The following is a 44,012-nucleotide window of genomic DNA, read 5'->3' as shown; positions in this document are numbered from 1 at the left end:
TCATTGACGCCGACCAGCCGTGAGGCTTCCTTGTTGCCATAGCCCTGAGCCATGAGCCGAAAGTATTCCTGCCGCTCAGCCCGGAGCTTCTTCGCACCCTGCGCCTTGCGCACCTTGCGGATCTCGAAGTCCATCGCATCCCCTGGACTGGGGTGTTGCAACGAACCCTAGAACCCAAGCATGCCGTCTCAGGGGCTCTTCGGTCTCGCACATCGGCTATCGATGCTGACAACGGACGGGTGCGTCCGCTACTCGTCCATTGCCTTGGTGAAGACTTCGGCGGCCGAGGCCTCCGCCGCACGGATCACGTGGGCGTAGACCCGGAGGGTATCGATGGGTCAGCGTGGCCAAGGCGGGCCGCGACGACATGGACGGGGACGCCGGCCAAGGGCAGCGTCGTGGCATGGATGTGGCGTAGGTCGTGAAGCCGCGCGTGTGGCAACGGCGTGCCGGGGTTCGCTTGGTTGTATCGCTTGATCAGGATCGGGACGAGCGAGCTGAGCGTGTCGGGATGAACGGGCTCACCCGTCCCGCGGTGAACACGTAGTCGCCGCCGCCTCGCCACTCCGGGCCGAGTTGGAGCTTGTCCGCGGCTTGCTGTTGTCGATCTGTGTGTTCCACCTCCCATTCCCGTCCATGATCTGGTTCCAGAGCGCCTCTGCGTGACGGCGGATCATCCATTCGCTTTCGGCCGCCTCTGCCCCAGGCCCGATCTTGTCGAGGCGTCGGATGAAGCAGAGGCCGCCGGCCGCGCAAAGCTCGTAGACGATCGAGGCGCACTCGCAGGTGTACCGCCGCACCCGGAGGTGGTCGGTACGACGCTGCGACGTCTCCCAGGTGACCTGGACAGCCCTTGACGCACTCGGCGCAGGATGGATGCCGTGGCAGGGGGCGAGGTCGGCCGAGCCGACGTCTTTCGGAACGGTCAACGCCGAGTTCAAGAGGCGAGCTGTGTCCGCCGCAGCTGGTGATGGTCAGATCATGCCTCCGGCGGGATCTCCGGCCTCGAGGTGATCATTTCGCGAAGCTGAGCGTTCGAGTTCGTTGAGGTGGAAGCCTGATCACCTCGCACACCATCGACCCAGGCAAAGCCCGGCGGACCGGCTCCTCCGCATCAAGCCCGTGACCGCAGGGCCCGGGCGCCATGTGAGCAAGTCTCCGCCGAACCCGGGATGATCGACATGCCTGGCCGCCGAGCAGTTGGACGTCGCCGATCTGGATGTTGCCGTACGCGGTGTCGGCCTGGATCCCGACGAGGGCATGGTCAATGACGGAATGTGTGGCCGGTATGGCTTAGGGGACGTGGCTGGGCGGTTGCCAATGCATCGTCCGGTCTGCGGGACGATGAAAGCGACAGTTGCCGCCATCAAGCCCCGAGAGTCATCCCTTGGGTCCTCAGTTGGGGCCCAAGGCGTGACCTTCGCCGCCAGAAGAGACGTTCGCGGAGGCCTGCCATGCCCTGGCCAGGAGGGATGTCAGGAGGGTCCGGCGGCGCAGAATTCGGCTTCGAGGACGTCGGTGAAGGCGGCGATGGGGTTGTTCCAGTCGCCGTTGACGTTCTGGACGAGCATGCGTGTGGCGTCGCGGGTGCCGTACGCGTACGACCACGAACCCTGGAGTGCGCCGCCCATGCCCCAGACCGTTGTGCCGCAGGACAGTTTCACCGACGACATGCCGAGGCCGTAGGTGGTGTTGGGTATCCACTTGCCGTCGGGGACCGGATTGGCGGCGAACATCTGGCGCTGCTGGGCCTGCGGCAGGAGCCGGCCCTTGAGCAGCGCGGTGAAGAACCGGTCGAGGTCGGCGGCGGTGGAGATGATGTTGCCGGCCGCCCAGCCGGCGGAGGGGTTCAGCTCGGTCACGTCGTAGATCGTGGGCTTCGGCTCCTGGGAGTACAGCGTGGAGTAGTGCCGGGCGTGGGGGCCGCGGATCCGCACTTCCTCGCCTCCGGGTACGTGGGTGCCGGTCAGGCCGAGTGGGCGGATGATCCGCTGTGAGACCTGTTCGGCGTAGGTCTTGCCGGTCGCCTTCTCGACGATCATGGCGGCGAGGACGTAGCCGGTGTTGGTGTAGGTCCAGCCCTGGCCCGGCTTGAAATCGGGTGCGTTGGCCGTGCCGATCTTCACCAGTTGCTGGGGCTGGTAACGGTCATAGCGGTGTTTGAGGAAGCCAGGGCCGGCGAGGCGGGTCAGCATCTGCTTGTCGTTGAGGTGGTTGAACAGGCCGCTGGTCATGTTGAGCAGCTGCTTGATGGTGATGCGGCGGCCGTCGTTGCCGTTGCCGCGCACCAGGCCGGGCAGCCATTCTTCCACCGTGTCGTCCAGGCTGAGCTTGCCTTCGGCCGCCAGTTGCAGCACGACGGTGGCGGTGAAGGTCTTGGTGATGCTGCCGATGCGGAACCGCTCCTGCGGCAGGCGCTTGCGACCGGTTCGGGTATCGGCCACGCCCGCCGTACCGAACCACTGGTCATCGCCCTCGCGGACCGTCGCGAGGATGCCGGGAAGGCCGGTTTCGGTCACAGCCCGATCGAGCGCCTGCTGCACTCCGGGGTGGTCGGAGGTGGGGCCTGAGCCGGCCGCGGCTGCGGGTGCGGCCATGGCAGCGCCCGCAACCGCGGCGGCGGCGAGCAGACCGACGCTCGCCCGGATCGTGCGCGAGCGGGACGGCTTGGGGCCAATGGTGGTCATCTCAACTCCTTGTAGGGGGCGAGTACGCGAGTTCTCGCCTTGCGGATGACGGACACGCTATATCGCGTTTGCTATTCATTCAATGTGAAAGCTCTTCACCTTGAATGAAACTCCAGGTAGAAGCCAATACTTTCTTGCAATGGGGTCGCAGTTAATGCACAATATCGGCGTCTTTGCAATGAGGTTCGAGTTAATGCATACTGTGCGGCGACACCGCGGCAGCGAAGGGAGCCACAGGTATGCCGGGAGACAGGCTGACCTACCAGGATCGCCGGGACATCGCCGCCGGCTTGGCCGCAGGACTCACCTACTCCGTGATCGCCAGGGGCCTGCAACGCCCGGCCTCGACCGTCACCCGCGAGATCATGCGCAACGGAGGGCCCGTCGGCTACCGGGCAGACCAGGCCCATCAGGCCACCAAGCGGCGTGCCCGGCGGCGTACATCGGCCCCGCCGACACTGTCCCCGGCGCCACCAGCCGCCGCCATGCATGGACGGGCCGCCGAAGCTGTGCAAGATTTCCGGGAGCGCCTCGCCGCCGTGCTGGGCAGGGCCGGGCTCCCGTCGATGGTGAGCAGAGTGCTGGCCTGTCTGTACGCCACCGACACCGGCAGCCTCACCTCAGCCGAGCTGGTCCAGCAACTGCGGGTCAGTCCAGCCTCGATCTCCAAGGCCATCGGCTACCTCGAAAAGCAGGAACTGATACGGCGCGAACGCGACCCTCGACGACGGCGCGACCGCTACGTCATCGACGAGGAGGTCTGGTATCAGGCAGTGCTGGACAGCGCCCGCGTGAACGCCGAACTGGCCGACATAACCGAGCAGGGAGCCAAGGTCCTCGGCGCCACCACGCCCGGCGGCGCCCGCCTGCAGGACGTGAGCCAGTTCCTCGGACACGTCAACCACGACATCGTCCGCTCAGCCAACCACTGGCGGCGGCAGATCCACTCTCGCCGTACGACAGATGGTTAGAGCGGCAGAACGACCAACACAGCCACTGGCCGACACGTCTCATGAGCGGCGTCCACCGCGCTGTGGTACTCGAACAAGTCCCGCCTACGCGCTATGCGGACATGCCTCCAGTAGCTTGGCGCCCGTGGAGGAAGAACATCCGGGCAAACAGCCGGTGCAGTGGCCAGAGCGACGCAAGGACGTGCTCGAATCACTGCGAGCCCTGGGTGACCGCGACTACCAGGGCCAACACTGGCGATCCGGGGAAGGATGGCCGGACCTCACCGCTGCCGTGCACTGGCTCATCGACGACACCTTCATCGACCAACACGGCCGGCGCGGTTGCCGGTTGGCCCACGCAGGTGAGTGGCGCTCATGCGCTCGTCGTCGCCGCGACCGGGTGGCGCTTGTCGGCGGGTACGAGGGGCATCGGCGTCGGGTGGTCACCGGGAGCGTCAAAGGAGAAACCTTGCCGGTGGATCGTCCCACCCGGCTGGTGATGACTGACGGTCGGCCGGTTCCCAGGGGGCGGCCATGTTGGGCCGAGGCAGTGAGCTGCACGTCGTCGTAGGCACTGCTCGGTTGAAGGTGGGGTTCGAGGAGCTGGCGTCAGGGTGAGTGATCGAACGGCACATGCGGATTTTGTGTCAGTCGAGTGGCCATAGCTTGCGGCCCTTGGCGAGAATGCTGCCGAGGACCGAGCGGGCCTGGACGAGCTTGCCGTCGACGTCGCCGACCACGCTGTTGGGGTCGCCGATCTGGACCACGTTCTCGGCCGTGCCGACGAGGGTCGCGCCTTCCACCATCACCACTGTGCCGGACACGTGACCCACGAGGGTGCCGCCCCGGACGACGACGTCGCCGTCCACGTCGCCGACCCTGACCTCGCCGGGACCGACGACTTCGACCTCTCCGTGTCCGGCGGGTGCGACTCCGCCGGCGCCGGCCCTGTGCAGCTGCCAGGTGTAGAGGCCGGTGGCGGCCATGCCCAGCGCGCCCACGACGGCGGCGGCGACCGCGGGGACGGATTGGTCGCAGCGCACTACGATCCACTCGTTCGTGGGCTTGGGCGGAGCGGGGTCCTGACGCTGTTCGTACGTGATGGTGCCGCAGTCGGCCGCCGCGGGGGGTGTGCCGAGCAGCAGGATCCACACCGCTCCCCCGGCTGTGAGCAGGCATCGTGCCAGCAGCCGCTGCGTGCGGTCGTTCATCGGCAGTCCTTCGGGGCTTGGCGGTGGAGGAGAGACAGGATGGGGTCGGCGCTATGTGCTGTTTCCGGCAAGAACGGCCTTGATCGCCTGCACGCGGGCCCGCGACGACGCCTCGTCCGGTGCGAGCGGGTCGGCCTCGCCGCGCAGGCTGTGCCAGCGTTCCGTGGCGAGTTCGAGCTGGGCCGCGTGCAGGCGTGCCAGACGGCGGTAGGCGGCGATGCCGTGGCGCGGGGTCTTCGCGGCGCGTAGTGCGTCGACCTTGAGCCGGAAGCGCCGGGCGGGTGAGAGCAGCACTGCCGCTTCGGGCTCGGTGATCGCGTCGCGGGAGGCGGGCGGCAGGGTGGTCAGGGCAACGCGCAGGCCGCCTGCCTCGCTGCGCAGTCCGTGGCGCAGAAGGAGCACGTACAGAATGACCAGAGGACTCTGGAACAGCAGCAACTGGGCGGGCGTCAGCACCAGGACGTTGAGTGTGTCACTGGCGGTGAACCACTTGTGGGACTCCTTGCCGATGTAGTCGAGCATGGCGTTGTTGCAGAAGTGCGCGCCGGCCGCCGTACCGAAGCCGAGGGCGATCGTGGTGATCTGCTGGGGACGGCTGTGCAGTTGTCGGGCGATGCCGAAGGCGGCGCCGGTGATGGCGGTGAACGCGGTGTGTGCGGCCATGAGCCCGGCCACCTGCCGAGCCCAGAAGTGAAATCCGCCGCTCGCCCCGTCGAAGGCGGCCATGTACGTGATGCTCTCGCCGAAGTTGAAGCCGAGCCCCGTCGCGGCGCCGACGACGACGCCGGACACGACGGAGTCGAAATGCCGCCGGTAGAGCAGGAAGAGGATGGCCACGCCCGCCCCCTTGCCGAGTTCCTCGAAGAACCCCGAGATCATGGGCAGGCCGGTGTCCTTCAGGAGCATCACGTCAAGGGGATTCTCCGGGAGCGGGAAATGCAGGGTGGAGAAGGACTTCCACCACTCGTTCATGGTCAGGCCGAAGCCGCCGGCGACGACCGCTCCCCATCCCAGGGCGGTCGCCAGCAGGAGTACGGGCACCCGCCGGAAGCGCTGCATGTGGTGCACGAGCCACAAGGCGTACAGGGTCGTCGGCAGGCATGCGAGAAAGGCCAGCACGTGGGCGCGCGGCCAGACGGCCACGTCGATGAGGGACGGGATTCGCAAGGCCGGCAGCGCCAGCAGCGCCATCGCCAGCATCCGGCGGTATCGCCGTGCGACCCGCTCGCGGCGGTCCGGCGGCACGTGCCGGGCCTTGGCGTACCGCAGATGTCCCCAGGCGACGGCCGACAGCACCGCCAGCAGCGCCCAGCCCGGCAGGTACTGCCAGTAGACGAGCGAGTTGAGGATGTCCGAGAGCTTTTTCAGCTCCGGAATGCCTGCCTGGGCCACGTCGACCTGCGGCGGACGGACCTGGTTGATCAGCATGGTCAGCGCGACCAGCACATGCAGCGACACCAGGACGAGCAGCGCCAGGCGCTGCCGCCGGCAGGCCGGCAGGAGGTGGGCATGCGTTTCCTCGGTCATGGTCACCTGTCGGGCAGTGCGGGAGGGATGGGACGGGCAGGTGGCGGCGTGGAGGGCGATGCGGGCGGCTCCTGCCTGGTACCGGCGTGCGAGGGAACGGCCCTCGGCCAGGCGCGATCCGGCACGGGCGGGGACGGCCGGCCGGGGAGGCCGGGCAGATCGTCCAGAGTGGTGCGCCGGTCGATCGCACAGCTCACGATGAGCCCGAGGGTGAGCAGGCAGCCCCCGGCGATCGATGCATATGTCCGGAAGAAGCGCAGATGCGGCCGGGACTCGAAACCGGCGGGCTCCGGCAGCTTGCGCGGCGCGCGGGCCTGCTCGGGTTGCGGCAGGCGGGTCTGGCCGGGGTGCGGGGCGCGGGGGCCGGGCGTGTGTGGTTTTCGGGCGCGTCTGAATCTCCTGGGTCTGTTCGTGTACAGGAAGACGCCGAGCGCTGCGACAGCAAGCGCGATCATGATGCTGCGTATCGCCGCCACCAGGCGCGTCAGCGTCGGCACTTCGTTCTCGTCTGTGGCCGGCGGTTGTACGAAGAACTCGCCGACCGGTTCGATGTCGCTCACGTGGCAGGGCCCCGCGCCGGGGATGGTGAGTGCGAGGTTCGTCGCGTGCAGCTGGTATGTGCCGGGTACCGGCTTCCATGTGGCGTCGTCCAGGTTGCCGGAACCGGTCAGGACGGCGCGGCCGCCCACTGCTGTCCCGCTGAGGGGGATCGGCATTTCAACCGTCGCCGCAGCCGTGCGATTGTCATAGTCTTCGAGCTGTTTGCCAGGTTGCAGGGAGAATGTCACTCTGCCAGAGATCTGCGCGGGCAGGCCCTGGACATTCCCGCCGGGAAACCCTCTCGGCGCGGCAGCGACGTCACTTATATCAAGCCGCGCCTGAAACGGCGGGGTACTCGTTGTGCCGGCCGGAATCATCGGGGGTGAGGTCACTGTCAGTTGCCCGGTTCCTCCCGTCTCGCAGGTGACGGGGGCTGGTCCGGAGTGAGCGGAGTTCGTGAGCGCGGCACCCGAGGTCTGGAGGGTGGCCACGAATCCCAGAGCGCCAATCACAAAAGGGACGTATCCCATAAGCACACTTTCCGGACCGGACGTCGAAACTCAGGGCTGATAATTCATGCAACATATACCGGCCCGCCCAAGCACCTGCCGACAAAGGCGCAATTGCCGACGAGAACAGGCCCGTAGAGAACGCCTGCCTGCACCGCTCGCAGGTCGCGCACCATAGGCGGCCGGCTCGGCCGTCGCATTCCGCGCGGGGGGCCGGCGAAGCGTGCCAGGTTGCTCGCGACGACGGCCGTACTCGTCCCGCCGGCCGGAGGCGCCGTCGCCGCCGCGACCAGGGACGCTCCCCGCGTTGCCGAGCTCCTATTGCTGCACGTACGCCTCGATGCCGTCGAGGATTCTGGCGAGGCCGAATTCGAAGCCGTCGAGCGGAGGTTCGTCGGCGAGGAACATCGGGTCCTGGATCGCGTCCGCGACGGCGTTCAGGTTGCGGGAGCGGAGCTGGCCGTCCAGGAACACGCGGACCGCGCGCACCGCCCGTTGCTGGTCGGGGTTCGCGCGGCGCAACGCGGCCGGTGTCGGGGTGTTGCGGCGCAGGTTGGCGCCGTACCGGGCGTGGCTGTCGAGCAGGTACGCGCAGTTCAGCATCAGCTGCGCCTCCATGCCGGTCGACCCGAGCGCGGTGATCAGGGCGTCCAGCCAGGCCGCGTTGTGCGGGGTCAGGGAGACGGTCGTCGGCACGTCCAGCAGCCATGGGCGGGAGAGGAAACGCTCGAACAGCCGGCGTGACCACAGCGCGGCCGCCTCTCGCCAGTCGCCGTCCGGCAGCTCGGGCGGGTCGCCCCAGGCACGATCGGCCAGGAGCACGATGAGCTCTTCCTTGGAGCTGACGTAGCGGTACAGCGCGTTGGCGGTCACGCCGATCCGGGCGGCCACCTTCGGCAGGGAGGCGGCCGCGATGCCCTCCTCGTCGGCCAGTTCCGTCGCGACCGCGATGATCTTCTCGACGCTGTGCGCCGGCTTGGGACCGCGCCGCCCGCCGGTGTCGACGACGCCCCAGGCGGCGGCCAGGCCCGGCGGCAGCGCATCGAGGTCGGCCTCGTCGGCGTGCCCGGGATCCGGCGTGGGCTCGCGGTCTGGCGTGAGGTCGCGCCCGGAGCTCTTGCGTGGGGTCATGGCCGGCATCCTCTCGAAGATCTGAAGGAAATAGTAGACGGCTTACACAGTTGTTGCTACTGTGCATGCCATGAACACTTCATTACTTACACAGATTCAGCTCCCGCCCACGGCTCGCCGCTGGATCGGCGTGGCCGCGATCCTCGGCGCCGTCTTCGCGATGGCCGAGCTCCCCCTCTACTTCGTCGTTCCTGCATGTGACCCGCCGGCCTGCGGTGTCGAGACCGGCGCGCTGATGCCGGACTGGCTGATCCTCACCCGTACGCTGTTCAACTTCTGCGCGCTGACGCTGTTCCTGGTGTTCATGAGCGGCGTCCGGTCTCTGATCACGCGGGCCGACGCCCGCTACGAATGGTTCGGGGCGGTCGCCGGCACCGCCGGCGTGGCGTGGACGATCATCGACATGGTCGCCAAGGGGATCGAGGGCAGCAACGCCATCAAGGCCGTCGAGGAGATCGACCCGACCCGCACCGTGCCCACCTACCTGCTCTACGGCTCCATGAGCCACCTGATGCTGGTCGTCTTCGGTGTCGCCTTCGGGTACGCGGTGCTGCGCACCGGCGCCCTTTCCCGGTGGGTCGGCTGGTCGTCGTTCGGCATCGCCGCGCTGCACCTGGCCGGGGTGCCGTCGATGTTCTTCGGCTTCAACTCGTCGGAGTTCTACGCCTCGAACGGCTGGGGCGCGGTCGCGATGTTCAACGGCATCGCCGCCATCTGGGTGGCGGCCGTCGGCGTCGCGGCGCTGAGGAAGAGGGTCATGCCGGCGCCGAGGTTCGCCTGACGGCGGCGACGCACGGGCACGTACGCGTGGCGAGTTCGGCGGCTCGGATTCCGCTGAACTCCCACGCGCCGAACTCGCACGGGGATCGATGGAACCGAAGGGCCGGTGCGGGTGAGTCAGTGATGAAGGGTGCGAACGCGCCCTGCGGAAGGATTTCCCCATATGAGAGGACTCACCCAAGTGGCGGCCATCACGGACGCCGCCCTCATCGAGGAGTCGCTGGCCGACCCTGATCGGTTCGCGAGCCTCTTCGACAGGTACGCGGATGAGATCCACCGATATGCCACCAGACGCCTCGGCCAGGAGAACTCCTCCGCGGCCGACGACGTGACGGCGGAGACGTTCCTCACGGCGTTCCGAAAACGGTCCCGCTACGACCTGTCCAGACCGGACGCCGCGCCCTGGTTGTACGGCATCGCCGCCAACCTGATCGCCAAGCACCGCCGTACCGAGCTGCGCAGGCTGCGGGCCCTGGCCAGGATGCCGGGTCCCGACGACAACCCCTTCGAGCAGCGCAGCATCGACCGGATCGACGCCCAGCGGCTCGGTCCCCGCCTGGCCGACGCGCTGGCGAGGCTCTCTTCGGCGGAACGTGAGCTGCTCTTCCTGGTCACCTGGGCCGAACTGTCCTACGAGCAGGCGGCTCAGGCGTTCGACATCCCGGTGGGCACCGTCCGTTCCCGCCTGTCCCGGATCCGGGCCAAGATTCGCAATGTCCTGGAGGACCACCGATGAACGAGTTCGACCTGATCAACGAGGTCCGGCCGGAAGTGGCCCCCTACGACCCCGGCACCAAGGCCATGGCCAGGGATCGGCTGCTCAGGGCGGGACGGTCACGGTGGTCCTGGCGCAGGCCGTACACCTTCGCCCTCGCCGGAGGGCTGGCGCTGGCCGTCGGCCTGGTCGTGGTGCAGGCGCCGCCCGCCTCGAACCCGCCTCCCGAGATGAAGCTGCTGTCGGCCGCCGAAGTGCTCCACCGCGCGGCGAGGGCCGCCGTCGACGAGATCGAGCCGCGCGACGACCAGTACATCGTGGTGAAGACCCTGCAGACCTTGGACCACTCCCTGATGCCCTACGACAAGTCCGAGGAGCACTACTACCGGCGCTTCAAGGACACCGTCTGGCTGCGGGCGGGCGAGCGGCAGCGGGGGCAGTACGCCGACGGCGTGCGCAAGCAGACGGCCATCGAGCCCCTGGCCTATGCCGGCGAACCGGTCCCGAAGTCCGCCTACAAGGACATGGGAACCAGGATCCAGCCCATCGTCTACTGCAAGGACTTCAAGAACGACTACCCGACGATCAAGAACCTGCCGACCGACGTGGAGGGCATGCGTGCCCACCTCGACGCCATGTGGAAGCCCAAGGCGGAGCAGCTGACGCCGTTCCTCGCCTACCTCGCCGCACGTCAGCTGCTGTGGCAGACGTACCTGCCGGCCGCGCAGCGCAGCGCGCTGTACCAGGCCCTGAGCGCGTTCCCCGGCATCACCCTCGACGAGGGGGTACAGGACGCCGCGGGCCGCAAGGGCGTCGGCGTGGGCTTCACGAGCCCGGACGGGGTGCGCTGGGAGCTGATCTTCGACAGGGACACCTACGCGCTGCTCGGCGACCGGCAGGTGGTGGTCGACGCCAAGGCCGCCAAGTCGCCGGCCGGCACCCTGGTGTCCGCCACGGCGCAACTCGACATCTCGGTCACCGACTCCGCGCCCGAGGTCGAGGTCGAGGAGCGGTTCAAGAGCGGAAACTGGTGCACCGGCACGTAGTCCCGCCGGGGCCGCCGGGGGTGTGGTTTCCCGCACCCCCGAACGGCCACCTGCCTCATGGTGGCCGCACCCTGATCGTTCCTAGTCTCTGACGCATGACGGAATGGCTGATCGACCTGATGGAGATGCTGGGCGCGCCGGGAGCGGGGATCGCGATCGCGCTGGAGAACCTCTTCCCGCCCCTCCCCAGCGAGGTGATCCTGCCGCTGGCCGGTTTCACCGCCTCACAGGGGACCATGAACCTGGTCGCCGTGCTGCTGTGGACCACCGCCGGCTCGGTGATCGGGGCGCTGGCGCTGTACTGGGTGGGCGCGGTGCTCGGCCGCGAGCGCACGCTGGCCCTGGCCGCCCGGCTCCCGCTGCTGAAGGTCTCCGACATCGCGAGGACCGAGGCGTGGTTCCTCAAGCACGGGCGCAAGACGGTGTTCTTCGGCCGGATGATCCCGATCTTCCGCAGCCTGATCTCCGTTCCCGCCGGGGTGGAACGGATGCCGCTGGGCGTCTTCACGCTCCTGACCACGGCCGGGAGCCTGCTCTGGAACACCGTGTTCGTGCTGGCCGGCTGGGTGCTCGGCGAGAACTGGTCGCTGGTGGAGTCCTATGTCGGCATGGGCACCAACGTGGTCATCGCCGTGGTGCTGCTGGCCGTGCTGGTCTTCGTGGGCGTCCGGCTGGGCGAGCGGCGCAAGGGACGGCATGCGGCGCAGACCGGCTGACGACACGCGGGAGCGGCCGGTCGGCGGCACGGCTGGTCAGGTCCCGGCGTCCTTGCCGGTCAACGCGGTGAGGGCGTCGATGAGAGTGGTGGCGGCCGGGGGCGGGCCGGGCCAGCGGGCGGCGACGTGGCCGTCTGGGCGGACGAGCAACGCTCCGTGCGCGGTGAGCCCGCAGAACGCGGCGTGTTCCGCGGGAAGGGGCTCGACGCGCAGCGGCCATGGCGTCGCGTGCGGTGCCCAGGCGGCGGGGTTCGGGGTGAGCACGGTGAACCATTCGCCGAACGTGTCCAGCGTCGAGCGGTCGCGGGCGAGCCAGAGGTGTGGCATCCGGCGGCCCGGCTCCGCGCCCGGCACGTAGTCCGCGCCCGGCGGCTCCGGCGCGGGCCCTTCGCCCGCGAGGACGGCACCGGAACGGTACGTGACGCCGAGCACCAGGCCGAGCTGCGCGAAGTACCGCTCCGACCAGGGCAGCTCGACGTGGTCCGGCGCTGCCCGGCCGGGCTGGAGTTGGGCCCGGCGCCGGTTCTGCACGCCGAGCATGAGCTGGGTGTTGGCCACCGCCTGGCGCAGCGTCCGGCAGGCGACGGGCCGCCGCTCCTCCTCGTAGGTCTCCAGCAGGCCAGGAGCGGCCCACCCCCGCAGGACGCCCGCCAGCTTCCAGCACAGGTTGTGCACGTCGGCGATGCCGGTGTTCATGCCCAGCCCGCCGACGATGGGCATCGCGTGCGCGGCGTCGCCGGCCAGCAGGATCCGGCCGTGGCCGAAACGCTCGGCGACGAACGCGTTCGTCTCCCAGTGCTGGATCCGTACGATCTCGGCCGGTACGCCGCCGAGGGCGCGCGAGAGGAGGGCGGGCCAGTCGGCGTGCGTGCCGTCGTCCGGGGTGGGGACGAACCAGGCCCAGCCTCCTTCGGGATACAGCGGCGCGAACAGGCCGTGCGCGGTGAAGTAGACCCCGGCGGGCTGGTGGGCGCACCAACGGCGGAGGTCGGCGTCGAACACGACGGTGGTGAATCCGCCCATCCTCCCGGGGCCGGTGACGCCGATGCCCAGCAGACGCCGGACGGTGGAGTTCGCGCCGTCGGCGGCGAGGACGTGACGGGCGCGGAGCCGGGTGCGCTCGCCGCGCCGGGGGCCGCCGAGCAGGGCGGCCACGACGCCGTCCGCCTCCTCGGTCAGGCCGGCGAGCTCGACGCCGAAGCGGGCCGGCGACGTCGCCCCGGCGAGCAGGACGGGTTCCAGGCGGTCCTGCGAGGTGACCACGCCGGTCACCGGGCTCTCGGGCACCGGCGCATCGATGCCGGTCATCGCCGCCGTGGCGAAGTCGCGGCTCCGCAGGGTGTCGCGGAATCGGATGCGGCCGTACTCGGGGGCGAACGCGTGGGCGGTGATCCCGGCGGCGAGCCCGAGCCCGCGGTAGATCTCCATCGAACGTACGTTGACCAGCCGGGCCCGCGGGAAGGGCGACGGCTCGCGGTGCCGTTCGACCAGCAGGACCCGCACGCCCCAGCGTTCCAGCAGCGCCCGTGCGGTGAGCCCGACCGGCCCGGCGCCGACGATCAGCACCTCCACCTCGCCGTCCGCCATGGGGACGCTCCGCAGCCGAGCCACGCCTCATCGTAATCAGGGAGCGGGCGCGGGAGGCGGCGCGGGCCGGTGAATCGTCCGTAAGCTGAGGATGTGTCTCCCGCACTGGTCCTCCTCGACGGCGTCCGCTGGCACGGCGCGCGCGTCGTGGGCGACCGCGCGCACACCCTGCTGGCCGTGCTCGCCCTGCACGGGCGCGCGGGCGTCGGCGACGAGCGGCTGGTCGAGGAGTTGTGGCCGGACGGGGCGCCGGCCAACCCGACCAAGGCGCTGCAGGTGGTCGTCTCCCGGACCAGGGCCGCGACCGGTCCCGACGTCGTCGTGCGCGTTCCGCGCGGTTACCGGCTCGGGCTCCCCGCGGGCCAGGTCGACGTCCTGCTGCTCGAGACGCTGGTGGAACAGGCGCGGGCCGCGCTGGGCCAGGACGACGCGGCGCTCGCGCGCCGCCGTGCCGAGGAGGCCCTGGACCTGGTCGTGGCCGGTGGGCCCGACGGCGCCACGGGCGCCCTGGCCGACCTGCGCGCCGGCGCGGCGCGGCAGGCGGCCGAGGCCCGGCGGGTGGCGGCGATCGCGACCGGCCGCGGCGGCGCGCACGAGGCCGCGCTGCCCCTGTTGGAGGAGGCCGCGGCCGAACGGCCGCAGGACGAGGAGCTGCTGGCCTGCCTGCTGCGCAGCGAGGCCGCCGTCCGCGGCGCCGCCGCCGCGCTGGAGCGCTACGAACGCCACCGCTCGGACCTGATCGCCCGGCTCGGCACCGAACCCGGCCCCGAGCTGGCCCGCGTGTACGCCGAACTCCTCGCCGCGGACCGGCCGGTGCGCGTCGGACTCCAGTTCGACGGCTCCTCGCTGCTCGGCCGCGAGGACGACATCCGCGCCGTCCACGCCCTGTTGCAGACCAACCGGGTGGTCTCCGTCGTCGGCCCCGGCGGCCTGGGCAAGACGCGGCTGGCCCATGTGGCGGGCCGGAACGCCGCGCAGCCCGTCGTCCACTTCATCGAGCTGGTCGGCGTCTCCTCGCCGGAGGGCGTGGTGGGCGAGGTGGGGTCGGCGCTCGGGGTCCGCGACTCGGTCAGCGGGCGCCGGATCCTGACCGCCGGGCAGCGCGCCGACGTGCGCGCCCGCATCGCCCAGCATCTCGACCAGGCTCCGGCGCTGCTCATCCTGGACAACTGCGAGCACGTGATCGAGGCCGTCGCCGACCTGGTGGCGTTCCTGACCGTGACGACCCGCGACCTGCGGGTGCTGACCACCTCGCGCGCCCCGCTGTCGATCCCCGCCGAACGCGTCTACCTCCTCGGCGAGCTGCTCGCCGCGGACGCGGCGGAGCTGTTCCGCCAGCGCGCCACGGCCGCCCGCCCCGGGGTGCGGATCGGCGAGGAGGCGGTCGGGGAGGTCGTCGCCCGCCTCGACGGGCTGCCGCTCGCGATCGAGCTGGCCGCGGCCAAGGTACGGGTGATGTCGGTCGAGGAGATCGCGCGGCGGCTGGCGGACCGGTTCGCCCTGCTGCGCGGCGGCAACCGGACGGCCCCCGACCGCCACCAGACGCTGCTCGCGGTGATCGACTGGTCGTGGAACCTGCTGGCCGAGCCCGAACGGCGGGCCTGGCGCTGGTTGGCGCTGTTCGGCGACGGGTTCACGCTGGCCGCGGCCGAGCACGTACTCGGCCCGGACGCCCTCGCCATCGTGGACGCGCTCACCGAGCAGTCGATCCTCGGCGTCCGCGAGACGGCGTACGGCCTGCGCTACCGGATGCTGGAGACCGTCAGGGAGTTCGGACGGATGCGGCTGAAGGAGGCCGGCGAGGAGGCGGCGGCACGCGCTGCGCAGCGGGAGTGGGCGACGGCGTACGCCCTCGAACACGCCTACACGCTGTTCGGCCCGGCGCAGTACGAGTCGGTCGACGCGCTGTGCGCGGAGGAGGGCAACCTCGCCGACCTGCTCCGGCAGGCACTCGGCGAGGCCGACCCGGCCGCGACGGTCCAGTTGCTGGCCGGTGTGGGCTCGCTGTGGTCGATCCGCGGCGACCACACCCGGATCTTCGTCCACCGGGAGGCGATCGGCCTGGCGATCAAGGGCTGGGTGCCGCCACCGCGGCTCGCCGAGGTGACCCGGGTCGCCCTGCTGATCACGCTGATGAACACCATCGCCGTGACCGACCGCGCCCACGATCCGCTGCGCCTGCTCCTCCAGGAGCTGCCGGAGACCGGCGAGACCGATCCCCGTCTGGGGGCCATGACCGCGGTGGCGCTCGCGTGGGATCGCGACGACGCCCACCGCAAGCTCCTGGAGCTGCGCCGGAGCGCCGACCGCGACGTGGCGCTGGCCGCGGCGCAGGCGAGCATCCACGTCCTGGAGAACGTCGGGGAGGTGCAGCAGGCGATCGAGGCCGCCGAGCAGACCCTGTCGCTGCTCCGCGAGAGTGAGGGCCCGTGGATCGGCGCGATCGCGCACGCCGTCCTGGCACAGCTGCTCATGCAGCTCGGCGACCGCGGGCGGGCGGTCGGCCACGCGCGGACCGCCCTGCCGATTCTGCGCCGGCTCGGCGCCGCCGACGACGAGGCCCAGCTCCGCTCGGTCCTGCTGATCTCGGCGCTGGCCGACGGCGATCTCGACGCCGCCGAGGCCGAGCTCGCCGGCATCAACGGGATCAGTGAGGGTGACACCGCGCTCGGCGGCGCGGCGATCGACTCGCTGTGCGCGGCCGAGATCGCCCTCGCCCGCGGGGAGACGGCCGCGGCGCTGGTGCACTACCGCAGGGCGGTCGAGCGGGCGCGCGACCTGCGTCCGCAGGGCATGCCGTACGAGGGTGCCATGTCCTGGTCGGTCGTCGCGGAGTCGATCGCGCTGACGGCGTACGCCCACCATGCCGGGCCGCGGGAGGTCCGGTACGGCGCGGAGCTGTTCGCCGCCGCGCAGAGCTACGACCTGCTGATCGTGACGAACCCGGTCCTCGACTTCCCGGTGTGTGGCGCGATGTTGTTCGCGCTCGGGACGTGGGGGCTGCTGCGGCGGGCCATGGACACGCGCGACGCGATCAGGCTGCTGGTGCTGGCCGAACGGTTCGCGTACAACAGCACGATGCCGAGCATGCACTTCGAGCTGATCGAGCCGCACGCGGAACGGGCCGCGCCGGGCCTGCTCGCCGCCGTCCGGGCCGGGTACGGCGACCGGCGCGGCCCGGACGTGCTCGACGAGGCCCGGCGGCACGTCGAGCAGGTCTTCGGGCGTGACCGGCGGCGCTCACATGTGCCGCTTGTAGCTGCGCACCGACAGGGGCGCGAAGATCGCCATGACGACCGCGCACGCCAGGAGGGTCCAGGCCACCTCGCCGCTGACGAGGGCGTTGTTGGCGAGGTCCCGGGTGGCCGTGACCAGGTGTGAGACCGGATTGACCCGGACGAACGCGGCCAGCCACCCCGGCAGGGTCTCGACGGGCACGAACGCGTTCGACAGGAACGTCAGCGGGAACAGGATCATCATCGAGATGCCCTGCACGGCCTGGGCGCTGCGGGCGATCGTGCCGACCCAGGTGAAGATCCACGCCAGCGACCAGCCCGTGAAGATCGCCAGCAGGATCGCGGCCAGCACGCCGCCCACGCCGCCGCCCGGCCGGTAGCCCATCACCAGGCCCATGCCGAAGGTGAGCGTGGCCGCGATCGTGTAACGCAGCAGGTCGGCCACCATCGGGCCGGCGAGCGGCGCGATCCGGGCGATCGGCAACGACTTGAACCGGTCGAAGACGCCCTTCTCCATGTCCTCGCGCAGCTGCGTGCCCGTCGCCATGCACGTCGTCAGCACCGTCTGGGCGAGGATGCCGGGGATCATCAGCGGGAGGTAGCTCTGCACGTCGCCGGCGATGGCGCCGCCGAAGATGAAGGCAAACATCGCGGTGAACAGCAGAGGTTGCAGCGCCACGTCGAAGAACTGCTCCGGGTTTCGGCGCATCTTCTTCAGCGCCCGCCAGGCCATCGACAGGGTCTGGCCGACGGTCTCCGCCAGGGTCACGCGCCGCCGGGCGGCCTCCACGCGGTCGGCGGCCCGTACGGTCTCGCGGGTGGGGGCGATCATGGTGCTCATCGGTTCTCCTCCGTGCCGGTTGCGGCGTCGCCGTCCGTCCCGTGGCCGGTCAGGACCAGGAACACCTCGTCCAGGCTGGGCTTGGCCACGCTCACCGAGGAGATCGACACCCCGGCGGTACGCAGGGCGATCAGCACCTCGGCGGCCAGGTCGGCCTGGTCGAGCGCGACGTTGAGGCGGCCCTGCTCCGGGCTGAGCACCGGGTCGGAGCCGAGCACGCGCCGCACGATCTCCACGGCGGCGGGCACCTCGTCCGGCTCGGCGAGCAGCAGTTGCAGGGTCGAGTTGCCGACCGCGCTCTTCAGCTGGTCGGGCGTGCCCTCGGCGACCTTGCGGCCGTGGTCGATGACGGCGATGCGGTCGGCGAGCTGGTCGGCCTCGTCCAGGTACTGGGTGGTCAGCAGCACGGTGCAGCCGTCGGAGACCAGGTCGCGGATGGCGTCCCACATCTGGCCGCGGGTGCGGGGGTCGAGGCCGGTGGTGGGCTCGTCCAGGAAGATCAGCGGTGGCCGGGTGATCAGGCTGACCGCCAGGTCCAGGCGCCTGCGCATGCCGCCGGAGAACTGCGCGATCGGCTTGTCGGCCGCGTCCTCCAGGCCGAACTGGCCCAGCAGCTCGGTGGCGATGCGCCGGGCGCGCGGCTTGGCGATGCCCTGGAGGCGGCTGAACAGCCAGAGGTTCTCGCGGGCGGTCAGGTTCTCGTCGACCGAGGCGTACTGGCCCGTGACGCCGACGAGCTGGCGGATCACGTGCGGGTTGGCGGCCACGTCGACCCCGAAGATCTCGGCCCGGCCGGCGTCGATCTTCAGGAGGGTGGCCAGCATCCGGAGGGTGGTGGTCTTGCCGGCGCCGTTGGGGCCGAGGACGCCGAAGATCTCGCCGGTGCGTACGTCCAGGTCGATCCCGTCCACGGCCCGGTGTGCGCCGAACGTCTTCACCAGCCCTTCGGCGCGTACGGCCGCCTCGGTGGCCGCTCTGGGGGGTGGGCCGACCCCGGTGTGCCCGAGTTCTGTGATGCTCATGGCTCCAGTGTCGGGGACGCCGGTTTCATCGTGCCCTCGACAAGGTTTCACCGGTTGCCGAGGAGAATGTACGGATGCGTGAAGCGCCGTGGATGATCCTCATCGGTCCCGCCGCAGCGGGCAAGAGCACCCTGGGTGCGGGCATGGCCGCGGCGACGGGCCGGAGCTTCGTCGACATCGACGCGATCGGCGCCGACTACTACGCCGAGACGGGCTGGGACATGGACAGGCTGCGCTCCCGGATCCGGGCCGTCGGCCGGGTCGCGGCCGAACGGGAGTGGGAACCGGCCCGTGCCCATGCCGTGGAACGCGCGGTGGCCGACCACCCGGACACGATCCTCGCCCTCGGGGCCGGCCACAGCCACTACACGCGGCCGGAGCCGTTCCTGCGCGTCCGGGCCGCCCTCGCGCCCGTCGAGCACGTGGTGCTGGTGCTGCCCTGCGCCGACGAGGGGCGAGCCGTCGAGGTCCTGCGGCGGCGCAGCCTCGCCACGAAGAGCACCGACTGGACGAGCGCCGACGGCCACGACTTCCTCGCGGAGTGGGTGCGCGACCCGGGCAACCGCGCCCTGGCCACGACCGTCCTGCACACCGACGGGGAGACCCCCGGCCAGACCCTGGCCCGCCTCCTTACCGCGTGCGGGACGAGCTAGCGCTCGGAGCCGAAGCGGTAGACCGTCGAGTTCCTGACCCGGAACCCGAGGCGCTCGTAGAGGCGGTTGGCGGCCGCGCGGTCGGGGCGGGAGGTGAGGTCGACGGTACGGCCGCCCGCCTGTCCCGGAGAACTTGTCCTGCTCGGCCAGCGAACGGAGATGACGGTCATGGGCGGCCACTCCGCCCTCGGCCGTCAGGGGCACGGCCCCCAGCAGGCCCGACGTCGTCCGCCGCGACGGCCGCGCGGATCCGGCTCCACTCATGCCCACCTCTTCTCGGACAGGTCCAGGAAAGGCATGCAACCGGTCACGGCGTTTCCCCGGTGTTTCCCGTACGGGCGCCACGCCGGGCCGACCAGCCAGATAATCTCATCGGACGATAACTAAATGCATTAATCTGGCGACTGTGAGTAATGGACACGTTGTCGGTACGCCCCCGCTTCGCCGTACCCTCATCCGCGTCCTCCGCCGCGTCGGGAGGCGGGGCGCCTCCTTGACGTTGGCCTGCTGAGCCTGGCCATCGCGGCCTCGCTGGCGTTCGTGCCGGGCAACCAGCGCGGCACGCCCGGCTACGCGTCGCTGGCCGTCATCGCGCCGTTGCCCGCCTGGGCGGCGGTCTGGTGCGCGCTCGGCATGCTCTGCCTGGCGCAGGCGTTCATGCGGTCCGACCGGGTGGCCTTCGCCGCCGCGACCGCGCTGCTCCTCACGTACGGGCTGATCTATCTGATCTCGACCTTCACCGGCGACAACCCGCGCGGCTGGGTCGGCGGGGCGGTCTGGCTGGCCTTCGGCGGCTGGATCGCGCTGATCGCCACCTGGCCCGAGGCGGTCGTGCTGGGCCGCCTGCCGGGGGGCCGCGCGGCGTCCTCGACGGCCGTCATCGTGGCCGACGCCTCGGGCACGATCCAGTCGTGGAACCCGCAGGCCGAGGCCCTGTTCGGCTGGGACACCGACGAGGCGGTCGGCAGGTCGCTGACGATCCTGATGCCGCAGCGCTTCCGCGACCCGCACACCGACGGGCTCGCCCGGGTGCTCTCCGACGGCCACTCCGAGCTGGCCGGCCGGATCATCCCGCTGGTCGGCCTCCATCGCGACGGCGGCGAGTTCCCGATCGCGCTGACGGTCAACGCCTGGCACAGCGACGACGGCGTCACCTACACAGGGGTGATCCGTCCATTGGGGGGCCGCCATGTCCGGTCTGAGTGACATCCTGGTCCAGCTCGGCGTCGGCATCGTGCCGCTCGGCGTGGCCTACCTCGCCTTCCGCTCGGCGACGGACGCCAGCAAGAAGTCCCAGCAGAGCGCGTTGCTGCAGGTCGAGCACCAGGCCGAGGTCGAGCGTTCGAAGGTCGACGCCGAGGCATTCATCCGCGCCAAGACGATCTACGAGGACGCCCTGGCGCAGATGGAGAAGCAGATGACCCGGATGCAGGGCCAGGCCAGCCAGCTCGGCGCGGAGCTGGTCGACGAGCAGAGCAGCTCGGTGGCGATGCGCGACCAGATCCGCCGGTTGCAGGCCCAGATCCGGGCCCTGGAACGTACGGTGCTCGCGTTGCGCTCGCAGCTCGTGGACGCGGGGCTGTCACCGGCGCCGCCGTCCGACCTGACCGGGCCCCACCTGCTGCGGCCGCAGCGCTCGGCCGACTAGGAGGCGTCGCGGGTGAGGCCGTGGGCGGCGGCCAGCAGCTCGATGGAGCGCAGCCACGCCTTCCTGTCGGGCGCCGAGGAGACGACGATCAGCTCGTCGGCCTGCGCGTGCGCGGCGAAGCGGGCGAGGTAGTCGGCCACCTCGGCGGGCGTGCCGACGGCCGAGTACTGCATCATCCGCAGGATCTGCTGCCCGGCCGGCGATTCGAGCACCATGTCGGCCTCCTCCGGCGTGAACGTGCGCCCGCGTCCGAGGAACCGGCTCACCCGGTACCGCTTGGCCGTCAGCAGCTGCTCCTGCGCCTCCTCGCCGGTGTCGGCGGCGATCACGTTCACCCCGGCGATCACGTACGGCTCGGCGAGCTGCTCGGACGGCTTGAACTCGCGCCGGTAGAGCGCCACGGCCTCCTCCAGCGCGTCGGGCGCGAAGTGCGAGGCGAACGCGTACGGCAGCCCGAGCGCGGCGGCGAGCTGGGCGCCGAACAACGACGAGCCGAGGATGTACAGCGGCACGTTCGTGCCCTTGCCCGGCGTGGCGTCCACACCGGGGATGCGCGACTCGCCGGTGAGGAATCCCTGCAGTTCGAGGACGTCCTGGGGGAAGGTGTCGGCGGCGCCGGGGGTGCGCCTCAGGGCGCGCATGGTCGGCTGGTCGCTGCCGGGGGCGCGGCCGAGGCCGAGGTCGATGCGTCCGGGGTGGAGGGTCTCCAGGGTGCCGAACTGCTCGGCGATGGTCAGCGGGGAGTGGTTGGGCAGCATGATGCCGCCCGCTCCGAGGCGGATCGTCCTGGTGTGAGCGGCTACGTGGGCGATGAGCACGCTGGTGGCCGAGGAGGCGATGCTCGGCATGTTGTGGTGCTCGGCGTACCAGATGCGGTGGTATCCCAGTTCTTCGGCCCGCTGGGCCAGGCCCACGCTGGCGGCCAGACTCTCGCTCGCCGTCTCTCCGTCGCCGATGTGCGCCAGATCAAGGATGGAGAGTGGAAAAGTCATGGAGAACGAGCCCTTTCGCCTGGACGGTGGCCATCGGGCAGTGCAACCGTAACGGCTCTCCGGTTATTTCCCGGGCGCCCCTCGCGAGGGGCGCCCGGGAGGCGTCAGGACGCGGTGCAGGTGAGGGCGGGCGGGGTGCTGGTCGCGGCGTTGCCGTTGGCGAGGAAGCCGAACGTGGTCGTCGCGCCGCCGGCCAGGGCGCCGTTCCAGCTCAGGTTCGTCACGGTGGCGTTGCCGGACAGGTTGCCGTTCCAGAGCTGGCTGATCGTCTGGCCGCCGGGGAACGTCCACTGGACCTTCCAGCCGGCGGTCGGCGCCGAGCCGGTGTTCTTCACGGTGACCTCGCCCTGGAAGCCGCCCTGCCACTGGCTGGTCACCTTGTAGGCGGCCGAGCAGCCGGCCGGGCCGGTGGTGGGGGTGACGGTGGGCGTCACGGTGGGGGTGACGGTGGGGGTCACCGTCGGGGTCACGGTGGGCGTCACGGTCGGGCTCGTGGTGGGCGAGGGCGCGGCCATGGCCAGGTCGTACGCCCGCTGCGGCACGAACTGCCCGGCCCCCGCGATGCAGCCGTCGGCCTCGCCCGGCGGCTTGACCCACAGGTAGGCGTCGATCGCCGCGTCACCCGTGTTCGTGGTGCTCCAGATGCCCGTGGCCCGGCCGGCGGGGTCGCACCACTCGCTGCCCGCCGGGCCGTTGCCGTTGCGGCTGGTGTCGATGACCGCCTTCAACCTGGACACGCCGGTCGCCGCGATGACGCTCTTGGCGTACGACACCAGTCCCGGCGTCGCGCGGTAGTTGGAGGTGTTGAGCGCGATGCCGTCGGCGCTGCCCCCGACGTCGGCGCCGTTGAGCCTGGACGCGGCCTCCGACGCCGGCAACCAGGCATCATGGCCGATGTCGAAGTACACCTTGACCTGCGACGACGTCGCCTTGAACTTCTTGCCCGCGTACGCCATGGACGCCTTCACCTCGGCCTGCTGCGCGGAGTTCATGCAGTTCGTCATGATGGCCAGCGCGTCCGGTTCGAGGACGACGGTCGCCGCCCGCCCGCCCAGACCGGCCGCGATCTGGTCGATCCACGCCCGGTAGGACGCGTGGTCGGGCGCGCCGCCCGCGCTCGCGCCGCCGCAGTCGCGGTTGGGCATGTCGTACACGACGACGATCGGGATCTTGCCCGCCGCGGCGGCGGCCCCCACGTAGGAGTCGACCTGGCTCCGCACGGTCGCGGGGTTGTAGCTGGCGAACCACCGGCCCTGGGGCACGGCGGCGATCCGGTCCCTGATCACCGGCGTACGGCTGTCGCCCGGGTTGGCGGCGACCCATTTGGCGGCGTTCGTCTGGGGATCCACGTAGAAAGCGGAGTCGGCGGCCTGGGCGGTGGACGAGGCGAGGACGACCGCCCCCGCCGCGGCCATGGCGGTGGCGGCGAGGAGCGCCGCGAGCGCGGGCCTTCTGCGAGACATGAGGTTACTCCGTCCGTAGAGTGGGAGTGGGAGCGCTCCCACAGCTCTCTCCGGATCGTAGGGAGCGTGCCCGGCCGCAGAAAGACATCCGACCGTTGCGAACCGGCTTCCCCCAGGCCACGACCGGTCAGGGCGATGAAAGTTTCACTCCGCCAGGCACGCCTCGAACACCGCGGTCAACCGGTCGACGTCGGCCGCCGTGGGCTGCTCCGGGCCCAGCCTGCGGCGCATCGCGCCGATGCCCAGGAAGACCGCCGTCGCCATCCTGGCCCGCGCCTGCACACCGGGACCGTCGAGCTGCGCGGCCAGCGGATCGAGGATGGACGTGCGCAGGCGCTCGCGCACGACGTCCTGGATCTCCGGATGGGCGGCCGAACGTTCGAGGGTGCGCAGGACCGGGCTCTCGGGGTCGTGGTGCATGCGCTCGGCCGCGTATTCGGCCAGGCGCCGCGGCAGGCTCCCGTGATCGCCGGCCAGCAGGGCGACGAACGTGGGCTCGCCTTCGAGCACCGCGCCGAAAAGCCCGGCCTTCGAGCCGAAGTAGCGGCCGACCAGGGCGATGTTGGCCTCCGCCGCCGCAGCGATCATGCGGACGGTGACCTGCTCGTATCCGTGCTCGCCGAACAGCACGCGGGCCGCGTCAAGGATGCGCTGCCGGGTGGCCTCGCGCCCGCGGGGCCGGGCGTCCGTCGTCGGGGCGTCCATGTCCCGAACTCTACTCAGGAATAAAGTCACTTGCCGCGCGGCTAGTAAACATGCGTATACTCAACATTGGATAAGTGCGTACGAAGGGGATGTGGTGTCTTGGTAGCCCAGGCACAGGCCGCGCCCCCCGCCCGAAGGCAGTACACCCACCGCGAGATCCTCGAAGTCATGTCCGGGCTCATGCTCGCCATGCTGACGTCGATGATCTCCACTTCCGTGGTGGGCACCGCGTTGCCGACGATCGTGGGGGAACTCGGCGGTCAGGACCAGTACTCATGGGTGGCCAGCGCCACCATGCTGACGATGACGGTCTCGACACCGTTGTGGGGCAAGCTGTCCGACCTGTTCGGACGGAAACTGCTCTTCCAGACCGCTCTCGGTCTGTTCGTGGCGGCTTCACTGGTGGCCGGTCTGTCCCAGAACATGGGACAGCTCATCGCGGCACGTGCCGTACAGGGCCTGGGCGTGGGTGGTTTGTCGGCACTTGCGCAGGTGATCCTGGGAGACATCGTCTCGCCGCGTGAGCGCGGCCGGTACTCCGGTTACATGGGGGCCGTCTTCGGGATCTCCACCGTCGCGGGGCCGCTGCTCGGCGGGTTCATCGTGGACACCGACTGGCTCGGCTGGCGCTGGTGCTTCTATGTCGTGGTGCCGTTCGCCATCGTCGCGTTCGCGGTGGTGCAGAAGGTGCTGCGGCTGCCCAAGGTCAAGCGGAACACCTCGATCGACATCTGGGGCGCGACGACCATCACGGCCAGCGCGGCCTCGCTGATGCTGCTGCTGACGCTGGGCGGCAACGAGTTCGAGTGGAACTCGTTCTGGACGTACTTCCTGGCCGCGTTCGCCGTGCTCATGCTGGCCCTTTCGGTGCTGGCCGAGCGTACGGCCCGCAACCCGATCCTGCCTCCGCGGCTGTTCAGGAACCGCACGTTCGTGCTCACCAGCGCGGCCTCGCTGTTCGTCGGCATGGCCATGTTCGGCGCGATGATCTACCTGCCGCAGTACCTGCAGATCGTCAAGGGCCTGAGCCCGACGAACTCGGGCCTGATGACGCTGCCCATGGTGGTGGCGCTGTTCCTGGCGGGCGTGATCTCCGGCAAGATCGTCACGAACACCGGCAAGTGGAAGATCTTCCCGGTCGTGGGCCTGGTGATCGTGGCCGTCGGCCTGTTCCTGCTCTCCCGGCTGCACGTCGACTCCAGCGAATGGCTCATCGGCTTCGACGTGGGCGTGCTGGGCATCGGACTCGGCCTGTCCATGCAGATGCTCATCCTGGCCGCCCAGAACGGCTCCGAGCTGCGTGACATGGCCTCGACGACGGCCGGCGTGTCGTTCTTCCGCTCGCTCGGCGGCGCGATGGGCGTCGCGGGCTTCGGCGCGATCCTGACCAACCGGCAGGCGAGCGAGTTCGCCGACCTCGTGGCCCAGGCCCGCCTCCACCTGCCCAGCACCGGGCAGAAGCTGGGCAGCCCCGCCGCCATCCAGCACCTGCCCGAGCCGATCAAGGGCATCATCCTGGAGTCCTTCACCCGGGCCCTGGAGACGGTGTTCATGGTCGGCGTGCCGATCGCCCTGCTCGGGTTCCTCGCGGCGCTGTTCCTGAAGGAGCTGCCGCTGCGCGGCACCACGATGCCGGCCGGCCCCAAGCCCCTCGGCAAGGACGACCTCGTCCTGGCCGGGCTGCTCCTGGAGCTCATCGCCCAGCGCGTCGAGCGGTCGAACGGCCAGCCGTCCGCGCTGCTCTCCGCGGTCGCCAGGATGGCGCCGCCCGACGGCCGCCCCGAGCGCGAACGCGCCTGGGCAGTCGCACAGAACGTGCTTCGGCCCACCTCGCGCGCCCTCATCGCGCAGGCCACGCCGGCGCAGCAACACCTCGTATCCGGAGGAGTCTCACAATGATTCGCAAGTTCGTGGGCGCCGTAGCGGCGGCCCTGGCGGTCCTGGCCGGCCTGTGGCTGATGATCGCCCCCTTCGCCCTCGGCACGCAGCCCGAGAACGCCGACTGGACCGACCCCACCACCACCGAGTTCTTCTCGGGCCTGGGCGTGACCGTCTTCGGTCTCGTGGGCGTCGTCGGCTTCGTCCTGGCCATCTACGAAGAGCTCGTGATCCGTGGGCTGGTGACCGTCAAGCAGCGCGTGGAACCGGAGCCCGAGCCCGTGCCCGCCGCGCCCCAGGCGTCCTCCGCCGAGCTGGCGAGCCTGCTCGCCCCGCTCGTGGAGGCGCTGCGCGAGGACATGCACAACCCGAGCCGCGGCGGTGAACACCGTCAGAACGGCAAGACCACCCTGGTGGGTCTGGAGGAGTCCCGATGAAGGCCAAGCTGGGCATTTCCGCCCTCGTCCTGCTGTTCCTGACCGGTCTGTGGCTGGTCGCCGCGCCGTTCGCGGTCGGCTACCAGCCCCGGGGCGCCGCGTACGCCGACGCGACCGTCAACGACCTGTGGGTCGGCGGCGGGCTCGCCGCCGTCTCGTTCGTCGCCCTGGTGATCTACGCCGCCGACTCACTGCGTGAGCTGGCCCGCCGCGGCAAGCACGCGGACCTCTGACGCGAGTCGTGCCGTGTTCGGCGGTAGCACAGACCCCGGCCGGGAGCCACTGGAGGGCCGGCTCCCGGCGGGGCAGTTCGAGATCGGCAAGGACGGCGCCGGGCTGCTGGTCGTCGGCTTCGACGGGTCGGACCCCAGCCGCAACGCGCTCGCGTACGCGGCCGGCCTGGCCCGGCGGGACGCCGCCGCGCTGCTCGTCGCCTTCGTGGAGCCGATCAACAGCACCACCTTGTGGTTCTTCGCCGGCTCCCCGATCATCCCCGACAGCGGGGCCGACCTCACCGACGACCTCCGCGACGAGCTGAGGGGCGCGGGCGTGCCCTGGCAGTTCGTCAGCGTCCGCGGGGACACCGCCCGCGAGCTGGAGGCGCTCGCCGGCTCCTACCGGGCCGACGCCATCGTGGTCGGCAGGTCGCGCTCCTCCTGGCACGCCCTGGGCGGCTCGGTGGCCGTCGGCCTGGCGAAACGGGCTCGCCGTACCGTGCTGATAGTCCCCTGACCTGGCATGACGTCGCATATGGTGGCCAGATGAAACGTACCGCCGCCATCGCGTTCGTGGTGCTCACGTCCGTTTCGTGCGCAGGGCAGGAGCCCGTCGCCTCGTCCGGTGCCACGCCCACGCCTTCGGCGCCCGCCTCCGGGACGGCGTCGCCCACGACCTCGCCCACGAGCGAGCCGAGCCCGGCGGCCCCGCCACCGTTCACCTCGAAGGTCACGAAGGTGTCGCGCGACCGGCTGCCGTACTCGTGGCGGCCCGGTTGCCCGGTGTCCTACCAGGACCTGCGGCTGGTCACCATGTCCTTCTGGGGCTTCGACGACAAGCCGCACACCGGCGAGCTGGTCGTCCGCAAGACGGTCACCGACGACATCGAGACCGTCTTCCGCAAGCTGTACGACTGGCGCTGGCCCATCCGGCAGATGAAGCTCGTCGACGTCTACAAAGGCGACGACTTCGCCTCCATCGAGGCCGACAACACCTCGGCATTCAACTGCCGTCGCGCGACCGGGTCCAGCAATTGGTCGAACCACGCGTACGGCCAAGCGATTGACATCAATCCGCGCGAGAACCCATATGTCACTGCAAGCGGTGGCACCGCACACCAAAATGCCAAGAGGTACACCAGCCGCCCAATGAAGGGTAAAGGTGTGGTAAACCCTGGAGACAAGGTCGTAAGGGCCTTCGCCGACGTCGGCTGGGAGTGGGGCGGCTACTGGGCGGGCGCCAAGGACCTGCAACATTTCAGTAAGGGCGGAGGCTGAGACAATCCCTCATGGCGGCTAAGGACGGCGACGGCTGGGCCGAATGCGGGCTCGGACACAGACATTGGGGCATCCACGGAGCGTCGGGCCTGCTCCTCGTCCACCATGACCCGCTCGGCGTGCCCCACGTGCTCATGCAGGAACGCTCCTTGTGGAGCCACCACGGCGGCACCTGGGGGCTGCTCGGCGGCGCCCGCGACAGCCACGAGGACGCCGTCGCCAGCGCGCTGCGCGAGGCCCACGAGGAGGCCGCCCTCGGCGGCGACGGGTTCCGCGTCCAGGGCGTCTACCTCGACGACCACGGCGGCTGGACCTTCGAGACGGTGATCGCCGAGTCCGCCGAGCTGGTGCCGGCCAAGCCCGCCAACAGCGAGAGCACCGACCTGCGCTGGCTGCCGCTGCCCGAGGTGGCCGGCCGCAAGCTGCATCCCGGCTTCGCCGCCACCTGGGACCACGTCCAGGCCGCCATCCGTCCCGAGACGATCGTGCTCGACGTCGCCAACATCATCGGCGCGCGGGCCGAGCGCGGCTGGTGGAACGACCGGCTGGGCGCGGCCACCCGCCTGCTCACCGAGGTGGCGGAGCTCAGGCTCACCCACCCGGTGTTGTCGCAGTGGTTCCCGCGGGTGGTCGCGGTCGTGGAGGGCGCGGCCAGGAGCACCCCCGAGATCCCCGGGTTGCAGGTCGTCGCGGCCACGGGCAGCGGCGACGACGCGATCGTCGACGTCGTGGCCCAGGCCAAGCCGTGGGAGCGCGTGCTCGTCGTCACGGCCGACCGCGGACTCAGGGAACGGGTCGCCGAACTGGGCGCCGAGACCGAGGGCCCCCGCTGGCTCCTGTCCCAACTCACCCGCGACCGCCTCTGAACCGGCGGCAGTACTGAACGGGCAGCACGTCTAAACCGGCAGCACCTCGTCGAAGGCGGCCGTCAACCCGGTCACGTCGAGCACCCGTCGCAGCACGCCGTGCACGCCGAACAGGCGTAACGAGCCGCCGCGCCCGGCGACCGCGCGCTGGTGCTCCACCAGCGTCCACAGGCCGCTGGAGTCGCAGAAGTCGAGGTGGTGGGCGTCGATCGCGAGGTCCACGAGCCCTTCGGCGAACAGCTCGGCCAGCCGCTGCTTCAGCAGGGGAGCCGTGAGCTTGTCGAGGTCTCCGGCAAGGCGCACCGTCGTGTCGCCATGACCGCGCTCCACCTCGACGCCCAGATCCGCCACCTCCTGAACGTACACCCCTGCCACCACAGCCGCTATCGTGGTGTCCGCACAGGAGGGTTCGCATAGTGGACGAGTGCAGCCGCCTTGAAAGCGGCCAGGTCAGCGATGGCCTCGTGGGTTCGAATCCCACACCCTCCGCTCACTCGCGCACACCCGCGAACCCGTCGCCCACGCTGGCGGCGAGCTGCAGGTAGGCCTCCCTGGTCGCCTCCTGGAGCCGGTCGAGGTCGATCTCCGCGCCCTCCTCCAGGTGCGGGTCGTACGGCACCCTGATCACCGCGCGGCACCTGGCCGCGAAATGGGCCTCCAGCTTTCTGATGTCCACCGCCGACTTCGACCGCGGCCGGACGCTGCACAGCACCACGGTCGCGTTCTTCACCAGGTCGGCGTAGTGGTGGGCCTCCAGCCAGTCGAGGGTGGCCGAGGCGGCCCTGGCGCCGTCCACGGAAGGGCTGCTGACCAGCACGATCTGGTCGGCGAGCCCGAGCACGCCGCCCATGGCGGAGTGGAGCAGGCCGGTGCCGCAGTCGGTGATGCAGATGGAGTAGAAGTTCTCCAGCACCTGGGAGACGGCCTGGTAGTCGGCGCCGCTGAACGCCTCCGACACCGACGGGTCGCGGTCCGAGGCCAGCACCTCCAGCCGCGAGGGCGCCTGCGAGGTGAACGCCCTGATGTCCACGTACCGCTTGACCTGGTCGCGCTCGTTGAGCAGGTCGCGCACGGTGGCGGAGGTCTCAAGCACCAGCTTGTCGGACAGCGTGCCCCGGTCGGGGTTGGCGTCCACGGCGATGACGCGGTCGCCGCGCATCTGCGCGAGCGTCGCGCCGAGCCCGACCGTGGTCGTGGTCTTGCCCACGCCGCCCTTCAGGCTCAGCACGGCCACCCGGTGGTGGCCGGTGGTCACGGGGGTGCGCGCCCTGGTCACCAGCTCGCGGCGGCGGCGCACCTCCGGCGCCTCGCCCGGCTTGATCCAGCCGCCGGACGCCTTGTAGACCAGACGCCGCCAGCCCTTCGAGGGCGCGTTGCGCCTGCCGCGCAGCAGCGACTCCGGGTCGAGGCTGTCGGCGGTCGGCCGGCCGGTGAGCGGCGGGCGCTGCGGCGCGGTGAAGACGGGGATGGGCGCCGGACGCCGCCGGCGCTCGTGCGGCGGCGGGATCTCCCGCTCGGCCGGCCGCCACTCCTGGCGCTCGTTCCACTGCGGGCGCTCGTCCCGCGCGGCCTCCTGGGGGGCGGGCTCGCCGTGCGCGAAGTCGGGCCGCTGCGGGCGGCCCTCGCGGAAGGAGGTGTCGGACCACTGCGGCCGCTCGTCCCAGCGGGGCCGCTCGTCGGCCGGCGCCTCCTCGACCGCCTCCCTTCGTACGGGCTCCCTGCCTACAGGCTCCCTGCGTACGGGCTCTCTGTGTACGGGTTCCTCTTCGCGGACGGGCTCCTCGAACCCGCGCGGCGGCTCGGCGGGCTCGATCGGGGCGGGCTCGTCGTCGAATGCCCTGGCCGGCTCAGTACGGGCCGGCACGTCGAACGCGCTGGGCGGCTCGGTGCGGGCCGCCAGGCCGAACGCCTCGGGCAACTCGGTGATCATCGGCTGCGTCTCGTTCGACTGCTCGGCGGGCCGCGACCAGTCGCCGAGCGACGGCCAGCCCGGCTCCTCGCCCTCGCGCGCCTGCTCCTCGCCCTGCTGCCGGACCCGCTCCCGGCTCTGCTCCTCGCCCTGCTCCTGGCTCGGCTCCTGGCCCAGCTCAGTGCCCTTCTCGGTGCCCTTCCCCCCGCTCTCCGGCCGCTCGGGCGGCGTGAACGTCAAGGAGTAGCTGTCGGTGTCGTCAGGACGCGGCAACGGCTTGAGCGGCGCCAGGAAGGGGTCCTCGGACCGGCCCAGGCTCACCGGCGGCGCGGCCGGCTCGCTCGCCGCGCTCTCCTGCCCCCTGCCGCTCTCCTGCGTGGCGGCCCTGTCCAGCCACTCCCCGGCCTCGCTCTCGGCCTCGGGCAGGTCCTCGGCCGCCGCGTGGCCGTACACGGAGTCGACGGCGGCGCGGAACAGCGGCGGCGTCGGCGTCTCGTGCGGGGTCGGCACGAGCAGCCACGGGTCCTTGGGGTACGGCGAAGCGACCGGCTCGTCCGCCGACGCGGACGAGGCTCCGACGGAGACGGGCGTCTCCTCCGTCTCCTTGATCGCGTCCAGCCAGGCCAGCTGTTCCTCGAGAGATTCTTCTCGATCGTGTCTTGCCACCGTGTTCCCCCTCGGGTGGGTCTAAAGGGGCAGCAAATACTTTGCAGGTTAACGCCACGCGTTCCCGCGCAGCCCGGCAACCCACAACTTCTTTGCCCGGCTACCGTGGATCGCATGCGAGCCATTGAGATCACCGAGCCGGGCGGACCCGAGGTCCTGGAATGGCGCGAGGTGCCCGATCCGGCCGTCGGACGCGGCGACGTGCTCATCGACGTGGTGGCCTCGGCGGTGAACCGCGCCGACGTCCACCAGCGGATGGGCTTCTACGACCCGCCTCCCGGCGCGCCGCTGTACCCCGGGCTGGAGGTGTCGGGCGTGGTGGCCGCGGTGGGGGCGGACGTCGAGCAGTTCAAGGCCGGCGACGAGGTGTGCGCGCTGCTCGCCGGCGGCGGTTACGCCGAACGCGTGGCGGTGCCCTGGCAGCAGGTCATGCCGGCGCCGCAGGGCGTGCCGCTGGCGGAGGCGGCGGGGCTGCCCGAGGTGGCGTGCACGGTGTGGTCGAACGTGTTCATGGTCGGCCGGCTGCGGCGCGGCGAGACCCTGCTGGTGCACGGCGGGGCCAGCGGCATCGGCACGTTCGCGGTGCAGCTCGCGAAGGCGCTCGGCTCGCGGGTGGCGGCCACGGTCGGGTCCGAGGCGAAGGCCGAGCAGGTCAGGAAGCTGGGCGCGGACGAGGTCGTCAACTACCGCGAGGAGGACTTCGCCGACCGGCTGGAGGCCGACGTCATCCTCGACATCATGGGCGCCAAATACCTGGCGGCCAACGTACGGGCGCTGCGCACCGGCGGCCGGCTGGTGATCATCGGCCTCCAGGGTGGCGGAAGGGCCGAGCTCGACCTCGGCGCGCTGCTGACGAAGCGGGCCTCCGTCCACGGCACCACGTTGCGCGCCCGTCCGGTCGACGAGAAGGGCGTCATCGTCCGGAGCGTCGTGGACAACGTCTGGCCGCTGATCGAGGCGGGTGCCGTCCGTCCCGTGGTGTTCGCGAGGGTGCCCATGGCTGAGGCAGCCGATGCACACCGAATGTTGGATTCGGGAGAGCACGTCGGCAAGATCCTGCTAGTACGGTGAGTGTTATGAATGCTGAGGACAACAACACCCCTCACATCGTGGTGGTGGGCCCCGACTTCCAAGGTCAGGGCGATAGCGGTGATGATGAGCGCTCGGTCACCAACCTGGTCGAGCAGCCCGCCAAGGTGATGCGCATCGGCAGCATGATCAGGCAGCTTCTGGAGGAGGTGCGCGCCGCCCCCCTCGACGAGGCCAGCCGCAAGCGCTTGAAGGAGATCCACGAGTCCTCCATCAAGGAGCTCGAGGACGGTTTGGCGCCGGAGCTGGTCGACGAGCTGGAACGGCTGTCGCTCCCGTTCACCGACGACAACGGCACGCCCCCCAGCGAGGCCGAGCTGCGCATCGCGCACGCCCAGCTCGTGGGCTGGTTGGAGGGTTTGTTCCACGGTATCCAGACCACCCTGTTCGCCCAGCAGATGGCGGCGAGGGCCCAGTTGGAGCAGATGCGCAGGGCGCTGCCCGGCGTGCCGCAGGGTGACGAGGGCCACCGGCCGCCGAGCGGGTCGGGCCCCTACCTGTAGAGCCGCTCCAGCACCTGAGCGACGCCGTCCTCGTCGTTGGACGCGGTCACGTGATCGACCGCAGCCAGCACGTCGGGGTGGGCGTTCGCGACGGCGTACGACGTGCCTGCCCAGCTCAGCATGGGCAGGTCGTTCGGCATGTCACCGAAGGCGACCACTTCGGCCGGCTTGATCTCGTGCCGCCCGGCGAGCGTGGCCAGCGCCGTGGCCTTCGTCACGCCCTGGGCGCTCATCTCGACCAGGCCGCCGTGGCTGGAGTGGGTCGCGGTCACCAGGTGCCCCACCAGGTCGTGCACGGTCGCGTGCAGCTCGTCGGCGCCCATGTCGGGATGGAGGGCGAGCAACTTGGCGCAAGGCTGGGCGGTCAGCGCGTCACGGTCAATCCGGACAACTCCGACACCCTTGCGATCCAGACCACCGAGCCGGAATTCGGACTCGTGCGCAAAACCACCTTCATACTCGACCGAAAATACGAGACCGGACACGTTCGCTCGTAGCTGAGCGACGACTTCGCCGAGTACGTGGACGTCGATGAGGTGAGATTCCACTATCCGTTCGGTATGGAGGTCGTAGATCAGTGCGCCGTTGGCGCATACGGCCAGGCCACGGTGCCGTACGGCGCCCGCGACCTCCCTCATCCACCTGGGCGGCCGTCCGGTCACGAAGACGAGCGCGGCCCCGGATTCCTCGACTTTCGCGAAGGCCGCAGCCGTCCGGGGAGACACGGTTCCGTCGGCGCGCAGAGCGGTGCCGTCGAGGTCGGTGGCCACTAGGCGCGGCGGTGCAAGGCTTCGCATAACAGGTTCCAGTTTGCCCGGTGATGCCGCCTGACAGAAATCTTCGTAGGGACGGGAACACCAACGCGCCAGAATGGTGTTAGATGTGATGGCGTTGTATTAGCTGATCCCGTAGTGAAAACCAGCATGACTTTGTCTGAGCCACCCCGGGTGCTTGCTGTACGACACACCGGGATCCACGAGGTGTGGGTCCCATAGATTCACATCCTGAGGGAGAGCTTTTATGGCTCAGGGAACCGTCAAGTGGTTCAACGCTGAGAAGGGCTTCGGCTTCATCGCCCCGGACGGCGGTGCGCCGGACGTGTTCGTGCACTTCTCCGAGATCGTCGGCAACGGCTACCGCAGCCTTGAAGACGGCCAGCGGGTCGAGTTCGAGATCACGCAGGGACAGAAGGGGCCGCAGGCCTCCCAGGTCCGTGCTATCTGACCTGTAGTTCGTAGTTCGCAAGTAAGGCCGGGGTCCGCATTCCAGCGGACTCCGGCCTTTTTGCTTCTCGCCCCGGAAACCGTCACTCGGCCCTCGACAGAGCCTGAAGAGGCCGTGGCGGCTCCGACAGGCATCGTTCGGCCCCTCCCCATGTCCGGACATGTACTCGCCCGTCAGAGGCCGTCTGAAGCGTCCGCCGAGGCTCGTCCACAGGTGGATGCCGCTCTGTGGACAAAGGGGAGTTTCACAAATCAGTCACGGCCTCGGGCGGGGCCCAACTTCCCTCCGTCTCCCGCCATCCACTCGTATATGAGGTACGCGTGGTTATGTCACCCCGTGACCATCACCGGGGTCATCCTGCTCCTGCTCAACGACCACCTCTTCAAGCCGCTCTGGCCCGGCCTCCTCACCGGCAAGCTCAGTGACCTGGCCGGACTCGTGGTCGCCCCCGCCCTGCTGGCACTGCTCCTCGGGCGCCGCGCCGACCTGGCGGCCACCGTCCTGACCGGCCTGCTGTTCACGTTCATGAAGGCCACGGAGACGGGCGCCGATCTCGCCTCCCAGGGCTGGAGCCTCGTGGCCGGGCCCTCGCGCGTCCTGGCCGACCCCACGGACCTGATCGCCCTGCCCGCCCTCGCCCTGGCCTGGTGGGTACGGCAGCGCAGCGCCGGCACCGACTCCCCGCGCCGGCGGATCATGGTCACCGTGCCACTGGCCGTCCTGGCCGTGACCGCCACGGCAGCGTCCGTCCCCCCGTCGGCGGCCCTGTCCGTCGACGTGACCGAGTCGGGCAAGATCGTCGTTGGGACGACCGGCGCGGAACAGCGCTCCCGCCTCTCCGACGACGGCGGGACGACCTGGACCGACGGAACCGCCCCTACCCCGGCCCGGACGTCGATCAGCGCCCAGTGCGTGCCCGGCCAGGCGACCCGCTGCTACCGCGTCCGCCAGAACCACCTGGGCGTGGACCAGTCGGACGACGGCGGCCTGACCTGGCGCCCCTCCTGGCAACCGTCCCCCGACGCCCACCTCCGGCTGACCAGGAAGTACGGCGCGGACGAGAGCATGCTCATGTCATACGACCTGGCGGTCCAGGCCAGGCCCGGCGGGCACGTCGTGGTCGTCGCCAACGGCGTGGACGGCATCCTGGTCAGGGACGTGTCAGGCGCCTGGCGCCGCCTCGGCTGGTCCTACACGCTCGACGCCTTGCAGGCCGACGAGGTGGACCTCAGCCCCGAGCGGAACATCGCGCTCTTCCTGGCCGTGTGCATGCTGCTGGGCGGCGTCGGCGCCAGGATGCGCAGATATCAGGGCGGGTTCGCGATCTCAGGGATGATCGGGGCGCTGGCCGTGTTCGCCGCACTGGACAGCGAGACCGGCGAGGTGGTGTTCGTCAACCTCACCGCCGTGTTCGGCTGGGCGGTGGCGCTGGCGGCCGGGCTGCTGTGCTTCGTACTGGCCTGTGACGGGAAGCCGCAGCCGGTGAGCGCGGCGACCGGCGTGGTGGCCGCGCCGCTGGTCTACGCGGCCGTCTACCTGCCCTTCCACGGCTGGGCACGCGGCACGCCCGAGACCCATGGGACCGCCGTCACGCTCGCGGCCCTGCTGACCTGCCTGATCGTGATCGCGGGCGTCGCCGTCATCGCGATCGACGCCCGCCGCCACTCCTACTTGGACGGCTCCAGCACGTCGAGCCCCACGTAGGGACGCAGCGCCTTGGGAACCACCACCGAGCCGTCGGCCTGCTGGTGGTTCTCCAGGATCGCCACGATCCACCGGGTGGTGCCCAGCGTGCCGTTGAGCGTGGCCAGATGCTGGGGCTTGCCGTCTTTGTCCCGATACCGGACGGCGAGCCTGCGCGACTGAAACTCGGTGCAGTTGGAGGTCGAGGTCAGCTCGCGGTAGCGCCCCTGGGTCGGGATCCACGCCTCGCAGTCGAACTTGCGCGCCGCCGACATGCCGAGATCGCCCGCCGCCGTGTCGATGATCCGGTAGGGGACCTCGATCTTGGCCAGCATCTCCTTCTCCCAGGCCAACAGCCGCTGGTGCTCCTCGTGCGCCTCCTCGGGACGGACGTAGGAGAACATCTCCACCTTGTCGAACTGGTGGACCCTGATGATGCCCCGGGTGTCCTTGCCGTACGAGCCCGCCTCGCGGCGGAAGCACGACGACCAGCCCGCGTAGCGCAGCGGCAGCTCGTCGCCGCTCACGATCTCGTTGGCGTGGTAGCCGGCCAGCGCCACCTCGGAGGTGCCGACGAGGTAGAGGTCGTCCTCCGGCAGGCGGTAGATCTCCTTGTCGTGGGCCACGTGGAAGCCGGTGCCCTGCATGGTCTCCGGCTTGACCAGCACCGGAGTGATCATCGGCGTGAACCCGGCCTCGATCGCCTGCTGCATCGCCATGTTGAGCAGGCCGAGCTGCAGGCGCGCGCCGACGCCCTTGAGGAAGAAGAACCGCGAGCCGGACACCTTGGCGCCGCGCTCCATGTCGATCGCGCCGAGCGCCTCGCCCAGCTCCAGGTGGTCCTTCGGCTCGAAGTCGAACTGGCGCGGCTCCCCGAACGTCTCCAGGACGACATAGTCGTCCTCGCCGCCAGGAGGGGCGCCTTCCTCGACGATGTTCGGCACCGTCTGCATGAGCTGGTCGAGCTCGGCGGCCAGCTTCTCCGCCTCGGCCTCGGCGGCCTTGACCTGGCTCGCGAGGTCTTTGGCCCGCTGGAGCAGCGCGGCCTTCTCCTCGCCCTGCGCCTTGGAGACCGACTTGCCCATGCTCTTTTGCTCAGCGCGCATCGACTCGAACGAGGTCAGCGCGGATCGGTGGCGCTCGTCGAGGTCGAGCAGCGTTGCGACGACGGAGTCGTCCTCACCGCGGGCACGCTGCGACGCCCGTAGCCGGTCGGGATCCTCACGAAGGGTACGCAGGTCAATCACAAGGAAAGGCTACCGGCGCCCGCCCCCACCCCGCCCCCGGATTCTCCGGCACGCCCTTCGAAGGCGCGCCGCCGCCCGCCGCTCGCAACCGCCACGAACCGCGCGAACGCCCCCGGGGCGGTCAGACCTGGCCGGACCTGACGCGGGCCAGCCAGTCGGCGGCCTCGGCGAACTGGGTGTCGGCCGTGCCTCTCTTGATCTGCGGCGCGACCCCGTCGGCGCGGGGGTAGCTGCCGAGGAAACGCACCTCGCCGCAGATGCGGTGGAGCCCGGCGACGGCCTCGCCCACCCGCGCGTCGGCGATGTGCCCCTCGAAGTCGAAGTGGAAGAAATAGCGCCCGATGCCGTCGCCCGTCGGCCGGGACTCGATGCGGGTCAGGTTGACCCCGCGCACGGAGAACTCGGTCAGCATCTCCAGCAGCGCGCCCGGGTGGTCGTCGGCCAGGAAGACCACCAGCGTGGTGCGGTCGGACCCGGTCGCCTCCGGCAGCGGCCCCGGACGGCTCACCTTGACGAACCTGGTCACCGTGTCGGACCGGTCGCCGATGTCGCCGGCCAGCGCGACCAGCCCGTAGTGCTCGCCGGCGATGCGCGCGGCGATGGCCGCGTCGTACGGCGAGCCGGGCAGCGAGACCTCCTGGGCCGCGGCGGCGGTGGAAGGCGCGGCGACCACTACGGCGTCGGGCAGCTCACGCGCGATGTATGCGCGGCACTGCGTGATGGCCGCGGGATGGGTGTAGACCCGCTTGATGTGCGCGATCTCGGTGTCGGGCCTGGCCAGCAGCGAGAACTGGACCGGCAGCAGCAACTCGGCCGTGATCATCAACGGCTCGCCCCAGGCGAACTCGTCGAGCGTCGTGGTGATCGCGCCCTCGATGGAGTTCTCCAGCGGCACGACGGCGCCGTCGGCGTCACCGGAACGGGCGGCGTTGAGCGCCGCGCTCACCGTGGCGCAGGGCAGGCGCTCGGCGGCGGGGTCAAGGAGCCGCAGGGCCTCTTCGGTGAAGGTGCCTTCCGGGCCGAGATAGGCGAGTCTGGGCATGCATCCAGAGTATCCGCAGGTGGTCGCAGCACGCCGCCCTTTCGCCGACCGCGTACGGCACTCGTACGGACACTCAGTGTGAGCTCCTGAGGACCCGCGGCGGGACCAGCGGCCCCAGCCCGAGCCGGGCCGCCCGCACCGCCTGCTCCTCCTCCGGCGACAGCGGCTGCTGCCCCTTTCCGCCCACCACCGGACGCACGTACGTGCGCGTCTCGCTGGTGCCGTTGATCGAGGTCAGCACGATGCCGTCGCCCAGCCCGTTGATCATGGCCACCGAGAACGAGAGCCTGCCGCTCATCTCGGCGAGCGCGTCGTAGCGGCACACGGCCACGTCTCTGATCGCCTTGAGGTCGCCGGCACCCTCGCTCGTCTGCCTGGCCACCCTGCGCAGACAGTCGTCGACGGCGGCCCTGGCCTGCCTGAGGCCCATGTAGCCGATGAACACGCCACTCACCCCGGCCACGAGGCCCACGACTACCCAAGCGGTAACGAGCACGACACAGAGGGTAATACTCCGGTCAAGCCGCTTGCCGCCGTTTGGGCAACCAGGACGCCAGCAGCCAGACCAGAACCAGCGCCCCGAGCCCGAACCCGTCCTGCACGATCTTCCCGAGCACCAGGCTCACCCCCGGGATCCCGGCGGCGATCAGCGAGACCCCCCACCAGGGCACGGGCACCACGTAGAACAGCCAGACCCCCGCGGCCACCCGCAGCCTGACCGGATCGCGCCCGTCGCCGGCGATCGCCCCCAGCACCACGACCACCCAGGCCAGATGGTGGATCCAGGCGACCGGCGAGAGCAGCACCGCCATCAGCGAGGTCAGCGCCACCGCCGTCAGCTCGTCCTTCGCCTGGTACGCCGCCCGCGCCGCGCGGAACCCGTACCAGGCCACGGCCGCCACGATCACGGCCCAGATCACGAACGTCAGCGACTCCGGCATGTACAGCCGTAGCAACATGCCCCGGATCGACTGGTTCGTCGTGGCGGTGTTCGCCCCCAGCCGCTCCGGATCGAGCAGCGCCGAGAACCAGAAGGCGGACGCGTCCTGCGGGATCACCACGAACGGCAGCACCGTCAGCATGGCCGCCACGAACGCCGCCATGAAGAACGTCCGCCACTGCTTGGTGACCAGGAAGTAGATCAGGAAGACGCCGGGAGTCAGCTTGACGGCCGTGGCCAGCCCGACCAGGAACCCCCGGGGCAGCCAGGGCCGCCGCGCCAGGCAGTCCACCAGGCACAGGGCGACCAGCAGGATGTCCACCTGCCCGAACCGCACCTGGTCCCGGATCGGCATCAGGTACGTGCAGGCCACCATGAGCAGCCCGAACACCCACGGCACGTAGGCCCGCAGCGCCTGACGGAAGGCGAACCAGACGGTGACCGCCAGCGCCGCGAAGATACCGGCCGTCCACACCCATTGGGCGGTGCCCCAGGACATCTCGGCCAGCGCCACGGCCAGCATCGCCGCGATGGGCGGATAGGTGAACGGCAGCAGCTGGGGCGCCGGGGTGAAGAAGTCGTACACCGGACGGCCGTCGAGCAGCATCTGCCCGCCGGTACGGTAGACGTCGAGGTCGACGAGCCGCTGGTCGTCCGGGTTGGTCAGCCACGTGTGCACAAGAGGCGCCGCCGCCGCCGCGACGACGAGCGCCACCACCGCCCACGCCCACCACTGCCGCCGGATCACTCGCACCTCGCCTCTTGTCACGATGTGGCACGTTACCGTGGCTGTTGATCGAGGGCGCAGACACTGGGGGTTCCGTACATGCCTTACGCCACGCTCGGGGGCGAGCACCAAGCGCGACGCGTACGCCCCGCAGCCCCAGGCGCCCTCCCCCCCGAACCAGTGCGCCAACCCACCGCCCCACCCCGCACCCCCCTACAGCGCCTAAAGCCTCAGCAGCACCTCATAGCCAGGTCGCCCCACCAGCCCCTGAAGCCTCTTCAGCGCCTCCGGACAGCGGCGCCTCGGGCGCGCCGCCATCTCGTCACGGTGCTCCTCGGCCTCCTGCTCGCCACCCTCCTCCTCCCCGGCACAGCCGCCGCCGCTTCCCAGAGCGGCACCACGACCGTTCAGGGCGGTGCCGCGGCCGTCCAGGGGAGTGCCGCGGCGGCCGCGGGCAACGGGGTCTCAGGGCAAGGTGGGCCGGTGGGGCGGCGGGTCGTCGTGGTGGGCGTTCCCGGGCTGCAGTGGAGTGACTTCAGTGAGGCGGGCACGCCCACCCTGTGGAAGCTCGCCGCCCAGGGCAGCTCGGCGTCACTGTCCACCCGCGCCGTCCCGCCCAAGGACCGTGGCGTCACCTGCCCCATGGCGGGCTGGCTGACCGTCTCCGCGGGCCAGCGCGCCGGGACCCCCGGACAGGGCTGCCCCGCCCCGACGCCTCCTCAGCCCGACGGGGAAGGCGCCACCGTCCCCGGCTGGCGGGAGCTGGTGGCCTTCCAGGCCGACACCGGCTACGCGGCCCAGCTCGGCACGCTCGGCCAGCTGGTGACGGACGGCGGGGGCAAGGTGGCGGCGATCGGCCCCGGCGCCGCCCTCGCCGCCGCCGACAAGACCGGAAAAATCACCAAATACGCCCCCACCCTCGACGGCCTGAACGACCTGACCCCCTACAACCTGATCGTCTTCGACGCCGCCGACCTCGCCACCGCCTGGGCCCGCGGCCCGCTCGACGATCACGCGATCCCGGCCTCCCTCCCGGCCGCCGAACGTCAAGCCGCCGCAACCAGGGCAGACCAGCAGATCGCCGCCCTGATGGGCAAGGTGCCCCCGAACACCACCGTCCTGCTCGCCGGCATCTCCGACATCAGCCCGAACGCCCACCTCCACGCGGCCCTCGCCACGGGACCGTCCCCGAGCGGGCAGCCGTACCCGCAGGGGGGCCACCTCACCGCCTCCTCCACCCGCCAGGACGGCCTGGTCACCATCACCGACCTCACCGCCACCGCCATCCAGCTCCTGGGCCTGACCGCCCCCCGCGACGTGGTCGGCCGCGCCTGGCAGCCCGACGGCAACGCCCCCGCACCGGCCGCCGCCACGGTGACGCGACTGGCCGACGGCGACCTGGCCAGCCAGGTGCTCCGGGACGTACGCGGGCCCTTCTTCACCGTCCTCGTCAGCGTGCAGCTCCTCTTCTACGCCCTGGCCGCCCTGGCGCTCCGCCGCCGCCGCTCCTCCCGCGTCCGGCAGACCCCACCCGCGCCCGACGACGCCGGCTCATCGGCCGCCGACGACCACACGCCCCCGCCGCCCGCCGCCGTGAAGGGTGCCCCCGCGGCCAACGGCCACCCCACCCCGGCTGCGGGCGGCGACCCGGCCGACGCCTCGAAGCTGCTGGCCGCCATCCAGGTGGTGGCGACCGTCAGCGGCGCCATCGCCGTCTCCACGTTCCTGGCCCAGCTCGTGCCGTGGTGGAGCCTGCCGATGCCGATGGTCTCGGTGATCGTGACGATCCTGGCCATCGCCGCCCTGATCACCGCCCTCGCGTTCGCCGGCCCGTGGCGTGCGCACGTGCTCGGCCCGCTCACCGTGGTCGCGGCCGTCACCTCGCTCGCCCTCCTCATCGACGTGATGACCGGCTCGGCACTCCAGGTGAACGCCGTGACCGGCTACGAACCCGTCACCGGCGGACGTTTCTACGGCTTCAGCAACATCGCCTTCGCCGTCTACGCCACCGGAACGGTTCTCGGCCTGGCCGGGGTGGCACATTGGCTGCTCGGCAGGGGCGTCTCCAGGACGGTGGTCGTGGCACTGTGCGGCCTGTACGGCGCCTTCGCCGTCTTCGCGGACGGTTCGCCCTCGTGGGGCGCGGACTTCGGCGGTGTCCCGGCGTTCGTGATCGGGGTGGCGGTCTTCCTCATCCTGCTGTCCGGCAGGCGGGTGTCGGTGGTGAAACTCCTGCTCGTGGGGGTGGGCGCGGCCGCGCTGATCGCCGCCATCTCGGTCTTCGACTGGATGCGCCCGGCCGACAGGCGCACGCACCTCGGCGCGTTCGTGCAGCAGATCATCGACGGCCAGGCGTGGACCGTCGTCGGACGCAAGTTCGGGGCCATGATCGGCGTGACCGTGGGCAACTGGCCGTTGACCCTGCTCTCGCTGGTCGCGCTGGCGTTCCTGTTCCTGGTGCTGGCCCGCCCGTCGCGGTGGGGCGCCTCGGCGCTGGGTCAGGCGTACACGCTGGCCCCGCCGCTCAGGGCCGGCCTGTTCGGGACGCTCACCTGCGCCTTCATCGGCTTCCTGATGAACGACTCGGGCATCGCCATCCCGGCCATGGCGCTCACGGTGGCGGTGCCGCTGACGCTCGCGGCCTGCGTACGGGCCCTCCAGCTCGCCACGCCCACGCCACCAGCAGGACGGTCAGCGCCAGCAGCGCCCACGCGATCTGAGGCCTGAGGACGCCGCTGAGCCATTCGACGCCCGGCGGCTGCCCGTCGACCCGGGCGGGCAGGTAGGCCAGGGACAGGACCAGCAGGTGGGCGACCATGAACCCGTCGACGGCCGAGGCGCCCACCAGGGCGAGCATCCCGAACGCCAGCCCGTCGTACCAGGGCAGGATGTACGGCGTGGCGAACAGGTAGGCCACGACGAGCGCCGCCGCCACGACCGGCGCCTCCAGCCCTCCGGAGGCCCCCGGCCCCTGGCGGGCGGCGGACCGCCGGGACGCCGGCCGCAGCAACGCCCAGGCGACGAGCACGAGCACCACCAGCGCACCCACCTGGATCTCACCCCGGTACGCGCGCCCCGTGCCCACAAGGGCCCAGAGCCACCCCTGCACCAGCTTCCAGAACGAGGCGTGCGAGATCGCCTTGCTGGTCGTCGTCACCGGCGCGATCGCCTCGGGCCCGACGACCGCGTAGCCGACGACCACCACGGCCAGCGCGCCGGCCGCCATGACGGCGAGCCGCCCCGGACGGCGGCGCAGCTCCCACGCGGGCCCCAGCGCCACCAGCCCCGCGTTGAGCTTCGTCGCCACCCCGAGCCCGAGCAGCACCCCCGACGCGACCGGACGTGCCCTGGCCAGCAGCGCGGCCACCATGCAGGCGATGGCGAGGGTGTCGGCGTGCATGCCCGCGACCAGGTGGTAGAGCAGGAGCGGATTGGCCGCCCACAACAGGGCGGCCCGCAGCCGCCGGGCGGGATCGTCCCTGGTGAAGCGGTCGATCAGCAGGGCCGTGACGACGAAGGCGGCGGCGTTGAACACCGCCAGCACGAAGATGGTCAACCGGAGCGAGTCGCCGCCGATCCAGCTCGCCAGCGCCTGCAGAGCGGTGGCGACGGGCCCGTAGACGCTGGGTTCCTCGCGCCACGGCCGCTCGACCGCGTCGGCGACGGGATCGCCCGGCAGGTCGTCGGCGCCGTGCGTGTAGGGGCTCAGCCCCAGCGTGACCATCCGGCCGTACACGGCGTAGTTGAGATGGTCGCCGGAGCCCGAGGGAGGCAGGAACGCGAGCACCCCCGCGGCGAGACAACCGAGCAGCACCAGGGGCCGGGCACGCAGCCCGGGACGCGGCCCGGCGGCCAGCGCCGCCAGCAGCCCGACCCCGCCGAAGACCAGGGCCGCTGCGGCCAGGACGAGCACCGCATAAGGATCAGGACGCGCATCCAGCCAGTACGGCGGCTGCCACCCCGGCCCGCCCAGCGCGGGAACCATGGGAGAAGGCCCGAGCAACCCGATCGTGATCGTCAGGAGCACCGAGACCGCGATCATCACCAGCCCGGGAACCGCGAGCCGCGCTCGAACGGCGGCGGCCGGCCGCCCCGGTCGAGGCACCGCCGCCCGCCCACCGGCCGCGGAGGCCCGGGCGAACACCGGCCGCCCACCCCACGCAACACCCCCGCCGCCGCCCGCCGAGAACCGGCGCCGGTCGGTGGCAGACCACGGAAGCCGCAGCGATGGCACCCAGAAGGGTGGGGCTTGTGCCTGTTTGCGGCGTCTCTCCGAAGTCACCCGCAAATTCCAGCACACTCGTCACGGCCCCAGCCCCAGATCATCCACGCCTGTGGATAACCCGGAG

40 protein-coding genes, 1 tRNA gene and 1 pseudogene are annotated in these 44,012 nt (G+C 70.8%); 21 read left to right on the top strand and 21 right to left on the bottom strand.

The features are described from left to right. Window positions 1–304: 304 nt before the first annotated feature. Both ABZ444_RS33245 and ABZ444_RS33240 read right to left on the bottom strand, forming a co-directional pair. Window positions 305–628: a tyrosine-type recombinase/integrase gene (locus ABZ444_RS33245; protein WP_358005562.1), complete on the bottom strand. Its 324-nt coding sequence runs from the start codon at window positions 626–628 to the stop codon at window positions 305–307. Window positions 629–1,475: 847 nt separating this feature from the next. Then, window positions 1,476–2,687 carry a serine hydrolase domain-containing protein gene (locus tag ABZ444_RS33240; RefSeq protein ID WP_358005559.1) on the bottom strand — a complete coding sequence of 404 codons (1,212 nt, stop codon included), beginning with the start codon at window positions 2,685–2,687 and terminating at the stop codon, window positions 1,476–1,478. A 239-nt stretch (window positions 2,688–2,926) separates the two neighbouring features. On the opposite strand from ABZ444_RS33240, the gene ABZ444_RS33235 reads away from it, so the two are divergent. Further along, window positions 2,927–3,658 (top strand): MarR family transcriptional regulator, encoded by a 732-nt coding sequence (locus ABZ444_RS33235; RefSeq protein ID WP_358005556.1) that lies wholly within the window; start codon window positions 2,927–2,929, stop codon window positions 3,656–3,658. Between the two features lie 626 nt (window positions 3,659–4,284). Here the strand turns inward: ABZ444_RS33235 and ABZ444_RS33230 are convergent. The 4 genes from ABZ444_RS33230 to ABZ444_RS33215 all read right to left on the bottom strand — a co-directional run bounded on the left by ABZ444_RS33230 (window position 4,285) and on the right by ABZ444_RS33215 (window position 8,555). Further along, entirely contained in the window at window positions 4,285–4,848 is a 564-nt protein-coding gene (locus tag ABZ444_RS33230) for a hypothetical protein (RefSeq protein WP_358005553.1), read from the bottom strand. A gap of 51 nt (window positions 4,849–4,899) precedes the next feature. Then, window positions 4,900–6,375, bottom strand: coding sequence for a PrsW family glutamic-type intramembrane protease (locus ABZ444_RS33225; protein WP_358005550.1), 1,476 nt, complete (start codon window positions 6,373–6,375; stop codon window positions 4,900–4,902). A gap of 2 nt (window positions 6,376–6,377) precedes the next feature. Beyond that, window positions 6,378–7,292: a hypothetical protein gene (locus ABZ444_RS33220; protein WP_358005547.1), complete on the bottom strand. Its 915-nt coding sequence runs from the start codon at window positions 7,290–7,292 to the stop codon at window positions 6,378–6,380. A gap of 450 nt (window positions 7,293–7,742) precedes the next feature. Next, a complete protein-coding gene (locus tag ABZ444_RS33215) occupies window positions 7,743–8,555 on the bottom strand; it encodes a TetR/AcrR family transcriptional regulator (RefSeq protein ID WP_358005544.1) in 813 nt (270 codons plus the stop codon). Window positions 8,556–8,625: 70 nt separating this feature from the next. On the opposite strand from ABZ444_RS33215, the gene ABZ444_RS33210 reads away from it, so the two are divergent. The 4 genes from ABZ444_RS33210 to ABZ444_RS33195 all read left to right on the top strand — a co-directional run bounded on the left by ABZ444_RS33210 (window position 8,626) and on the right by ABZ444_RS33195 (window position 11,812). Beyond that, window positions 8,626–9,336 (top strand): hypothetical protein, encoded by a 711-nt coding sequence (locus tag ABZ444_RS33210; RefSeq protein WP_358005541.1) that lies wholly within the window; start codon window positions 8,626–8,628, stop codon window positions 9,334–9,336. Window positions 9,337–9,498: 162 nt separating this feature from the next. Continuing rightward, window positions 9,499–10,071, top strand: coding sequence for an RNA polymerase sigma factor (locus ABZ444_RS33205; protein WP_358005538.1), 573 nt, complete (start codon window positions 9,499–9,501; stop codon window positions 10,069–10,071). Continuing rightward, on the top strand, window positions 10,068–11,096 hold the full coding sequence (locus ABZ444_RS33200; protein ID WP_358005535.1) for a CU044_5270 family protein: 1,029 nt from the start codon (window positions 10,068–10,070) through the stop codon (window positions 11,094–11,096). The genes ABZ444_RS33205 and ABZ444_RS33200 overlap by 4 nt, the downstream gene beginning before the upstream one ends. Window positions 11,097–11,191: 95 nt before the next feature. Continuing rightward, entirely contained in the window at window positions 11,192–11,812 is a 621-nt protein-coding gene (locus tag ABZ444_RS33195) for a DedA family protein (RefSeq protein WP_358005532.1), read from the top strand. 36 nt (window positions 11,813–11,848) lie between these two features. On the opposite strand, the gene ABZ444_RS33190 is transcribed toward ABZ444_RS33195, so the two are convergent. Further along, a complete protein-coding gene (locus ABZ444_RS33190; protein ID WP_358005529.1) occupies window positions 11,849–13,399 on the bottom strand; it encodes an FAD-dependent monooxygenase in 1,551 nt (516 codons plus the stop codon). A 93-nt stretch (window positions 13,400–13,492) separates the two neighbouring features. Here ABZ444_RS33190 and ABZ444_RS33185 point away from each other — a divergent pair. After that, window positions 13,493–14,959: pseudogene (locus tag ABZ444_RS33185) on the top strand (BTAD domain-containing putative transcriptional regulator); the annotation flags it as partial. 1,680 nt (window positions 14,960–16,639) lie between these two features. On the opposite strand, the gene ABZ444_RS33180 reads toward ABZ444_RS33185, so the two are convergent. Both ABZ444_RS33180 and ABZ444_RS33175 read right to left on the bottom strand, forming a co-directional pair. Continuing rightward, window positions 16,640–17,476, bottom strand: coding sequence for an ABC transporter permease (locus ABZ444_RS33180; RefSeq protein ID WP_357983079.1), 837 nt, complete (start codon window positions 17,474–17,476; stop codon window positions 16,640–16,642). Further along, window positions 17,473–18,498, bottom strand: coding sequence for an ATP-binding cassette domain-containing protein (locus tag ABZ444_RS33175; RefSeq protein ID WP_358005526.1), 1,026 nt, complete (start codon window positions 18,496–18,498; stop codon window positions 17,473–17,475). The genes ABZ444_RS33180 and ABZ444_RS33175 overlap by 4 nt, the downstream gene beginning before the upstream one ends. A 74-nt stretch (window positions 18,499–18,572) precedes the next feature. On the opposite strand from ABZ444_RS33175, the gene ABZ444_RS33170 reads away from it, so the two are divergent. After that, window positions 18,573–19,151 carry a hypothetical protein gene (locus tag ABZ444_RS33170; RefSeq protein WP_358005523.1) on the top strand — a complete coding sequence of 193 codons (579 nt, stop codon included), beginning with the start codon at window positions 18,573–18,575 and terminating at the stop codon, window positions 19,149–19,151. Here the strand turns inward: ABZ444_RS33170 and ABZ444_RS33165 are convergent. Beyond that, window positions 19,148–19,321, bottom strand: a complete 174-nt coding sequence (locus tag ABZ444_RS33165) for a hypothetical protein (protein WP_358005520.1) — start codon at window positions 19,319–19,321, stop codon at window positions 19,148–19,150. The genes ABZ444_RS33170 and ABZ444_RS33165 overlap by 4 nt on opposite strands. 370 nt (window positions 19,322–19,691) lie before the next feature. Here ABZ444_RS33165 and ABZ444_RS33160 point away from each other — a divergent pair, with 370 nt between their 5' ends. Further along, window positions 19,692–20,357, top strand: a complete 666-nt coding sequence (locus tag ABZ444_RS33160; protein ID WP_358005517.1) for a PAS domain S-box protein — start codon at window positions 19,692–19,694, stop codon at window positions 20,355–20,357. Next, window positions 20,341–20,799, top strand: a complete 459-nt coding sequence (locus ABZ444_RS33155; protein WP_358005514.1) for a hypothetical protein — start codon at window positions 20,341–20,343, stop codon at window positions 20,797–20,799. The genes ABZ444_RS33160 and ABZ444_RS33155 overlap by 17 nt, the downstream gene beginning before the upstream one ends. On the opposite strand, the gene ABZ444_RS33150 is transcribed toward ABZ444_RS33155, so the two are convergent. The 3 genes from ABZ444_RS33150 to ABZ444_RS33140 form a co-directional block, all read right to left on the bottom strand. Then, complete coding sequence (locus ABZ444_RS33150; protein WP_358005511.1) at window positions 20,796–21,791, bottom strand: LLM class flavin-dependent oxidoreductase; 996 nt, start codon at window positions 21,789–21,791, stop codon at window positions 20,796–20,798. The genes ABZ444_RS33155 and ABZ444_RS33150 overlap by 4 nt on opposite strands. A 104-nt stretch (window positions 21,792–21,895) precedes the next feature. Next, a complete protein-coding gene (locus tag ABZ444_RS33145; protein WP_358005508.1) occupies window positions 21,896–23,254 on the bottom strand; it encodes a glycoside hydrolase family 6 protein in 1,359 nt (452 codons plus the stop codon). Window positions 23,255–23,398: 144 nt separating this feature from the next. Then, window positions 23,399–23,959, bottom strand: a complete 561-nt coding sequence (locus ABZ444_RS33140; RefSeq protein ID WP_358005505.1) for a TetR family transcriptional regulator — start codon at window positions 23,957–23,959, stop codon at window positions 23,399–23,401. 99 nt (window positions 23,960–24,058) lie between these two features. Here ABZ444_RS33140 and ABZ444_RS33135 point away from each other — a divergent pair, with 99 nt between their 5' ends. Genes ABZ444_RS33135 through ABZ444_RS33110 form a run of 6 tightly spaced genes read left to right on the top strand, consistent with a single transcriptional unit; the run spans window position 24,059 to window position 28,633 of the window. Further along, on the top strand, window positions 24,059–25,858 hold the full coding sequence (locus ABZ444_RS33135; RefSeq protein WP_358005502.1) for an MDR family MFS transporter: 1,800 nt from the start codon (window positions 24,059–24,061) through the stop codon (window positions 25,856–25,858). Then, a complete protein-coding gene (locus tag ABZ444_RS33130) occupies window positions 25,855–26,274 on the top strand; it encodes a hypothetical protein (protein ID WP_358005499.1) in 420 nt (139 codons plus the stop codon). Before ABZ444_RS33135 ends, ABZ444_RS33130 begins: the two co-directional genes overlap by 4 nt. Next, window positions 26,271–26,507, top strand: coding sequence for a hypothetical protein (locus ABZ444_RS33125; RefSeq protein ID WP_357983046.1), 237 nt, complete (start codon window positions 26,271–26,273; stop codon window positions 26,505–26,507). Before ABZ444_RS33130 ends, ABZ444_RS33125 begins: the two co-directional genes overlap by 4 nt. A gap of 13 nt (window positions 26,508–26,520) precedes the next feature. Continuing rightward, the gene (locus tag ABZ444_RS33120; protein ID WP_358005496.1) at window positions 26,521–27,006 is read left to right on the top strand and encodes a universal stress protein; all 486 of its coding nucleotides are present in this window, start codon (window positions 26,521–26,523) and stop codon (window positions 27,004–27,006) included. 29 nt (window positions 27,007–27,035) lie between these two features. Continuing rightward, window positions 27,036–27,767 (top strand): M15 family metallopeptidase, encoded by a 732-nt coding sequence (locus tag ABZ444_RS33115; RefSeq protein WP_358005493.1) that lies wholly within the window; start codon window positions 27,036–27,038, stop codon window positions 27,765–27,767. Between the two features lie 11 nt (window positions 27,768–27,778). After that, window positions 27,779–28,633 carry an NUDIX domain-containing protein gene (locus ABZ444_RS33110; protein WP_358005490.1) on the top strand — a complete coding sequence of 285 codons (855 nt, stop codon included), beginning with the start codon at window positions 27,779–27,781 and terminating at the stop codon, window positions 28,631–28,633. A 30-nt stretch (window positions 28,634–28,663) separates the two neighbouring features. On the opposite strand, the gene ABZ444_RS33105 is transcribed toward ABZ444_RS33110, so the two are convergent. Continuing rightward, window positions 28,664–28,999 (bottom strand): STAS domain-containing protein, encoded by a 336-nt coding sequence (locus ABZ444_RS33105; RefSeq protein WP_358005487.1) that lies wholly within the window; start codon window positions 28,997–28,999, stop codon window positions 28,664–28,666. 36 nt (window positions 29,000–29,035) lie between these two features. Here ABZ444_RS33105 and ABZ444_RS33100 point away from each other — a divergent pair. Further along, window positions 29,036–29,122: transfer RNA gene (locus ABZ444_RS33100), tRNA-Ser, on the top strand. A gap of 1 nt (window position 29,123) precedes the next feature. On the opposite strand, the gene ABZ444_RS33095 is transcribed toward ABZ444_RS33100, so the two are convergent. Then, window positions 29,124–31,208, bottom strand: a complete 2,085-nt coding sequence (locus tag ABZ444_RS33095) for an AAA family ATPase (protein ID WP_358005484.1) — start codon at window positions 31,206–31,208, stop codon at window positions 29,124–29,126. A gap of 114 nt (window positions 31,209–31,322) precedes the next feature. On the opposite strand from ABZ444_RS33095, the gene ABZ444_RS33090 reads away from it, so the two are divergent. Then, window positions 31,323–32,279, top strand: coding sequence for an NAD(P)H-quinone oxidoreductase (locus ABZ444_RS33090; RefSeq protein ID WP_358005481.1), 957 nt, complete (start codon window positions 31,323–31,325; stop codon window positions 32,277–32,279). A gap of 5 nt (window positions 32,280–32,284) precedes the next feature. Further along, window positions 32,285–32,800 carry a bacterial proteasome activator family protein gene (locus tag ABZ444_RS33085; protein ID WP_358005478.1) on the top strand — a complete coding sequence of 172 codons (516 nt, stop codon included), beginning with the start codon at window positions 32,285–32,287 and terminating at the stop codon, window positions 32,798–32,800. Here ABZ444_RS33085 and ABZ444_RS33080 read toward each other — a convergent pair. Further along, entirely contained in the window at window positions 32,791–33,570 is a 780-nt protein-coding gene (locus ABZ444_RS33080; protein WP_358005475.1) for an HAD family hydrolase, read from the bottom strand. The genes ABZ444_RS33085 and ABZ444_RS33080 overlap by 10 nt on opposite strands. A 250-nt stretch (window positions 33,571–33,820) precedes the next feature. Here ABZ444_RS33080 and ABZ444_RS33075 point away from each other — a divergent pair, with 250 nt between their 5' ends. Then, the gene (locus ABZ444_RS33075; RefSeq protein WP_043619750.1) at window positions 33,821–34,024 is read left to right on the top strand and encodes a cold-shock protein; all 204 of its coding nucleotides are present in this window, start codon (window positions 33,821–33,823) and stop codon (window positions 34,022–34,024) included. Between the two features lie 336 nt (window positions 34,025–34,360). Further along, window positions 34,361–35,728, top strand: a complete 1,368-nt coding sequence (locus tag ABZ444_RS33070) for a hypothetical protein (protein ID WP_358005472.1) — start codon at window positions 34,361–34,363, stop codon at window positions 35,726–35,728. Here ABZ444_RS33070 and serS read toward each other — a convergent pair. The 4 genes from serS to ABZ444_RS33050 all read right to left on the bottom strand — a co-directional run bounded on the left by serS (window position 35,692) and on the right by ABZ444_RS33050 (window position 39,705). After that, window positions 35,692–36,954, bottom strand: a complete 1,263-nt coding sequence (serS, locus tag ABZ444_RS33065) for a serine--tRNA ligase (RefSeq protein ID WP_357983018.1) — start codon at window positions 36,952–36,954, stop codon at window positions 35,692–35,694. The two genes, ABZ444_RS33070 and serS, sit on opposite strands and share 37 nt — an antisense overlap. 121 nt (window positions 36,955–37,075) lie before the next feature. Then, a complete protein-coding gene (gene pheA, locus ABZ444_RS33060; RefSeq protein WP_357983015.1) occupies window positions 37,076–37,996 on the bottom strand; it encodes a prephenate dehydratase in 921 nt (306 codons plus the stop codon). Window positions 37,997–38,069: 73 nt separating this feature from the next. Continuing rightward, window positions 38,070–38,492 (bottom strand): DUF4446 family protein, encoded by a 423-nt coding sequence (locus ABZ444_RS33055; protein ID WP_358005469.1) that lies wholly within the window; start codon window positions 38,490–38,492, stop codon window positions 38,070–38,072. 22 nt (window positions 38,493–38,514) lie between these two features. Next, a complete protein-coding gene (locus tag ABZ444_RS33050) occupies window positions 38,515–39,705 on the bottom strand; it encodes a glycosyltransferase 87 family protein (protein WP_358005466.1) in 1,191 nt (396 codons plus the stop codon). Between the two features lie 285 nt (window positions 39,706–39,990). Here ABZ444_RS33050 and ABZ444_RS33045 point away from each other — a divergent pair, with 285 nt between their 5' ends. Next, the gene (locus ABZ444_RS33045; protein ID WP_358005463.1) at window positions 39,991–42,390 is read left to right on the top strand and encodes a hypothetical protein; all 2,400 of its coding nucleotides are present in this window, start codon (window positions 39,991–39,993) and stop codon (window positions 42,388–42,390) included. Here ABZ444_RS33045 and mptB read toward each other — a convergent pair. Beyond that, window positions 42,275–43,807 carry a polyprenol phosphomannose-dependent alpha 1,6 mannosyltransferase MptB gene (gene mptB / locus ABZ444_RS33040; RefSeq protein ID WP_358005460.1) on the bottom strand — a complete coding sequence of 511 codons (1,533 nt, stop codon included), beginning with the start codon at window positions 43,805–43,807 and terminating at the stop codon, window positions 42,275–42,277. The genes ABZ444_RS33045 and mptB overlap by 116 nt on opposite strands. Window positions 43,808–44,012: the final 205 nt, after the last annotated feature.

The sequence above is a fragment of the Nonomuraea sp. NPDC005730 genome (genome assembly GCF_040630865.1).
Lineage (GTDB): Bacteria > Actinomycetota > Actinomycetes > Streptosporangiales > Streptosporangiaceae > Nonomuraea.
Note: the sequence above shows the minus strand (reverse complement) of the source record. Positions and strands in the feature narration are given on the sequence as shown.

What these genes read in the sequence shown, in the direction of transcription:
- ABZ444_RS33130 (WP_358005499.1), top strand. Translation starts at nt 25,855, where the DNA reads ATGATTCGCAAGTTCGTGGGCGCCGTAGCGGCGGCCCTGGCGGTCCTG.
- pheA (WP_357983015.1), bottom strand. Translation starts at nt 37,996, where the DNA reads ATGCCCAGACTCGCCTATCTCGGCCCGGAAGGCACCTTCACCGAAGAG.
- ABZ444_RS33115 (WP_358005493.1), top strand. Translation starts at nt 27,036, where the DNA reads ATGAAACGTACCGCCGCCATCGCGTTCGTGGTGCTCACGTCCGTTTCG.
- ABZ444_RS33110 (WP_358005490.1), top strand. Translation starts at nt 27,779, where the DNA reads ATGGCGGCTAAGGACGGCGACGGCTGGGCCGAATGCGGGCTCGGACAC.
- ABZ444_RS33220 (WP_358005547.1), bottom strand. Translation starts at nt 7,292, where the DNA reads ATGATTCCGGCCGGCACAACGAGTACCCCGCCGTTTCAGGCGCGGCTT.
- ABZ444_RS33170 (WP_358005523.1), top strand. Translation starts at nt 18,573, where the DNA reads ATGCGTGAAGCGCCGTGGATGATCCTCATCGGTCCCGCCGCAGCGGGC.
- ABZ444_RS33245 (WP_358005562.1), bottom strand. Translation starts at nt 628, where the DNA reads ATGGGAGGTGGAACACACAGATCGACAACAGCAAGCCGCGGACAAGCT.
- ABZ444_RS33195 (WP_358005532.1), top strand. Translation starts at nt 11,192, where the DNA reads ATGACGGAATGGCTGATCGACCTGATGGAGATGCTGGGCGCGCCGGGA.
- ABZ444_RS33155 (WP_358005514.1), top strand. Translation starts at nt 20,341, where the DNA reads ATGTCCGGTCTGAGTGACATCCTGGTCCAGCTCGGCGTCGGCATCGTG.
- ABZ444_RS33210 (WP_358005541.1), top strand. Translation starts at nt 8,626, where the DNA reads ATGAACACTTCATTACTTACACAGATTCAGCTCCCGCCCACGGCTCGC.
- ABZ444_RS33165 (WP_358005520.1), bottom strand. Translation starts at nt 19,321, where the DNA reads ATGACCGTCATCTCCGTTCGCTGGCCGAGCAGGACAAGTTCTCCGGGA.
- ABZ444_RS33090 (WP_358005481.1), top strand. Translation starts at nt 31,323, where the DNA reads ATGCGAGCCATTGAGATCACCGAGCCGGGCGGACCCGAGGTCCTGGAA.
- ABZ444_RS33125 (WP_357983046.1), top strand. Translation starts at nt 26,271, where the DNA reads ATGAAGGCCAAGCTGGGCATTTCCGCCCTCGTCCTGCTGTTCCTGACC.
- ABZ444_RS33150 (WP_358005511.1), bottom strand. Translation starts at nt 21,791, where the DNA reads ATGACTTTTCCACTCTCCATCCTTGATCTGGCGCACATCGGCGACGGA.
- ABZ444_RS33190 (WP_358005529.1), bottom strand. Translation starts at nt 13,399, where the DNA reads ATGGCGGACGGCGAGGTGGAGGTGCTGATCGTCGGCGCCGGGCCGGTC.
- ABZ444_RS33205 (WP_358005538.1), top strand. Translation starts at nt 9,499, where the DNA reads ATGAGAGGACTCACCCAAGTGGCGGCCATCACGGACGCCGCCCTCATC.
- ABZ444_RS33140 (WP_358005505.1), bottom strand. Translation starts at nt 23,959, where the DNA reads ATGGACGCCCCGACGACGGACGCCCGGCCCCGCGGGCGCGAGGCCACC.
- ABZ444_RS33075 (WP_043619750.1), top strand. Translation starts at nt 33,821, where the DNA reads ATGGCTCAGGGAACCGTCAAGTGGTTCAACGCTGAGAAGGGCTTCGGC.
- ABZ444_RS33215 (WP_358005544.1), bottom strand. Translation starts at nt 8,555, where the DNA reads ATGACCCCACGCAAGAGCTCCGGGCGCGACCTCACGCCAGACCGCGAG.
- ABZ444_RS33225 (WP_358005550.1), bottom strand. Translation starts at nt 6,375, where the DNA reads ATGACCGAGGAAACGCATGCCCACCTCCTGCCGGCCTGCCGGCGGCAG.
- ABZ444_RS33085 (WP_358005478.1), top strand. Translation starts at nt 32,285, where the DNA reads ATGAATGCTGAGGACAACAACACCCCTCACATCGTGGTGGTGGGCCCC.
- ABZ444_RS33235 (WP_358005556.1), top strand. Translation starts at nt 2,927, where the DNA reads ATGCCGGGAGACAGGCTGACCTACCAGGATCGCCGGGACATCGCCGCC.
- ABZ444_RS33240 (WP_358005559.1), bottom strand. Translation starts at nt 2,687, where the DNA reads ATGACCACCATTGGCCCCAAGCCGTCCCGCTCGCGCACGATCCGGGCG.
- ABZ444_RS33200 (WP_358005535.1), top strand. Translation starts at nt 10,068, where the DNA reads ATGAACGAGTTCGACCTGATCAACGAGGTCCGGCCGGAAGTGGCCCCC.
- ABZ444_RS33230 (WP_358005553.1), bottom strand. Translation starts at nt 4,848, where the DNA reads ATGAACGACCGCACGCAGCGGCTGCTGGCACGATGCCTGCTCACAGCC.
- ABZ444_RS33175 (WP_358005526.1), bottom strand. Translation starts at nt 18,498, where the DNA reads ATGAGCATCACAGAACTCGGGCACACCGGGGTCGGCCCACCCCCCAGA.
- ABZ444_RS33145 (WP_358005508.1), bottom strand. Translation starts at nt 23,254, where the DNA reads ATGTCTCGCAGAAGGCCCGCGCTCGCGGCGCTCCTCGCCGCCACCGCC.
- ABZ444_RS33180 (WP_357983079.1), bottom strand. Translation starts at nt 17,476, where the DNA reads ATGAGCACCATGATCGCCCCCACCCGCGAGACCGTACGGGCCGCCGAC.